At 71.1% G+C, this 57671-nt stretch carries 48 protein-coding genes (1 of these 48 only partly in view); 20 read left to right on the forward strand and 28 right to left on the reverse strand.

The window, feature by feature from the left end:
• Window positions 1-180 precede the first annotated feature (180 nt).
• Window positions 181-1392, forward strand: coding sequence for an OpgC domain-containing protein (opgC, locus tag RISW2_RS06160; RefSeq protein ID WP_043768069.1), 1212 nt, complete (start codon window positions 181-183; stop codon window positions 1390-1392).
• Between the two features lie 321 nt (window positions 1393-1713).
• Here opgC and RISW2_RS06165 read toward each other — a convergent pair whose 3' ends face one another.
• Complete coding sequence (locus RISW2_RS06165; RefSeq protein WP_043768072.1) at window positions 1714-3444, reverse strand: trypsin-like peptidase domain-containing protein; 1731 nt, start codon at window positions 3442-3444, stop codon at window positions 1714-1716.
• Window positions 3445-3602: 158 nt separating this feature from the next.
• On the opposite strand from RISW2_RS06165, the gene RISW2_RS06170 reads away from it, so the two are divergent.
• From RISW2_RS06170 to glmM, 9 genes are all read left to right on the forward strand, one after another.
• Window positions 3603-4529, forward strand: coding sequence for a glycine--tRNA ligase subunit alpha (locus RISW2_RS06170; RefSeq protein ID WP_043768075.1), 927 nt, complete (start codon window positions 3603-3605; stop codon window positions 4527-4529).
• 43 nt (window positions 4530-4572) lie between these two features.
• The gene (locus tag RISW2_RS06175; protein WP_043768078.1) at window positions 4573-5097 is read left to right on the forward strand and encodes a DUF6446 family protein; all 525 of its coding nucleotides are present in this window, start codon (window positions 4573-4575) and stop codon (window positions 5095-5097) included.
• Window positions 5098-5154: 57 nt separating this feature from the next.
• Complete coding sequence (locus RISW2_RS06180) at window positions 5155-6006, forward strand: DUF1206 domain-containing protein (protein ID WP_043768080.1); 852 nt, start codon at window positions 5155-5157, stop codon at window positions 6004-6006.
• 81 nt (window positions 6007-6087) lie between these two features.
• A complete protein-coding gene (gene glyS / locus RISW2_RS06185; protein WP_043768083.1) occupies window positions 6088-8178 on the forward strand; it encodes a glycine--tRNA ligase subunit beta in 2091 nt (696 codons plus the stop codon).
• An 82-nt stretch (window positions 8179-8260) separates the two neighbouring features.
• The gene (locus RISW2_RS06190) at window positions 8261-10834 is read left to right on the forward strand and encodes a putative PEP-binding protein (protein ID WP_084615274.1); all 2574 of its coding nucleotides are present in this window, start codon (window positions 8261-8263) and stop codon (window positions 10832-10834) included.
• A 168-nt stretch (window positions 10835-11002) separates the two neighbouring features.
• Complete coding sequence (locus RISW2_RS06195) at window positions 11003-11623, forward strand: cell wall hydrolase (RefSeq protein ID WP_043768087.1); 621 nt, start codon at window positions 11003-11005, stop codon at window positions 11621-11623.
• 122 nt (window positions 11624-11745) lie between these two features.
• The gene (locus RISW2_RS06200) at window positions 11746-12672 is read left to right on the forward strand and encodes a dihydroneopterin aldolase (protein WP_043768090.1); all 927 of its coding nucleotides are present in this window, start codon (window positions 11746-11748) and stop codon (window positions 12670-12672) included.
• 50 nt (window positions 12673-12722) lie between these two features.
• Window positions 12723-13742 (forward strand): dihydropteroate synthase, encoded by a 1020-nt coding sequence (gene folP, locus RISW2_RS06205; RefSeq protein WP_043768093.1) that lies wholly within the window; start codon window positions 12723-12725, stop codon window positions 13740-13742.
• A complete protein-coding gene (gene glmM / locus RISW2_RS06210; protein ID WP_043768097.1) occupies window positions 13732-15075 on the forward strand; it encodes a phosphoglucosamine mutase in 1344 nt (447 codons plus the stop codon). The genes folP and glmM overlap by 11 nt, the downstream gene beginning before the upstream one ends.
• Window positions 15076-15079: 4 nt before the next feature.
• Here glmM and RISW2_RS06215 read toward each other — a convergent pair whose 3' ends face one another.
• Window positions 15080-15592, reverse strand: a complete 513-nt coding sequence (locus RISW2_RS06215; RefSeq protein WP_043768100.1) for a DUF2937 family protein — start codon at window positions 15590-15592, stop codon at window positions 15080-15082.
• A 135-nt stretch (window positions 15593-15727) separates the two neighbouring features.
• Window positions 15728-17071, reverse strand: a complete 1344-nt coding sequence (proS, locus tag RISW2_RS06220) for a proline--tRNA ligase (protein ID WP_043768103.1) — start codon at window positions 17069-17071, stop codon at window positions 15728-15730.
• A gap of 186 nt (window positions 17072-17257) precedes the next feature.
• On the opposite strand from proS, the gene RISW2_RS06225 reads away from it, so the two are divergent.
• From RISW2_RS06225 to RISW2_RS06240, 4 genes are all read left to right on the forward strand, one after another.
• Window positions 17258-18331, forward strand: coding sequence for an AI-2E family transporter (locus tag RISW2_RS06225; protein ID WP_043768106.1), 1074 nt, complete (start codon window positions 17258-17260; stop codon window positions 18329-18331).
• Complete coding sequence (locus tag RISW2_RS06230) at window positions 18324-19019, forward strand: HdaA/DnaA family protein (RefSeq protein WP_043768109.1); 696 nt, start codon at window positions 18324-18326, stop codon at window positions 19017-19019. The genes RISW2_RS06225 and RISW2_RS06230 overlap by 8 nt, the downstream gene beginning before the upstream one ends.
• Window positions 19020-19061: 42 nt before the next feature.
• The gene (locus tag RISW2_RS06235; RefSeq protein ID WP_043768112.1) at window positions 19062-21239 is read left to right on the forward strand and encodes an RNA degradosome polyphosphate kinase; all 2178 of its coding nucleotides are present in this window, start codon (window positions 19062-19064) and stop codon (window positions 21237-21239) included.
• A 92-nt stretch (window positions 21240-21331) separates the two neighbouring features.
• On the forward strand, window positions 21332-22876 hold the full coding sequence (locus tag RISW2_RS06240) for a Ppx/GppA family phosphatase (RefSeq protein WP_043768114.1): 1545 nt from the start codon (window positions 21332-21334) through the stop codon (window positions 22874-22876).
• Window positions 22877-22921: 45 nt separating this feature from the next.
• Here the strand turns inward: RISW2_RS06240 and xylA are convergent, their stop codons facing one another.
• The 5 genes from xylA to xylF form a co-directional block, all read right to left on the reverse strand.
• The gene (gene xylA / locus RISW2_RS06245) at window positions 22922-24223 is read right to left on the reverse strand and encodes a xylose isomerase (RefSeq protein ID WP_043768116.1); all 1302 of its coding nucleotides are present in this window, start codon (window positions 24221-24223) and stop codon (window positions 22922-22924) included.
• Window positions 24220-25653 carry a xylulokinase gene (xylB, locus tag RISW2_RS06250; RefSeq protein WP_043768118.1) on the reverse strand — a complete coding sequence of 478 codons (1434 nt, stop codon included), beginning with the start codon at window positions 25651-25653 and terminating at the stop codon, window positions 24220-24222. The genes xylA and xylB overlap by 4 nt, the downstream gene beginning before the upstream one ends.
• The gene (locus RISW2_RS06255; RefSeq protein WP_043768120.1) at window positions 25653-26417 is read right to left on the reverse strand and encodes an ATP-binding cassette domain-containing protein; all 765 of its coding nucleotides are present in this window, start codon (window positions 26415-26417) and stop codon (window positions 25653-25655) included. Before RISW2_RS06255 ends, xylB begins: the two co-directional genes overlap by 1 nt.
• Window positions 26417-27712: a sugar ABC transporter permease gene (locus RISW2_RS06260; protein ID WP_043768122.1), complete on the reverse strand. Its 1296-nt coding sequence runs from the start codon at window positions 27710-27712 to the stop codon at window positions 26417-26419. Before RISW2_RS06260 ends, RISW2_RS06255 begins: the two co-directional genes overlap by 1 nt.
• Window positions 27713-27899: 187 nt before the next feature.
• Window positions 27900-28928, reverse strand: coding sequence for a D-xylose ABC transporter substrate-binding protein (xylF, locus tag RISW2_RS06265; protein ID WP_043768124.1), 1029 nt, complete (start codon window positions 28926-28928; stop codon window positions 27900-27902).
• A gap of 211 nt (window positions 28929-29139) precedes the next feature.
• Between xylF and RISW2_RS06270 the strand changes: the two genes are divergently transcribed.
• Window positions 29140-30414, forward strand: coding sequence for an ROK family transcriptional regulator (locus RISW2_RS06270; protein ID WP_051491828.1), 1275 nt, complete (start codon window positions 29140-29142; stop codon window positions 30412-30414).
• Window positions 30411-31928, forward strand: coding sequence for a CRTAC1 family protein (locus tag RISW2_RS06275; RefSeq protein WP_043768127.1), 1518 nt, complete (start codon window positions 30411-30413; stop codon window positions 31926-31928). The genes RISW2_RS06270 and RISW2_RS06275 overlap by 4 nt, the downstream gene beginning before the upstream one ends.
• A 3-nt stretch (window positions 31929-31931) precedes the next feature.
• Here the strand turns inward: RISW2_RS06275 and RISW2_RS06280 are convergent, their stop codons facing one another.
• The 20 genes from RISW2_RS06280 to pyrH all read right to left on the reverse strand — a co-directional run bounded on the left by RISW2_RS06280 (window position 31932) and on the right by pyrH (window position 53074).
• On the reverse strand, window positions 31932-33266 hold the full coding sequence (locus RISW2_RS06280; protein WP_043768130.1) for a cytochrome-c peroxidase: 1335 nt from the start codon (window positions 33264-33266) through the stop codon (window positions 31932-31934).
• A 184-nt stretch (window positions 33267-33450) separates the two neighbouring features.
• Window positions 33451-35508 carry a phenylacetic acid degradation bifunctional protein PaaZ gene (gene paaZ / locus RISW2_RS06285; protein WP_043768132.1) on the reverse strand — a complete coding sequence of 686 codons (2058 nt, stop codon included), beginning with the start codon at window positions 35506-35508 and terminating at the stop codon, window positions 33451-33453.
• Between the two features lie 51 nt (window positions 35509-35559).
• Window positions 35560-36336: a Phenylacetic acid catabolic protein gene (locus RISW2_RS06290; RefSeq protein ID WP_043768135.1), complete on the reverse strand. Its 777-nt coding sequence runs from the start codon at window positions 36334-36336 to the stop codon at window positions 35560-35562.
• A complete protein-coding gene (gene paaE / locus RISW2_RS06295; RefSeq protein WP_043768137.1) occupies window positions 36326-37402 on the reverse strand; it encodes a 1,2-phenylacetyl-CoA epoxidase subunit PaaE in 1077 nt (358 codons plus the stop codon). Before paaE ends, RISW2_RS06290 begins: the two co-directional genes overlap by 11 nt.
• 16 nt (window positions 37403-37418) lie before the next feature.
• On the reverse strand, window positions 37419-37937 hold the full coding sequence (gene paaD, locus RISW2_RS06300) for a 1,2-phenylacetyl-CoA epoxidase subunit PaaD (RefSeq protein WP_211238676.1): 519 nt from the start codon (window positions 37935-37937) through the stop codon (window positions 37419-37421).
• A complete protein-coding gene (paaC, locus tag RISW2_RS06305) occupies window positions 37934-38785 on the reverse strand; it encodes a 1,2-phenylacetyl-CoA epoxidase subunit PaaC (protein WP_043768141.1) in 852 nt (283 codons plus the stop codon). Before paaC ends, paaD begins: the two co-directional genes overlap by 4 nt.
• Window positions 38785-39069 carry a 1,2-phenylacetyl-CoA epoxidase subunit PaaB gene (paaB, locus tag RISW2_RS06310; RefSeq protein WP_043768143.1) on the reverse strand — a complete coding sequence of 95 codons (285 nt, stop codon included), beginning with the start codon at window positions 39067-39069 and terminating at the stop codon, window positions 38785-38787. Before paaB ends, paaC begins: the two co-directional genes overlap by 1 nt.
• Window positions 39070-39092: 23 nt before the next feature.
• Window positions 39093-40082 carry a 1,2-phenylacetyl-CoA epoxidase subunit PaaA gene (gene paaA / locus RISW2_RS06315; RefSeq protein ID WP_043768145.1) on the reverse strand — a complete coding sequence of 330 codons (990 nt, stop codon included), beginning with the start codon at window positions 40080-40082 and terminating at the stop codon, window positions 39093-39095.
• 36 nt (window positions 40083-40118) lie between these two features.
• Window positions 40119-41324, reverse strand: coding sequence for a 3-oxoadipyl-CoA thiolase (pcaF, locus tag RISW2_RS06320; protein ID WP_043768146.1), 1206 nt, complete (start codon window positions 41322-41324; stop codon window positions 40119-40121).
• A gap of 97 nt (window positions 41325-41421) precedes the next feature.
• Window positions 41422-42324 (reverse strand): PaaX family transcriptional regulator C-terminal domain-containing protein, encoded by a 903-nt coding sequence (locus RISW2_RS06325; RefSeq protein ID WP_043768148.1) that lies wholly within the window; start codon window positions 42322-42324, stop codon window positions 41422-41424.
• Window positions 42321-43916 (reverse strand): FGGY family pentulose kinase, encoded by a 1596-nt coding sequence (locus tag RISW2_RS06330; RefSeq protein WP_043768150.1) that lies wholly within the window; start codon window positions 43914-43916, stop codon window positions 42321-42323. The genes RISW2_RS06325 and RISW2_RS06330 overlap by 4 nt, the downstream gene beginning before the upstream one ends.
• A gap of 28 nt (window positions 43917-43944) precedes the next feature.
• Window positions 43945-44622 carry an HAD family hydrolase gene (locus RISW2_RS06335; protein ID WP_043768152.1) on the reverse strand — a complete coding sequence of 226 codons (678 nt, stop codon included), beginning with the start codon at window positions 44620-44622 and terminating at the stop codon, window positions 43945-43947.
• Window positions 44622-46088 (reverse strand): mannitol dehydrogenase family protein, encoded by a 1467-nt coding sequence (locus RISW2_RS06340; protein WP_043768154.1) that lies wholly within the window; start codon window positions 46086-46088, stop codon window positions 44622-44624. The genes RISW2_RS06335 and RISW2_RS06340 overlap by 1 nt, the downstream gene beginning before the upstream one ends.
• A 17-nt stretch (window positions 46089-46105) precedes the next feature.
• Window positions 46106-46879: an L-iditol 2-dehydrogenase gene (locus tag RISW2_RS06345; protein WP_043768155.1), complete on the reverse strand. Its 774-nt coding sequence runs from the start codon at window positions 46877-46879 to the stop codon at window positions 46106-46108.
• Window positions 46876-47877, reverse strand: a complete 1002-nt coding sequence (locus RISW2_RS06350; RefSeq protein WP_043768157.1) for an ABC transporter ATP-binding protein — start codon at window positions 47875-47877, stop codon at window positions 46876-46878. Before RISW2_RS06350 ends, RISW2_RS06345 begins: the two co-directional genes overlap by 4 nt.
• Before the next feature lie 13 nt (window positions 47878-47890).
• Window positions 47891-48721, reverse strand: coding sequence for a carbohydrate ABC transporter permease (locus RISW2_RS06355; RefSeq protein WP_043768159.1), 831 nt, complete (start codon window positions 48719-48721; stop codon window positions 47891-47893).
• 114 nt (window positions 48722-48835) lie between these two features.
• Window positions 48836-49708 (reverse strand): carbohydrate ABC transporter permease, encoded by an 873-nt coding sequence (locus tag RISW2_RS06360; protein WP_043768160.1) that lies wholly within the window; start codon window positions 49706-49708, stop codon window positions 48836-48838.
• Window positions 49709-49803: 95 nt separating this feature from the next.
• On the reverse strand, window positions 49804-51123 hold the full coding sequence (locus RISW2_RS06365) for an ABC transporter substrate-binding protein (protein ID WP_043768162.1): 1320 nt from the start codon (window positions 51121-51123) through the stop codon (window positions 49804-49806).
• A gap of 184 nt (window positions 51124-51307) precedes the next feature.
• Window positions 51308-52258, reverse strand: coding sequence for a sugar-binding transcriptional regulator (locus RISW2_RS06370; protein WP_043768164.1), 951 nt, complete (start codon window positions 52256-52258; stop codon window positions 51308-51310).
• Window positions 52259-52348: 90 nt separating this feature from the next.
• The gene (gene pyrH, locus RISW2_RS06375; protein WP_043768166.1) at window positions 52349-53074 is read right to left on the reverse strand and encodes a UMP kinase; all 726 of its coding nucleotides are present in this window, start codon (window positions 53072-53074) and stop codon (window positions 52349-52351) included.
• 457 nt (window positions 53075-53531) lie between these two features.
• Here pyrH and RISW2_RS06380 point away from each other — a divergent pair, with 457 nt between their 5' ends.
• The 4 genes from RISW2_RS06380 to RISW2_RS06395 all read left to right on the forward strand — a co-directional run.
• The gene (locus RISW2_RS06380) at window positions 53532-55142 is read left to right on the forward strand and encodes a peptide ABC transporter substrate-binding protein (RefSeq protein WP_051491835.1); all 1611 of its coding nucleotides are present in this window, start codon (window positions 53532-53534) and stop codon (window positions 55140-55142) included.
• Window positions 55143-55241: 99 nt separating this feature from the next.
• Window positions 55242-56165, forward strand: coding sequence for an oligopeptide ABC transporter permease OppB (gene oppB / locus RISW2_RS06385; protein ID WP_043768168.1), 924 nt, complete (start codon window positions 55242-55244; stop codon window positions 56163-56165).
• A gap of 25 nt (window positions 56166-56190) precedes the next feature.
• Window positions 56191-57099 carry an ABC transporter permease subunit gene (locus RISW2_RS06390; RefSeq protein WP_043768258.1) on the forward strand — a complete coding sequence of 303 codons (909 nt, stop codon included), beginning with the start codon at window positions 56191-56193 and terminating at the stop codon, window positions 57097-57099.
• Window positions 57100-57101: 2 nt separating this feature from the next.
• Window positions 57102-57671, forward strand: the 5' portion of a protein-coding gene (locus RISW2_RS06395) for an oligopeptide/dipeptide ABC transporter ATP-binding protein (RefSeq protein WP_043768170.1). The gene runs 399 nt beyond the window's last position; the window shows 570 of its 969 coding nt (coding positions 1-570); it begins with the start codon at window positions 57102-57104; its stop codon lies off the right edge, out of view.

A 57671-nucleotide genomic window follows, 5' to 3' on the forward strand; every position in this document is an offset into this window, starting at 1 on the left:
GCGTCCGCGCCCCCGGTCCCCGGGGCGCGGGCCCACCCGCGGGAACCCGCCGGTCCGGCGCGCGAAGCCTTGCCGACGCGACGGGCCTGACGCCACTTCCCGCGGGACCTTTTCCCGCCGAACGCATTGATCCGTATCCGATGCCGCCCACGCGCGGCGAGCGCGATGCGGGAGACGACCATGCGCCTCACACTCCTCGACGGGTTCCGGGGGTTCTTCCTCCTTTTCATGATGATCGCCCACATGAACGGCGAATTCCACGCGGTCCTGGGCCAGTACAACCACCACATGCTGGGCTTCGTGGAAGACGCGCAGGGCTTCGTCTTCATCTCGGGCTTCGTGGTGGCCCTGGTCTATACCAAGCTCATGGACCGCAAGGGCGTCGCCGGCATGCGCACGGGCGTGCTGAAGCGAATCCGCACCATCTACACCTACCAGGCCCTGATGATCGCGGGCTTCGCCATCGCCGCGCTGGCCCTCGCGAGCCAGGGCTTCGAGCCGGACGTCCTGCGGCAATATGTCGAGGAGCCCGCGGCCTTCACCCTCGCCTCGCTCCTGCTGGTGACGGGGTCGATGCACATGGGCATCCTCGCGCTCTACATCTGGCTGATGCTGCTGACGCCGCTCGCGCTCCTCGCCTTCGACCGCGGGTATGCGAAATGGTGGGCACTGGCTTCGGCCGCCGCGTGGCTTCTCGCGCAGTCGGGCCTGCCCGACGCGGCGCAGCTGCCCGTCGAGGCGGCGCTGGCCGACGCGGGCGCCGGCATCAACATCGGCATCTACTTCAACGTGTTCGGCTGGCAGGTGATCTATTTCCTCGGCCTCTGGCTCGGCTTCCTCTTCGCACGCGACCGGCTCGACACGTCGTGGATGCACGGCCGCGCGGCGCGGATCGGCTTCTGGGCGGCGCTCGCGGGCGTCGCGGCCTTTGCCCTCTTCGACCGCGCGCTGAACCTCGGCTGGCTCGAGCAGGACACGCGCCGCTGGATCTGGGACACGCTCGACCGCGGCAACATGGACCCGGTCTACCTGGCGAACTTCGCGCTCGACCTCTTCGTGATCTCGTGGCTGGTGATCGCGGGCCCCGCCAGCGGCAACCGCGTTCTGGCCGCCATCGGGAACGGCATCGCCTGGGTCTTCACCCGCAGGCCGCTCGTGTTCCTCGGCCAGCATTCGCTGCAGGTCTTCGCCGCGCACGTGGTCATCGTCTGCGTCGCCATGTGGCTCATGCAGGACCGCGACATCCCGGCGCTCTGGGACAACGTCGCGCTGCTGGCCTCGATCGTGCCGCTCTATGCGGTGGCGTGGCTGCACGCCCGCAAGGTGGCGGGCCGCAAGGCGCCGCAGCGCGCCCCGGTCGCAGGTGCGGCCCCGGTGGCGGCCCGCGGCTGATCCCTGCCCCTGAAACGCAGACCGCCGCCCCGGCAGATCGACGGGGCGGCGGTCGCATGTCCGGCGCCGGGGCGCCGTCCGTCGCTCACATGTCGTTCTTGATCTGGTAGACGCACCAGCCAAGCAAGACGAGCAGGATGAAGATCGGCAAAATGAAGAATGCGTCCATTGGGTCCTCCTGTCACTCCACTGCACGTGCGTTGAGACTAGCGGGTGAGGACCATGCCGCAAGCCCTGCGGCGCCCCGTTCCCGCCGCCGCGGTCCCGGGCGCCCGGCATTCGGGCACGATCCCGCCGGGCGGGGCCCGGCGGGCGCGCCGCCTATTCCCAGCAGCTGACGAGGACGGTCATGCCCGCGGCGATCGCGGTCAGATCCTCGGGCGCCATGGCCGCGGCGCCCTGCACCTCGCCCGCCGACACGCCCGCCTCGGCCACCAGCGCCTGCAGCGCCTCGGCCTTGGCGGCAAAGCTCACCTGGTCGGGCAGCTGGCGCGCGGCACTTTCGCGCGGCAGGAGCATGCCCACCACGCCGCCGCCCGCGTCGAGGACCGGCCCGCCCGCATCGCCCGGCTCCGCGGCGAGCGCGAGCCGCTTCAGCGTCGTCTCGCCGCCGAGCCCGCGCACGTCCTCGAGCGTGCCGTAGGTCAGGGTCGGCGCGCTCAGCACGCCGCCGAAGGGATAGCCCGACACCGCGATCTCCGATTGCAGCCGCGGCGGGTCGAGCCGGAACGACGCGACCTCGAGCGGCGCCAGACGGTCGACCGGCCGCAGCACCGCCGCGCCGAGCTCGGCATCGCGCGCCACAACCTGCGCCTCGTGCGCCTCGTCGAGCGTGATGCGCCCGCAGCCCTCGACCGCGTCGAGCGCGGTGATGACCGTGCCCGCGCGGTCCACGTAGAAACCCGACGCGGTCACGATGGGCTGGCGGATCCGCAGCCCCGCCATCAGGTCGACCGCCTGCCCGCTCTCGCTGACCGTCGCGGGGTCGAGCACCACGCCCGGCACCGGGGAAAAGCTGTCCTGCATGGCCGCGAGGATCCGCGTGCGGCGTTCCTCGTCGCCCGCGGGCCAGATCAGGGTGAAGCCCTTGATCGCGCCGTCCGACAGGCGCGCCTCGGTGTGGCTGACGATGCGGTCGTTCGCGCCGGTGAGCGTGAATCCGTCGCGCGTGCGCTCGCGCGGCCCCTCGAGCGGCACGCTCTCGAGCGTCTGCATGATCTCGTAGAGGCCGCCCAGCGTGCGAGCGTCGCCCGGCTGCGAGATCAGCAGCACCCGCGCGTCGATCTCGCCGGTGGGCGCGTAGTGCACGAACGGGCTTTCAGCCTTCTCGAAGGCGACGACGCCCGTGGGGATCTCGATGGTGACGCCGGCGCGGCGGTCGGTCACGCGCTCGAGCCCCATGCCCTCGAGCACGGCGTTGTACTGTCCGAGCAGCGTGGCGCGTTGGCGCGTGGTCAGAACGCCCGTGACCTCGACATTGTTGGCGCGCTGCCAGTCGGCCATGGAGTTGCGCGTGCCGGCGCCGAAGGCCGCGTCGATGGCGCCGTCGTAGAACCCCGCCCATTGCAGCGCGACCTGCAGCTCGGCGCGTTCGTCCGGCGTCAGCAGCGCCTCGGTCGCCCGCGCCTCGCGGGGGCTTTCGTCCACGGGCGCCGGCGGCGCCTCGGGTTCGGGCAGCGCCGCGGGGGTGTCGCCGTCCGCCTGGTCGTCCGCGACGCCCGGCAGCGCCGCCGCCCCGACCGGGAAGAAGCGCTGGCGGTAGCGGTCCTCGTCCTCGATGTAGCTGTCGCGCGGGATCTGGCCGTTCGCGCGCAGCCCGCTCAGCCGCGCCTCGGCCTCCGCCCGGCTGTAGGGGCCGAGCGCGATGCCATACCAGCCCGACCCCAGGTCGAAGCCGTTCACGTCCTGCAGGTAGCTCGAATAGTCGCGCACGCGCTCCTCGGCCCGGCCGAGCGTCGGCTGCGCCTCGATCTGCACGAACCACGCGTCCTGCGCCATCGCCGCCCCGGCCCAGACCAGGGCGACGACCGCCCCCAGAACCCTCGTCTTCATCACACGTTCCCCATCCGCGGCGGCGTCCGTCCCCGCTTGTTCGGAATTCTGCTTACCAAAGACGCCGCGTCGTGCATGTCAAAATATGGCGAGAGCCGCAATTGACCCCGCGCCTGTGGCACCCTAAGCAACGGCCTGTCCTGCCGGGGAGTTTCGAGATGAGTGCGACCGACGCGCCCAAGAGTTTCCAGGAAATCCTCCTGCGCCTGCAGACCTACTGGGCGACGCAGGGCTGCGCGGTGCTGCAGCCCTACGACATGGAGGTGGGCGCCGGCACGTTCCATCCCGCGACCACGCTGCGCGCGCTGGGCGACCGGCCCTGGGCCGCGGCCTACGTGCAGCCCTCGCGGCGCCCGACCGACGGGCGCTACGGCGAGAACCCGAACCGGCTGCAGCACTACTACCAGTTCCAGGTGCTGATCAAACCCTCGCCGCCGGACTTGCAGGACCTCTATCTCGGCTCGCTCGAGGCGATCGGCATCGACCTCTCCCTGCACGACGTGCGCTTCGTCGAGGACGACTGGGAAAGCCCGACGCTCGGCGCCTGGGGCCTCGGCTGGGAAGTCTGGTGCGACGGCATGGAAGTGTCGCAGTTCACCTATTTCCAGCAGGTCGGCGGGCACGATTGCCACCCGGTCTCGGGCGAGCTGACCTACGGGCTCGAGCGGCTCGCCATGTACGTGCTCGGCATCGACCACGTGATGGACATGCCGTTCAACGACCCGCAGGCGCCCATCGCGCTCCGCTACGGCGACGTGTTCCGCCAGACCGAGCGGGAATATTCGCGCTGGAACTTCGACGTGGCCGACACCGCGACGCTGCTGCGCCATTTCGAGGACGCCGAGGCCGAGTGCCGGCGCATCCTAGAGGCGCCCGCGACCGATCCCAAGACCGGCGGCGAGATCGTCATGGCGCACCCGGCCTACGACCAGTGCATCAAGGCCAGCCACCTCTTCAACCTGCTCGACGCCCGCGGCGTGATCTCGGTGACCGAGCGGCAGGCCTATATCGGCCGCGTCCGCGCGCTCGCCAAGGCCTGCGCCGACGCCTTCGTCACCACAGAGGCCGGCGGAGCGGCCGCCTGATGGGCAAGGCGGCACGTCACGCGACCCCGGGGGCGAACGGCCGATGACGGGAAAGATCCTCGCCGCGCTCATCCTCGTCTGCGCGCTCGTGGCGGGCGCAGCGATGTACTACCTGCAGGTCTACGCGTTCTACGAGGAGGTGCCGGCCTCGGGCCTTGGCGACGTGGCGCTGACGCCGCGCGACGGGGGCGCGCCGCAACCGGTGGCGGTGACGGACTTCCGCGCCATCGACGCGGAGAGCTCGCCCATCCGCTACCGCGCCTGCTTTGCCATCGACACCTCCCTCGACGCGCTCGCAAGGGATTTCGAGCCCTACGAAGGCGCGGCCCCCCGCGTGGCGCCCGGCTGGTTCGACTGTTTCGATGCCGACGCCCTCGGCGCCGAGATCGACGCAGGCCGCGCGATCGTCCTCACTGGCGAGCGGAACCTCGAATACGGCATCGACCGCGTGGTGGCGGTCACCGCGGAGGGCCGCGGCTATGTCTGGCACGAGGTGAACGAGTGCGGCGACAAGTCCTATGACGGCTCGCCCCTCGGCGAGGACTGCCCGGAGCCTCCGGCCAACTGAGAAAAGCGGGAACAACCGGCCGTCCCCTGCCTTGAGTGGGCAAGGAGGACTTATCCCATGTCCCAAGAACGTGCTCCCGCCTGGGTCGTGCCGGTCATGCAGGCCGGATACGGTGCCCGCGCGCTGGTCTATCTCGTCGTCGGCGGACTCGCCTTCTACGCCGCCCTCGACGGCGGCGCCGCCGAGGGCACGTCCGGCGCGCTCGCCGACCTGCGCAACGAACCGTTCGGCCGTCCGGTCCTGTGGATCATCGCCGCGGGCCTTTTCTGCTACACGCTCTGGCGGCTCATCGCGGCCTGGCTCGACCTCGAGCGCCGCGGCGACGACAGTGGCGGGCTGTTCGCCCGTGCGGGCCTCGTGGTGACCGGGCTCATCCATGCGGGCCTCGGCGTCTCGGTGGCGGCCATCGCGCTCGGGCGGTCCTCGGGCGACGGGTCGGGCGCGCAGGACTGGACGGCGCGGCTCATGCAGATGCCCTACGGCCGCTGGGTGGCGGCCGCCATCGCACTCGCCATCGTCTGCGCCGGCATCTACTACGTGATCAAGGGCTGGCTGCAGAAGTACAAGCGCACGCTGCGCGTCACGCCCACGACCGAGCGGCTCGACCCCGCCCTGCGCGCGGGCTTCATCGTGCAGGGCACCCTCGTCGCCATCATCGGCGCGCTCCTCGCCTGGGCGGCGCTGACCACCGATCCGGGCAAGGCCGGCGGGCTCGGCGCGGCGCTCGACCAGGTCCGCTCGGTGGCCTTCGGCCGCGTGCTTCTCGGCATCGCGGGGCTCGGGCTCCTCGGCTTCGCACTCGAGAACGCGGTCGAGGCGCGCTACCGCATCGTGCCCGCGCGCGCGGGCCAGGACGTCGAGACGCTCGCCATGCGGGCCGAGCGCAAGGTGCGCGACGCCACGGGCTGACCCGCTATCGGCTGGACGCTGGCGGCGCGCACGGGTATCCCGCGCCGCGAGAGCCGAAATGTGCCAGCGTGGACCTCCCCGATGCCCGACCTCCTGATCGAACTCCTGTCCGAGGAAATTCCCGCGCGGATGCAGGCGCGCGCGGCGGCGGACCTCAAGGCGCGCGTGACCGAGGGGATCGTGCAGGCGGGCCTGACCTATGCCCATGCCGGCGCCTTCGCGACGCCGCGGCGGCTCACGCTGGCGCTCGAGGGGCTGACGGCCGAATCGCCGTCGCTGCGCGAGGAACGCCGCGGCCCCCGCGCCGACGCTCCGGAAAAGGCCATCGAGGGCTTCCTGCGCGGCGCAGGCGTCGCGCGCGAGGACCTGATCGAGCGCGAGGAGAAGAAGGGCACCTTCCTCTTCGCCGTGGTCGAGACGCCGGGACGCAGCGCCGAGGCCATCGTCGCCGAGGTGCTGGAACAGGTGGTCCGCACCTTCCCCTGGCCCAAGTCCATGCGCTGGGGCACGGGGACGCTGCGCTGGGTGCGGCCGCTTCACCGCATCCTGTGCATCCTGAGCGACGAGGCGGGCGCGCGCGTCGTGCCGCTCGACATCGACGGGATCGCGGCCGGCGACGTGACCGAGGGCCACCGCTTCATGGCGCCCGGCGCGTTTTCCGTCACGGGCTACGAGGATTACGCGGCCAAGCTGCGCCGCGCGCACGTGATCCTCGATCCCGCGGAACGCGCCGAGATCATCCGCAACGACGCCGCGCAGCGTGCCTTCGCGCTGGGCCTCGAGGTGGTCGAGGATGCCGGGCTCCTGGCCGAGGTCGCGGGGCTCGTGGAATGGCCCGTGGTGCTCATGGGCGAGATCGGCGCGGAATTCCTCGACCTGCCGCCCGAGGTCCTGATGACCTCGATGAAGGAGCACCAGAAGTTCTTCTCGGTCCGCAACCCGCGCTCGGGACGGATCGAACGTTTCGTCACCGTGGCGAACCGCGAGACCGCGGATGACGGCGCGACGATCCTTGCCGGCAACCAGAAGGTGCTGTCGGCGCGGCTGTCCGATGCCAAGTTCTTCTGGGAGAACGACCTCCGCGTGGCGCGCGAGGCGCGGATGGCGCCGTGGCTCGACCGGCTCGAGGCGGTGACCTTCCACAACAGGCTGGGCTCGCAGGCCGCCCGCGTCGGCCGCATCGCGGCGCTCGCGCGCGCGCTGGCCCCGCTGGTCGGCGCCGCGCCGGACGAGGCCGAGGAGGCCGCGCGCCTCGCCAAGGCCGACCTCTCCTCCGAGATGGTCTACGAGTTCCCCGAGCTGCAGGGTCTGATGGGCCGCTACTATGCCGAGGCCGCGGGCTTCGCCCCCGAGGTCGCGGCGGCGGCGCAGGAACATTACCAGCCGCTCGGTCCCTCCGACGCGGTGCCTTCCGCGCCGGTCTCGGTCGCCGTGGCGCTCGCCGACAAGCTCGACACGCTCGCGGGGTTCTGGGCCATCGACGAGAAGCCCACGGGGTCCAAGGATCCCTTCGCGCTCCGCCGCGCGGCACTCGGGGTGATCCGCCTTCTCCTGTCGAACGGGCTCAGGCTGCCGCTCGAGGCGCAGTTCGCCACCGCGGCCCGCCCGCATGACTGGACCGACGAGGCGGCGATGGCGCAGGCGAATGCCGACCTCCTGTCCTTCTTCCACGACCGTCTCAAGGTCCACCTGCGCGACGAGGGCATCCGGCACGACGTGATCGACGCCTGCCTCGCGATGCCCGGCTCGGACGACCTGACGCTGCTCGTGACCCGCGCCCGGGCGCTGCAGACGGTGGTCGCGACCGAGGACGGCGAGAACCTCGTGCAGGGCTTCAAGCGCGCCAACAACATCCTCAAGCAGGCCGAGGAACGCGACGGCGTCGAATATTCCTTCGGCCCCGACCGCAAGTTCGCCGAGGCGCCGGAAGAGGCCGCGCTCTTCGACGCCCTCGACGCCGCCGAGGCCGAGATCGCGCCCGCGATGGAGGCAGAGGATTTCGGCCGCGCCATGGCGGCGATGGCGGGCCTGCGGCCCGCGGTCGACGCCTTCTTCGAGGCGGTGCAGGTCAACGCGGAAAACCAGGTGGTCCGGCGCAACCGGCTGAACCTGCTCGGGCGCATCCGCGACGTCTGCCTGAGGGTCGCGGACCTGACCCGGCTCGAGGGCTGACGCCCCTTCGACCCGACGAAAGCGCGTCCCGCCGTGCGGCGCCCCTTGCCCGGCGCCGCAACAGGCGTATCCTGCGCCCGACATGGACGACGCCGCACCGCAGAAACCCGATCCCGACGACATCGACGTCACGCCGATCACGCCCACCGCGCGCGTGCAGTCGCCGACCCATGGCGGCCGGGCGAAATGCCTGCAGCGGCTGGTGCGGCTCGACCTGCCGGTGCCCCGGACCGTGGCCCTGTCGTTCCGCACCGTGCACCGCATCGCCGCGGGTCGCCTGCCCGACATCGACGCGCTCCTGGCCGAGTTCAATCCCGGCGCGCTTCTCTGCGTGCGCCCCTCGTCCGAGGACCCGGACTGGGGCGGCCCCGGCGCCGTGCTGAACGTCGGCATGAACGCCGCGGTTCTCGAGAGGCTCTCGGCGCAGATCGGCGTCGATGCGGCGCACAGGCTCTACCTGCGCTTCGTGCAGGGCTACGCGATCCACGTGGCCCGGCTCGATCCCGACGTGTTCGAGGAGATCGACGCCGAGACCCCGGTGACAGGCCTGCGCACCGCGCTCGCCGCCTACGAGGAGGAGGCGGAGGAGCCCTTCCCCGACAGCCCGGCGGTGCAGCTTGCAGCGGTCCTGCGCTCCATGGCCCGCGCCTGGGAAGGCACGTCGGCGCGGCTCCTGCGGCAGGGCAAGGGCGCGCCCGCCGATGCCGGTCTCGGCCTCGTGGTGCAGGAGATGGCGCTGGGGCTCGGGCCCGGCGAATGCGGCTCGGGCGTCCTGCAGCTCGTGAATCCGCAGACCGGCCTGCCGCAGATCACCGGGCGCTACCTGAGCCAGAGCCAGGGCCGCGACGCGCTCCGCCAGGGGGCGGGATCGCTCTACCTCGAACGCGACCCGCGCGGCCCCTCGCTCGAGGAACTCGCGCCCGCGGCCTTCGCCGAGCTCCTGCGCCACGCGGACCTCATGCGTCGCCGGCTGCGCGCCGAGATGCAGATCGAGTTCACCATCGAGAACGGACGGCTGCACATCCTCGACGGCATCGTCGTGCCCATGACCTCGCGCGCGGCGGTGCGCACGGCGGTGCGGCTCGCCGAGGACGGCATCATCACCCGCGAGGAGGCGATCCTGCGCGTCGAGCCGCGCGCGCTGTCCGAGCTCCTGCACCGGCAGGTCGCGCCCGATGCGCGCCGCGACACGATCGGCCGCGGCGTCGCCGCCTCGCCCGGCGCCGCGACGGGGCGGATCGTCTTCACCGCCGCCGACGCGCAGGCGCTGGCCGCGCGCGACGAGCCCTGCATCCTGGTCCGGCGCGAGACCTCGCCCGAGGACGTGCGCGGCATGCACGCCGCCGTCGCCGTGCTGACCGAGAAGGGCGGCATGACCAGCCACGCCGCGGTGATCGGCCGGGGCCTCGGCCTGCCCTGCGTGGTGGGTGCGGGGCGCATGCGCTTTCACCCCCGCCGCCGGATGCTGGTCAGCGAGGACGGCCGCACCTTCCAGGAGGGTGACGCGATCACCGTCGACGGCACCTCGGGCACCGTGCTGGCCGGCGCGCCGCCCATGGTCGAGGCGATGCTCGACGATTCCTTCCGCACGCTGATGTCCTGGGCCGACGCGGCGCGCGACATCGACATCCGCGCCAATGCCGACACGCCCGCCGACGCGCAGACCGCGCGCAACTTCGACGCGGGCGGCATCGGGCTCTGCCGGACGGAACACATGTTCTTCGAGCCGGGCCGCCTGACCGTCATGCGCGAGATGATCTTTGCCGAGACCGCCGCCGACCGGCGCGCCGCGCTGGAACAGCTCCTGCCCATGCAGCGCGACGATTTCGTGCAGCTCTTCCGCATCATGACCGGGCTGCCGGTCTGCATCCGCCTCTTCGACCCGCCGCTGCACGAGTTCCTGCCCACCGATCGCGCGGGCCTGCGCGACCTTGCCGAAGCGCTGAGCCTGCCCGTCTCGGACGTCACCCGGCGGGTCGAGAACATGGGCGAATACAACCCCATGCTCGGCATGCGCGGGGTGCGGCTGGGCGTCACGGTCCCCGAGATCTACGACATGCAGGCGCGCGCCATCTTCGAGGCGACGCTCGAGGCGAGCCGCGACGGCGCGCCGGTCGTGCCCGAGGTGATGATCCCGCTCGTCTCGACGCCGCGCGAGGTCGAGATCGTGAAGACCCGCATCGATGCCGTCGCCGCCGCCGTGCGCGTCGAGCACGGGCGCGACTTCACCTACCGGCTGGGCGTGATGGTCGAGACGCCGCGCGCCTGTCTCCTCGCCGACCGCATCGCGCAGCACGCGCATTTCCTGAGCTTCGGCACCAACGACCTGACGCAGATGACCTACGGGCTGTCGCGGGACGATGCCGGCCGCTTCATGTCCGACTACGTGAGCCAGCACGTCTTTGACGAGGACCCGTTCCACGTCCTCGACACCGAGGGCGTGGGCGCGCTGCTGAAGATCGGGCTCGCCCGCGGCCGCGAGGGCCGGCCCGGCATCACCGCGTCGATCTGCGGCGAGCATGGCGGCAACCCCGAATCGATCGCCTTCTGCCGCGCTGCGGGCTTCGACTATGTCAGCTGTTCGCCCTTTCGCGTGCCGGTTGCGCGCCTCGCGGCCGCGCAACTCGCCATACGGCACCGCACCGAGCACGCCTGACCGATTAGGCCGGCTTCTGCCGGTTTCATGACGCAGCGTCGGCGGTACGTTGCCGACATTACATGTCGCTAACTGGACAGGATTTCCGGAAATCTCTACGGCCCGTCGGGTCGCGGTGGGGGAAATGTGCCGCGACCGCTGCCGACGAAAAACGCGAGGGGTGTCCCGATGTTCCGTGTCCTGTGCCTCGCGGCCTCTGCTGCCGCGACCTTTGCCGTGTCCGCCACCGCCGATGCGCCCGATGCCGACATGGGCGACCTGTTCCGCCAGGAGACGCGCGCGCTGAACGCCGCGAGCGCCGCGCATCTCCAGCGCCTCGTCACGCCCGCGCCCGAGGGCGGGGTGAAATCGCTGCGCTACGATTCGGGATGGCTGTCGGCGCAGCCGGCCGCCGCCGGCGGCAAGGAATGGAGCTGCCTCGCGCAGGCGCTCTACTTCGAGGCCCGCGGTGAGAGCGTGAAGGGCCAGTTCGCGGTGGCCGAGGTGATCCTGAACCGCGTCGACAACCCGCGCTATCCCAACAGCGTCTGCGGTGTCGTGAACCAGGGCTGCCAGTTCTCCTACACCTGCGACGGCGCGCCCGAGACGATCCGCGAGAAGGCCGCCTTTGCCCGCGTGGGCAAGGTCGCGGGCATCATGCTGAACGGCGCCCCGCGCGAGCTGACCGACGGCGCGACGCATTACCACACGGTCGCAGTGAACCCGCGCTGGGCCAGCAAGTTTCCCATGACCGCGCAGATCGGCGTGCACCGCTTCTACCGCCAGCCGCTGCAGATCTCGATGAACTGACGGCGGCGCGCGCGACCCGATCCGTAGGTCGCGGTCGGCGCGTCGTGTGCCGCCTTTGACTGGCGCAGCCGCGCCGGCGGCTGCTAGGGTCGCGCGACGCCCAACAACGCCGGACCCTGCCCATGGTCTCCGAAATCCGCCTCGCCTTCGCGCATCCGGCCGAACGCAGCCTTGCCACCGCCGGCGAGGAGCCGCGCGACCGGATCAGCCTGCGGGACCACATCCGCGAGGTCGAGATCGGCGCCTTCCAGGCCGAGCGCGGCGTGACCCAGCGCATCTGCTTCAACGTCGTGGTCGAGGTCCTGCCCTTCACCGGGCCGCTCGACGACGACGTGGACCGGATCCTGTCCTATGACCGGGTGACCGAAGCCATCGCCACCGAGCTTGCGGCCGAGCGGGTCAACCTGCTCGAGACGCTTGCCGAACGCATCGCCGCCCGCATCCTCACCGAACCGCAGGCGCTGCGCGCCTTCGTCCGGATCGAGAAGCTCGACCGCGGTCCCGGCGCGCTCGGGGTCGAGATCGTCCGCGACGCGGACAGCGACCACGGCGCGAGCGCGCAGGAGCGCCCGCACCCGCGCGTGGTGTTCCTCTCGAACCCGGCCATCGCCGACGACCGCCTGCCCGGCTGGCTCGACACGCTCGCCGCCGCGGACGCGCCGCTCATCCTCTGCGTCGGCGCGCACGACCTCGCGGTGCCGCGCACCGGTCACGCCATGACGCAGCGCCGCGTCGACCTCTTGGCGATCGAGCAGAACGGCTGGATGCTGGCCGCCCGCGATCACCGCGCCAAGGTGGTGGCGACCCGGACCGAGCTCGACTGGGCCATGAAGAACGGACAGATCTGCGTCTGGGCGCCGTCGAAGATGGTGCTCGACGCGACCGTGGGTCCCAAGGGGCGCCCGCGCGAGGCGCTGTCGCTCGCGGCCTGGTTCGCCGAACAGGTGTCGGCGCGCGAGTTGCTCGTGATCGGCGCGGACGACGCGGGCGAGACGCCCGCGGCCGACCTGCCGGTGCGGCGCATCGCGCCGGGCGCGCCGGTGATCTGACCGCGCCGGCCGGCTTGCGGAACCTCGCAGCTTCGCCCATCACGCGCGTCATGACCGACTATTTCCGCCCGCTCGTCCAGCACGGCCGACACCGCCCCGACACCGCCCTGCCGCTTGCCGGCGGGGCGTCCTGGTTCACCCATGCCCTGCACCTGAGGCGCGACGCGGCGCCGCGCGTGCTGCCGGCCGCGGGCATCCCCGCGGACTGGCAGGCGGCACTCTCGGCCCCGCGGGCCCCCGTGGCCGGCTTGTCCATGGACGCCCCGCGGCTCATGGGCATCCTCAACGTCACGCCGGACAGCTTTTCCGACGGTGGCCTGCATGCCGGCCCCGCGGCCGCCATCGCCCATGCCGAGACGATGGCGCGGGCCGGCGTCGACATCGTCGACGTGGGCGGGGAATCCACCCGTCCGGGTGCCTCGACCATCCCCGAGGAGGAGGAGAGCGCCCGCGTCGCGCCGGTGATCGAACGTATCGCGAGACCCGGCCGCCCGCTCGTATCCATAGATACCCGCAAGCGCGCCGTGGCCGAGGCCGCGGTCAAGGCCGGCGCAGGGTTCGTGAACGACGTGGCGGGGCTGACCTACGACCCCGGGCTCGCGCCCTTCTGCGCCGCGCGTGCCCTGCCCGTCTGCATCATGCATGCGCAGGGCGATCCCGCGACCATGCAGGACGCGCCCACCTACGGCGACGTCTTGCTCGACGTCTACGACTGGCTTGCCGCGCGCGTTGCCGCGCTCGAGGCCCAAGGGATCCCCCGCGACCGCATCGTGGTCGATCCCGGCATCGGCTTCGGCAAGACCATGGCCCACAACCTCGCCTTGCTCGAGGGCGTCGCGCTCTTCCACGGGCTCGGCTGCCCGGTGCTGGTGGGCGCGTCCCGCAAACGTTTCATCGGCGTGATCTCGGGCGAGCAGGAACCCGCGCGCCGCGTGCCGGGTTCGCTCGCCGTGGCGCTTGCCGCGGCCGCAGAGGGTGTGCAGATTCTGCGCATACATGACGTGGCCGAAACCGCGGCCGCGCTGAAGGTCTGGCAGGCAACGAGGCAGGGACGGCACGATGGGACGTGATCTATTCGGCACCGACGGGGTCCGCGGCACCGCGAACACGCATCCGATGACGGCAGAGATGGCGCTTGCCATCGGCGCCGCGGCCGGGCGCTATTTCCGGCGCGAGAAGGGTGGCGTGCACCGCGTGGTGATCGGCAAGGACACCCGCCGCTCGGGTTACATGTTCGAGACGGCGCTGACGGCGGGCCTGACCTCGACCGGCATGAACGTGCTCCTGCTCGGCCCCGTGCCGACGCCGGCGGTGGGGCTGCTGACGCCGTCCATGCGCGCGGATCTCGGGATCATGATCTCGGCCTCGCACAATCCCGCCCACGACAACGGCATCAAGTTCTTCGGCCCCGACGGCTTCAAGCTGTCGGACGAGGCCGAGGCCGAGATCGAGGTGCTGGTGAAGAGCGGCGTCGAGCCCGCGCGGGCCGAGAACATCGGCCGGGCGCAGCGCATCGACGACGGCCGCTTCCGCTACCAGGAGCGGGTGAAGTCGACCTTCCCCGCCGGCATGCGGCTCGACGGCATGAAGGTCGTGATCGACTGCGCAAACGGCGCGGCTTACCGCACCGCGCCCGACGTCCTGTGGGAACTGGGCGCCGAGGTCATCCCGGTGGGGGTCACGCCCAACGGCTTCAACATCAACGCCGAATGCGGATCGACCAAGCCGCGCGTCGCGGCCGAGACCGTCGTCGCCCATGGCGCGGATCTCGGCATCTGCCTCGACGGTGACGCAGACCGCGTGATCGTGATCGACGAGCAGGGCCGCGTGGCCGACGGCGACCAGCTGATGGCGCTGATGGCCGCCCGCTGGGCCGAGGAAGGACGTCTTGCCGGCGGCACGCTCGTCGCCACAGTCATGTCCAATCTCGGCCTCGAGCAGTACCTCGCGGGGCGCGGCCTCCGGCTCGAGCGGACCGGCGTCGGCGACCGCTACGTGGTCGAGGCGATGCGCCGCGGCGGCTGGAACCTCGGCGGCGAGCAGTCGGGCCACATCGTGATGACCGACTACGCCACCACCGGCGACGGGCTGATGGCGGGCCTGCAATTCCTGGCCGAGATGGTGCGCACCGGGCGTCCCGCCTCGGACCTCGCGCGGAACTTCGATCCCGTCCCGCAGCTGCTGAAGAACGTGCGCTACACCGCCGGGCGGGCGCCGCTCGAGACGCCCGCGGTGCAGGACTCGATCCGCGCGGCCGAGGCCGCCATGGGCGGGCGCGGCCGCGTGCTGATCCGCAAGTCGGGCACCGAGCCCCTGATCCGCGTGATGGCCGAATGCGAGGACGAGGCGCTCCTGGCGTCGGTCGTCGACGGCATCGTGGCCGAGGTCGAACGCGCGGCCTGAGCGGTCAGGCTGCGCGGGGCCGGGTCCTGCGCCGCGGCCGCAGCGCGCGGCGCAGCAGCGCGCCGAGCGCCATCACCGCCGTCCAGGCGAGGACGAAACCCGTCGCCGCGAACACCGCGCCCTCGAAGGTCAGCGGCAGCGCCGGGCGATAGGCGCCCCAGGCGGCACGCGCGATGTCGGGATCGGTCATGTGCGGGGCGAGACGCGCGCGCAGGAACGGCCCCGCATCGTCGAGCGCGGCCAGGTCGACCGAGAGCCGCGCATGCCGCGCCATGGTCCGCGTCATGCTCTCGGCCCGCGCCGCGCCGAAGCGTCCGCCGGTGGCGAGATCCGCGAGCGCGGCCCGGGGCGTCATGCCGACCTCGGCCGCGTCGGCCTCGAACTCGGCCACGACACGGGACAGCTCGTCCACCGCGCCGCCCAGCCGCTGCTTGTATTGCTGCGAGAATTCCGGGAACTGGGACAGCCCCGCGGCCCCGGTCAGACCCGCGGCCAGCGCGAACGCGCGCACAAACATCGCCTTGCCCTCTTCGCCTCGATGGGTCCTCTGCCGGGACCCGTTGGCGGGCAGTCTAGCGCGGCGCGGGCCTGCGCGCCAGCGCCGGGAGGGGCGCCCTGCCCCTGCCCGGCGCCCGCGCGGGCGATCCGCCGCTCAGCGGTGCGGCGCGTAGATCTGCGCGAGCCGCGTCACCGCCTGCTCGGGCGTCATCTCCTCGCTTTCGCCTGTGCGCCGCGAGGTCAGCTCGACGACGCCCTTCTCGAGACCGCGCGGCCCCACGGTGATCCGCCACGGCAGGCCGATCAGGTCCATGGTGGCGAACTTCGCCCCCGCCCGGTCGTCACCGTCGTGGTAAAGCGTGTCGAGCCCCGCCTGGCCGAGCGCCGCGTAGATCTGGTCGCAGGCGGTATCGGCGGTCGCGTCGCCCTGCTTGAGGTTCACGAGGCCCACGTGGAACGGCGTCACGCCCTCGGGCCAGATGATGCCGCGCTCGTCGTGGTTGGCCTCGATGATCGCGCCGAGAAGCCGCGACACGCCGATCCCGTGCGATCCCATGTGCACCGGCACGCGGTTGCCCTCGGGGTCGACGACGGTCGCGCCCATCGGTTCGGAATACTTCGTGCCGAAGTAGAAGATCTGCCCCACCTCGATGCCGCGCGCCTCGCGGCGACGCTCCTCAGGCACCTGCGCCTCGAAGGCGGCGGCGTCGTGGGTGTCGTCGGTGCGCGCGTAGCGCGAGGTGAATTCCTCGAGCACGGCACGGCAGCCCTCGCGGTCGTCGGGATCGATCTGCCGGTCGCCGAAACGCAGGTCGGTGATCTCGCTGTCGTAGAACACGCCCGATTCGCCGGTCTCGGCCAGCACGAGGAACTCGTGGGTGTCGTCGCCGCCGATCGGCCCGCTCTCGGCCCGCATGGGGATCGCCTGCAGGCCCATGCGCTCGTAGGTGCGCAGGTAGCTCACGAGGTGCCGGTTGTAGGCGTGCAGCGCGTCCTCGTAGGTCAGGTCGAAATTGTAGCCGTCCTTCATCAGGAACTCGCGGCCGCGCATGACGCCGAAGCGCGGCCTGACCTCGTCGCGGAACTTCCACTGGACGTGATAGAGCGTCAGCGGCAGGTCGCGGTAGCTCGAGACATGCGCGCGGAAGATGTCGGTGATCATCTCCTCGTTCGTCGGGCCGAACAGCATGTCGCGGTCATGGCGGTCGCGGATGCGCAGCATCTCGGGGCCGTAGGCGTTGTAGCGGCCCGATTCCTGCCAGAGGTCGGCGGGCTGGATCGTCGGCATCAGCATGGGGATGTGGCCCATGCGCTGCTGCTCCTCGTGCACGATCTGCTCGACGCGCTTGAGCACGCGCCAGCCGAGCGGCAGCCAGGAATAGATGCCGGCCGAGGCCTGCTTGATCATGCCCGCGCGCAGCATGAGCCGGTGCGAGGCGATCTGCGCCTCGGACGGCGTCTCCTTCAGGACGGGCAGGAAGTAGCGGCTGAGGCGCATCGGTGATCCCCGGATCGTTCGCATTCGTCGGCGCCGAGGTGTAGGCGAAAGAACGGGGGCAGGCAATGCGCCGCACGGGGCGCCGCTCGGGAGCCGCGTCAGGTGCGCGCGGGCGCGCTCGGGCGCTTGCATCCCGCGCGCGGAGCGGCGAGAAGATCCCGGACCTTCCGCGAAGAGTGACGCCGAATGACGCTGCCCGTCCGCGACCAGCTGAAATATTGGGGCATCGCCGCCATCGTCCTGACGGTGGTGCTGTGGTTCCTCGGCGACGTGCTCCTGCCCTTCGTGGTGGGCGCGGCCATCGCCTATTTCCTCGACCCGCTCGCCGACCGGCTCGAGGCGGCGGGCGCCTCGCGCGGCCTCGCCACCGGCATCATCACCGTGGGCGCGATCCTGATCTTCATCCTGATCGCGCTTCTCGTGATCCCCACGCTGGTGAACCAGACCGCGCAGCTGATCGAGGTGGCGCCGCAGATCTTCAACAACCTGCAGGGCTACCTCGCGCAGCGCTTCCCCGACCTTCTCGCCGAGGACAGCGTCGTGCGCGAGACGATGATCTCGCTCGGCGAGACCATCCGCGAGAAGGGCGGCGAGCTTCTGCAGACGGCCCTGTCCTCGGCGGCGTCGCTCGTGTCGATCCTGCTGCTGTTCGTGATCGTGCCGGTGGTGGCGGTCTACCTGCTGCTCGACTGGGACCGGATGGTCGCCCGCATCGACGACCTCCTGCCGCGCCAGCACGCGCCGGTGATCCGCGGCCTCGCCACCGAGATCGACCACACCCTGTCCTCGTTCATCCGCGGCATGGGCACGGTCTGCCTGATTCTCGGCGCCTATTACGCGGTGGCGCTGATGCTCGTCGGCCTGCAGTTCGGGCTCGTGGTGGGCGTCGTCGCGGGGTTCCTGACCTTCATCCCCTACGTGGGCGCCATCGTGGGCGGCGTGCTGGCAATCGGGCTCGCGCTTTTCCAGTTCTGGGGCGACTGGGTCTGGATCGTCGCCGTCTGGGCGATCTTCCAGTCGGGCCAGTTCATCGAGGGCAACTTCCTGACACCCAAGCTCGTGGGCGACAGCGTCGGCCTGCACCCGGTGTGGCTGCTGCTCGCCATGTCGGTCTTCGGCACGCTCTTCGGCTTCGTGGGGCTGCTCGTGGCGGTGCCCGTGGCCGCCGCGCTCGGCGTCATCGCGCGCTTCCTCGTGGCGCAGTACAAGTCGAGCCAGCTCTATTCCGGTCAGCCGGCGCAGGACGGCACCGATGGCTGAGCAGCTGGGCCTCGACCTTCCCGTGCGCCCGGCGCTGGGGCGCGGCGACTTCTTCGTCACCGACGCCAACGCGCAGGCGGTGGCGATGATCGACGCCTGGCGCGGCTGGCCTTCGGGCAAGCTCATGCTCGCGGGGCCCGAGGGGTCGGGCAAGACCCACCTCGCCCATGTCTGGCAGGCCGAGAGCGGCGCGCGCATCTGCGCGGCGGCCGACCTTGCCGATGCCGACATCCCCGCCCTCGCCGCGGGCCCGCTCTGCGTCGAGGACGTACAGGCCATCGCGGGCGACCAGGCGGGCGAGGACGCGCTCTTTCACCTGCACAACCTCATCCTGAGCGAGGGCAACGCGCTCCTGATGACGGCCGCGGCGCCGCCCGCGCGGCTGGCGCTGGCGCTTCCCGACCTCAAGTCGCGCGTCATGGGCACGCAGGTCGTGCTGCTCGACCGGCCCGACGACCTCCTGCTGTCGGCACTGATCGCCAAGCTTTTCGCGGATCGCCAGCTCGTGCCAGACCACCGCGTTATCGGCTACCTCGTGACGCGCATGTCGCGGTCCTTCGGCATGGCCTCGCGCCTTGTCGACGAGATCGACCGCACCGCGCTCGCGCGTCACCGGCCGGTGACGCTGCCGCTCGCGCGCGACTGCCTCGCCCGGCTCGAGGCGACCACCGTGGACGAGGCCTTGTAAGCGGTCATGAAACCGTCACCGGAGACCGGAATAAGGGCAGCCATGACACACGCAGACTTCCTCAAGGCACCGTTCCCCGACCCGGTGGAGATGCCCGATCTCGACCTCCACGGCCCCGACCGTTTCTTCAACCGCGAATTGTCGTGGCTGGGCTTCAACTGGCGCGTCCTCGAGGAGGCCGAGAACCCCCGCGTGCCGCTGCTCGAGCGGCTGCGGTTCCTGTCGATCTCGGCCTCGAACCTCGACGAGTTCTACACCGTGCGCGTGGCGGGCCTGCGCGAGCTCGCGCAGGCAGGCAACATCACCCCGGCCGCCGACGGCCTGACGCCCGCCCAGCAGCTCGTGCGCATCAACACCGACGCGCGCAACCTCATGGCGGCGCAGCAGCGCGTGCTGGCCGACCTCCGGCGCGAGATGGACGCGCAGGGCATCCGCGTGCTGACCCGCGACGAGCTGACCGAGGCAGACCGCGCGCATCTGAGCGAACGCTTCCTCGACGGGGTGTTCCCGGTCCTGTCGCCGCTCGCCATCGACCCGGCGCATCCCTTCCCGTTCATCGCGAATCTCGGCTACTGCCTGGCGCTCGAACTCGAGGGCCCGAAGACCCGCAAGTCGCTGCAGGCGCTCCTGCCGATCCCGGCGCAGATCGACCGCTTCCTGTCGCTGCCGGCGAGCGACGACGCGCAGCGCTTCGTCCTGCTCGAGGACGTGCTGCTCCTGCACATCGACAAGCTGTTCCCGGGCTACCGGGTGCGCGACCATTTCGGCTTCCGCGTGCTGCGCGACAGCGACCTCGAGGTCGAGGAAGAGGCCGAGGATCTCGTGCGCGAGTTCGAGGTGGCGCTGAAGCGCCGCCGCCGCGGCGAGGTGGTGCGACTGACGATCTCGAGCGGCGCGCCCGAGGCGCTGCGCCGCATCGTCATGTCCGAGCTGCACGTGCGCGAGGACGAGGTGATCGAGCTCGACGGCATGATCGGCGTCGCCGACATGAAGGAGCTGGTGCTCGACACGCGGCCAGACCTGCTGTGGCCGACCTTCACCCCGCGGGTGCCGGAACGGGTGCAGGACCATGACGGCGACATGTTCGCGGCGATCCGCCAGAAAGACATGCTGCTGCACCACCCCTACGAGACCTTCGACATGGTGGTGCGCTTCCTCAACCAGGCGGCGCTCGACCCGAACGTGGTGGCGATCAAGCAGACGCTCTACCGCACCTCGCGCAACTCGCCCATCGTCGACGCGCTGTGCGAGGCCGCCGAGGACGGCAAGTCGGTGACCGCGCTCGTCGAGCTCAAGGCGCGCTTCGACGAGGCCGCCAACATCCGACAGTCGCGGCGGCTCGAACGCTCGGGCGCGCACGTGGTCTACGGTTTCCTCGACTGGAAGACCCACGCCAAGATGTCGATCGTCGTGCGGCGCGAGGGCGACCGGCTGGTCACCTACTCGCATTTCGGGACCGGCAACTACCACCCGATCACCGCCAAGATCTACACCGACCTGTCGCTCTTCACCTGCGACGCGCCGCTCGGGCGCGACGCGTCGAAGGTCTTCAACTACCTCTCGGGCTACGCCAATCCCGAGGGGCTCGAGAATCTGTCGATCTCGCCGCACACGCTCAAGTCCTCGCTCATCGAGATGATCGAGAAGGAGGCCGAGCACGCGCGCGCCGGCAAGCCCGCGCAGGTCTGGGCCAAGCTCAACTCGCTGATCGAACCCGACATGATCGACGCGCTTTATGCCGCGAGCCAGGCGGGGGTGAAGATCGACCTCGTGATCCGCGGCATCTGCGGCCTGCGCCCCGGCGTGAAGGGCCTGTCCGAGAACATCCGCGTCAAGTCCATCGTCGGGCGGTTCCTCGAGCACAGCCGCATCGCCTGCTTCGGCAACGGCCACGGCCTGCCCCACCGCAGGGCGCGCGTCTTCATCTCGTCCGCCGACTGGATGGGCCGCAACCTCAACCGCCGGGTCGAGACGCTGGTCGAGATCATGAACGACACGGTCAAGGCGCAGATCGTCAGCCAGATCATGGCGGCGAATCTCGCCGACACCGCGCAGAGCTGGGTCATGGGCGCGGACGGCCATTTCGTGCGCGAGAAGGTGCCCGAGGGCGTGTTCGCCTTCAACTGCCACCGCTTCTTCATGGAGAATCCCTCGCTCTCCGGCCGCGGCAGCGCGGGGGCCAAGGACGTGCCGAAACTCACCCACACCGACGACGGGTGACGCAGCGCCCGGGATGGCCGCGCGCGCTTGACCCCCGGACTCTGCTGGGCCAGTTTCCGCACCAAAGAGGGACCAGGCGGAAGGCACCCCTGATGAACGGACCAGCCGAGAACGATCACCCGGAATGGGGGCCGTTCGGACGCCCGCTCTTCGCCGATCCCGAGGCCCGCGCGCTGTCGCGCGTGGGTGTCGTCGACATCGGGTCGAACTCCGTGCGCCTCGTGGTGTTCGACGGCGCCGCCCGCAGCCCCGCCTATTTCTACAACGAAAAGATCATGTGCGGGCTCGGCGCGGGCATGTCGGAAACCGGCCGGCTGAACCCCGAGGGGCGCGAACGCGCCCGCGCGGCGCTGCGCCGCTTCCAGCTCCTCGCCGAGGGCATGGACATTCAGCCGCTGACCGCCGTCGCGACCGCCGCGGTGCGCGATGCCGAGGACGGTCGCGCCTTCTGCGCCGAGATCGCGGCCGAGACCGGCATCCGGATCCACATCATCGACGGCGCCGACGAGGCGCGGCTGTCGGCGCAGGGGGTCCTCCTCGGCTGGCCGGGCAGCTTCGGGCTGGTCTGCGACATCGGCGGCTCGTCCATGGAACTGGCCGAGATCTCGGGCGGCCGCGTCGGCCGCCGGGCCACATCGGCGCTCGGCCCGCTCAAGCTGCGCGAGATCCCGGGCGGCCGGAAGGAACGCGAGGCCCACATCGCCGACATCATGGCGGGCCTCGTCGAGAAGGTCGGCCCGCAGCGCGACCGGCTGTTCCTCGTCGGCGGCTCGTGGCGCGCCATCGCCCGGATCGACATGGAGCGGCGCGCCTATCCGCTGCACGTCCTGCACGAATACCGCATGAACGCCGAGGCGGTGCGCGAGACCGCGAAGTTCATCGAGAAGGCCGACCTCGAGGTGCTGCGCAAGGCCTGCGGGCTCTCGTCCTCGCGCATGGCGCTCGTGCCCTTCGCGGCAGAGGTCCTGCCGCAGCTGGTCGACGCGTTCCGCCCCGCCGACATCGCGATCTCGAGCTACGGCATCCGCGAGGGCCTGCTCTACGAGCAGATGCCGCAGGCGCTGCGCGACCGCGATCCCCTGATCGAGGCCTGTTCCTTCGCCGAGGCCAAGGATGCGCGGCTGCCGGGCTTCGGGCGGCGGCTGTTCCGCTTCGTCGAGCCGCTCTTTCCCGGCGCCTCGCCGGCACGGCGGCGCCTCGTGAAGGCCGCGTGCCTGCTGCACGACGTGAGCTGGCGCGCGCATCCCGACTACCGGGCCGAAACCTGTTTCGACAACGCGACGCGCGCCAATCTCGGCGGGCTCAAGCATTCCGAACGGCTGTTCCTGGGCCTCGCCCTGCTCCACCGCTACCGCAACAAGCGCGAGGGCACGCGGTTCGAGGACCTCTATGCGCTGCTCGATGCCGAGGGCACGCAGGCGGCCGAGGTGCTGGGCAAGGCGATGCGGCTCGGCGCGATGCTGTGGATGTCCGAGCGGTCGCAGGCGGGCGCCACGCTCGACTGGGATCCGGTGGAGCGGCGCCTGGTGCTGAAGCTGACGCGCGAGGCCGAACCGCTGTTCGGTGAGGTCGCGCAGGCGCGGCTCAAGTCGCTTGGCGGATCGCTCAACGCCGAGACGGACGCGCAGGTGGTCTGATCCGCCACGCCCCCGGAACGCGGGTCCCGGGGGCGCGGCGACGCCTCAGACGAAGCGGTTCAGCCAGTTCTCGAGGCGTTCCTGCCGGCCCGAACGCGGTTCGGGGCGGATGTCCTCGTCCTCGACCCGCTGCGCGATCTGCGCGAGGTCCGCGGACAGGAGCCCGGCGTTCTCGGGCTTGTCCCAGTCGGCGTAGCGCGCGGTGCGCGCGTCCTCGAGACCGCCATCCTCGAGCATGGCCGCAGCCGCGCGCAGGCCCCGCGCGCAGACGTCCATCGCCCCCACATGCGCGAGCACGAGGTCCTCGGCATCGAGCGACTGGCGGCGGAGCTTGGCGTCGAAGTTCGTGCCGCCCGTGGTGAAGCCGCCGCCCTTGAGGATCTCGTAATAGGCCAGCGCCACCTCGGGCACGTTGTTCGGGAACTGGTCGGTGTCCCAGCCCGACTGGTAGTCGTTGCGGTTCATGTCGATCGACCCGAGGATGCCGAGGTCGCGCGCCAGCGCCAGCTCGTGCTCGAAGCTGTGGCCGGCGAGAATCGCGTGCCCCTGCTCGATGTTCATCTTGACCTCCTTCTCGAGGCCGAACTCCTTGAGGAAGCCGTAGACGGTCGCGACGTCGTAATCGTACTGGTGCTTGGTCGGCTCCTGCGGCTTCGGCTCCACGAGGATCGTGCCCTTGAAGCCGATCTTGTGCGCGTAGTCGACAACCATGGACAGGAACCGGCCCGCCTGCTGACGCTCGCGCGCGAGGTCGGTGTTCAGGAGCGTCTCGTAGCCCTCGCGGCCGCCCCAGAGCACGTAGTTCTCGCCGCCGAGCTTCTGCGTCGCGTCGAGGCAGGACTTCACCGTCGCCGCGGCATAGGCGAACACGTCGGGATCGGGGTTCGTGGCCGACCCGCTCATGAAGCGGCGGTGCGAGAAGAGGTTCGCGGTGCCCCAGAGAAGCCGCGTGCCGGTCTCCTCCATCTTGGTGCCGAAATGATCCACGATCTCCTCGAGATTGCGGCGGCTCTCCGCGAAGGACGCACCCTCCGGGCGCACGTCGGCATCGTGGAAGCAGAAATAGGGCTGCCCGAGGATCGCGAAGAGTTCGAAGGCCGCGTCGGCCTTGGCCTTCGCGGCCGCCATGTCGTCGCCCCACCACGGCCGGTCGAACGTGCGCCCGCCGAACGGATCGCCGCCCTCCCACGCGAAGCTGTGCCAGTAGGCCACGGCAAAGCGCAGGTGGTCCTCCAGCCGCTTGCCCATCACGACCGCCTCGGGGTCGTAGTGGCGGAAGGCGAAGTCGGTCGCGGCGTCGGGTCCCTGGTAGGTGATCTTCGGGATGTCGCGGAAGAAGTCGGTCATGAGAGCTCCAGAAGGGCTTTTGCTGCCGCGCGGTAGCGGCCGTGAGCGTCGTCGAACGCCGGGACGAGGTCCGGGTCGGGATCGAAGGTGCGCGCGATGCGCGGTGCGGCGGCAAGGTCGGTCGCGCCGGTCGCGGCCATGGCCCCGAGCCGCGCGGCACCGAAGGCCGCGCCGAAATCGCCCGAGACCGGCCGTCCGATCGGCACGTTCAGCACGCTGGCGAGCGTCGCGAGCCAGGTGTCGGACCGTGCGCCGCCGCCCACCGCCACGACCGAGGCAAGCTCGGTCCCGGTGGCCGCCAGCGCGTCGCGGCAATCGCGCAGCGCGAAGGACACGCCCTCGATCACCGCGCGCACCGCCGCGTCCCGGTCGGTGGCGTGGTCGAGATGCAGGAACGCGCCGCGCAGGCGCGCGGAATTGTGCGGTGTCCGCTCGCCGCCGAGATAGGGCAGGAACAGCGTCCGGCCGGGCGCGCGCGCGTCGCCGAGCGCCTCGGTGGCCGTCGCCGCGTCGGTGCCCATGAGCCGCGCGGCCCAGTTCAGCGCGTCCGTGGCGGCGAGGATCACGCCCATCTGGTGCCATGCGCCCGGCATGGCGTGGCAGAAGGTGTGGACCGCCGTGCCGGCGTCGGGGTGATAGCCCTCGGTCGCCGCGAAAAGCACGCCCGACGTGCCGAGCGACACGAAGGCCTCGCCCGGTCGGGTGACGCCGATGCCCACGGCCGAGGCGGCGTTGTCGCCCGCCCCGCCCGCGACCACGACCTCGCCCATGCCCCAGCGCCGCGCCAGGTCGGCGCGCAGGGTGCCCGAGGGCGCCGCGCCCTCCACGAGCCGCGGCATCGCATCGCGCGAGAGCCCAGTCGCCGACAGGAGGTCGTCGGACCAGTCCCGCGCGCCGGTGTCGAGCCAGCTCGTGCCGGCCGCATCCGACATCTCGGACACGGCCTCTCCGGTCAGCCAGAGGCGCAGGTAGTCCTTGGGCAGGAGCACGCGCGCCACGCGGTCGAAGATGTCGGGCTCGTGCGCCCGCATCCAGGCGAGCTTGGGCGCCGTGAAGCCCGGAAAGACGATGTTGCCCGAGATCGCGCGGAATTTCGGGTCGGCATCCATCGCCGCCGCCTCGGCATGCGCGCGGGTGTCGTTCCAGAGGATGCAGGGCCGCAGCACCGCGTCCGAGGCGTCGAGGCAGGTGGCGCCGTGCATCTGGCCCGACAGCCCGATGCCCTTCACGGCCGACAGGTCGGCCTTGGCCGAGAGCGCGTCGAGCACGCTTTCGGCCGCGGTGATCCAGTCGGCCGGCGCCTGTTCCGACCAGCCGTCCTGCGGACGCGACACCGTGAGCGGCGCGGTGGCCTCGGCCACCGCCTGCTGCGCGTCGTCGATCAGGAGCCCCTTGAGCCCCGACGTTCCGAGATCCAGTCCGAGATACATCAGGCGGCCAGGTGCTCGGGTTTCTTGCCGGCGATGATCATGGCGAGGATGTCGTCGGTCGACACCTTGTCCACGTCCACGACGCCCACGAGTTCGCCGTTCTTCATCACCGCCGCGCGGTCGCACAGCCGTTTGACCGAATGCACGTCGTGGTCGATCAGGAAGATCCCGATGCCCTGCTTCTTCAGCTCCTGGATGATCTCGGCCACCATCTGCGTCTCGGCGGGCCCGAGCGCGGCGGTCGGCTCGTCCATGATCAGGATGCGGGCGTTGAAGTAGACCGCCCGCGCGATCGCCACCGACTGCCGCTGGCCGCCCGACAGCGCCGACACCGGCGCGTTGAACTTGCGGAAGTTCGGGTTGAGCCGGCCCATGACCTTGCGCGTCTCGGCCTCCATCGCGCTCTCGTCCACGAGCCCGAGCGGCGTCACGATCTCGCGCCCGAGAAAGAGGTTCGAGGCCGCGTCGAGATTGTCCGCCAGCGCGAGCGTCTGGTAGATCGTCTCGATGTTGTAGCGGCGCGCGTCGCGCGGGTTGTTGATCGTTGCCTTCTCGCCGTTGATGTAGACGTCGCCCGTGTCCTGCCGGTAGGCGCCCGACAGGCACTTGATGAGCGTCGACTTGCCCGCGCCGTTGTGGCCGAGCAGGCCCACGACCTCGCCCGGAAAGAGGTCCACGCTGACGTGGTCCACCGCCTTGACGCCGCCGAAGGCGATCGAGATGTCCCTGAGTTCGACCAGGGGCGTTCCGCTGCGGTCCACCATCACTTCGCTCCCGTGCGCTTGCGGTAGAGGATGTCGATCAGCACCGCGAGCACGAGCACGCCGCCCACGACGATGTTCTGGAACGGCGCGTCGACGCCGACCATGGCCATGCCCGATTGCAGCGACTGCATGATGAGCGCCCCGAGGATCGCGCCGTAGATGGTGCCGATCCCGCCGGCGAGCGCCGTGCCGCCGATCACCGCCGCGGCGATGACGCGCAACTCGTCGAGCGTGCCGATGTCGTTCGAGTGGAAGGTCAGGCGCGCCGAGGCCACCGCCGCCGACAGGGCGCAGAGAAAGCCCATGATGGCGAAGACCTTGACCGTCAGCAGCCGGGTGTTGATGCCCGACAGCTCGGCCGCGTCCGGGTTGCCGCCGGTGGCGAAGATGTAGCGCCCGAGCCGCGTCTTGCGGGCGACCACCGTCATCACGATCGCCACGAGGATCAGCAGCAGCACGGAATAGGGAATGCCGTAGCCCTCGGTGTAGCCTTCGGGCATGACCTCGCCGCGCGCCTCGAACATCCGCTCGAGCCGGTTCTGCGGCACGTCGTAGGCGTTCAGGACCGCGACGAAGCCGAGGATCGCCGCGGCGATGACGAGGCCCAGGACCAGCTCCGCCCAGAGCGGCTTGACCGGGAAGTCGTGCGCCCTCTTCGAGCGGCGTGCCGAGGCGAGCGCGAGGAGCGCCGCGATCACGGCGATGCCGCCCACGACCCAGGACGCGGTCTCGCCCAGCGTGCCGTTGATGCCGCCCAGAAGCTGGAAGTTCTCGTCGAGCGGGCCGATCGTCTGCCCGTTCGTCAGGTACCACGCGACGTTGCGCCAGACGAGCAGCCCGCCCAGCGTGACGATGAAGGCCGGGATGGTCAGGTATCCCACGAGCCAGCCGTTGAAGGCGCCGATGGCGGTGCCGACGACCAGGCCCACGACCAGCGCGAGGGGCGCGGTCATCGGGTGGTTCAGCCCGCCCAGGATGTCGGGCAGGATCGCGGTCTGCGTCATCGCCATGACCGCCGAACAGGTGGCGAGCAGCGAGCCCACCGACAGGTCGATATGCCGCGTCACGATGATGAACACCATGCCGGTCGCCATCAGCGCGACGCTGACGGTCTGGATCGACAGGTTGAACACGTTGCGGGGCGTCAGGAACCGCGCATCGGTCACGAAATTGAAGATCAGGCACAGAACGACGAAGGCGCCGATCATGCCGAGTAGCCGCGTGTCCACCTCGAGCGTGTCGAGAAGCCCCTTGCGGGTGCGGGTCGCGGACGAATTGCCGGTCGTGTCGGCCATCTGGAAGTCCCCCCAGGGGCGCGCGGGGCCGCGCGCGTGACATGTGCCGTGCGGTGCCGTGGGGTCCGCGGCGCACATGGGGCGCGGACCGGGCGGCCGGGGCGTCCCGCGCAGCGGGGCCCGGCACACTGGATGGAAGGAAGGGCGCGGTGGGCGCGCCCTTCCCCTCAGCGCATGCCGTCAGGCATCAGTTGCAGGGCGCGGGCCCGTTCTCGACGCCCTGGCAGAGCGCCTCGACGGTGATCCAGCCGGCGTCGGTGACGACGCTCAGGTTGTCCTGCGTGACCGGCACGGGCTCGAGGAACTGCGCCCAGAGCGTGGTGCCCGCGGGCGACGTCCACTCCTCGGCCCCCTCGACCGCCGACATCTCGGTCCCGCCGGCCAGCTCGACCGCGATCTCGCCTGCCCGCTTGCCGAGCTCGCGCGCGTCCTTCCAGACGCTGACGGTCTGCGTGCCCTTCGCGATGCGGTTCAGCGCGGCGTGGTCGCCGTCCTGACCCGAAACCGGGATGCCTTCCATGCCCTGCGCGGTCAGCGCGGCCACGGCGCCGCCGGCGGTGCCGTCGTTCGAGGCGACGACCGCGTCGACCTCGTTCGCCTGCGCGGTCAGGATCTGCTCCATGTTGCGCTGCGCGTTGGCCGGGAGCCACTGGTCGGTGTAGGCCTCGCCGACGATGGTGATGTCACCCGCGTCGATCGCCTCCTGCAGGACTTCCTGCTGGCCGCCGCGCAGGAAGTCTGCGTTGGGATCGGTCGGCGAGCCCTTGATCATCACGTAGTTGCCGGTCGGCTGCGCCTCGAGCACCGCGCGCGCCTGCATCCGGCCGACCTCGACGTTGTCGAAGGTCAGGTAGAAGGCGCGGTCGTCCTCGATCAGGCGGTCGTAGGCGATGACCGGGATGCCCTCGTCGGCGGCGGCCTGGACCGCGGGGCCGATGGCGCTGGCATCCTGCGCCAGGATGATGAGCGCGTCGACGCCCTGCGCGATCAGGCTCTCGACGTCCGAAAGCTGCTTGGCCGAGGACGATTGCGCGTCGGTCGACACGTAGGCGGCGCCTGCCGCGTCGAGCGCGCCGCGGATCGCGGCCTCGTCGGTCTTCCAGCGCTCCTCCTGGAAGTTGGACCAGCTGACGCCCACGGTCATGTCCTGCGCGAAGGCAGGCGCCGTGAGGCTGGTCGCCGCGGCCAGCGCCGCGATGAGCGTTCTTCTGTGCATCTGTATCCTCCCTGGTGTCACGGCCGCGTACGGCCAGACCGGCGGATTCGCCGGGACAGCAAAACTTTGCCAGATTAAATTCGATTGTCAAAATAAATTTGTATGCGAAGATGCTCGAAACTGGACATAAGGCCGGCAGACCGGCCTCAATGGGAGGCATGAACGAATTTCTGCACTGCAGAAGCAGGGATTTAGTTCGGACGGCGAACAAATGCAGGACCAGACCGCGCTCGACCCGACACTCGCCCAACCCCGCGGCTGCGGGCCACTGATCGCACCCATGTCGGAAAGCATGCGCCCCCTGCGCCAGCAGATCTTCGAACGCGTCCGCGCCGCGGGCAGCCTCAGCCGCGCGCAGATCGCCAAGGAGCTGGGCGTCAGCCCGGCCTCTGTCACGCTGCAGACATCGGACCTGATAGAGCGCGGATTCCTCGAGGAAATCTCGATCCCGCGCGACCCCGCGGACGGCGGGCGTGGACGCCCGCCCGTGGCGCTCGGGGTGCGGCCGGGCGCCTTCTGCGCCGCGGGCATGAAGCTGTCCGATTGTGAGCACACCGCGGTCATCCTCGATTTCGCGGGGGCCGAGCTCGGCTCCGCCACCGCCCCCGCCCGCGGGGTCGAGGCGCCCGCCGACATGATCCGCATCGCCGCCGAGCTGCTCGACGATGCCTGCGCGCGCGCCGGAATCGCGCGCGACGCGCTCTCGGCGGTGGGCATCGGCGTGCCCGGGTTCATCGATTCGGAGCGCGGCCACGTGCATTGGTCGCCCGTCCTGAGCGAACGCGACATCGCCTTCGCCGACCTGCTCTCGGCCCGGCTGGGCCTGCCCGTGCGGATCGACAACGACGCGAACCTCGTGGCGCTCGCAGAGCTGTGGTTCGGGGTCGGCCGCTCGATGCCCGACTTCGCCGTGGTCACCATCGAGCACGGCGTCGGCATGGGGCTCGTGGTCAACCACCGGCTCTACCGCGGCGCGCGCGGGCTCGGGATGGAACTCGGCCACATCAAGGTGCAGCTCGACGGCGCGCTCTGCCGGTGCGGGCAGCGCGGCTGCCTCGAGGCCTACATCGCCGATTACGCGCTGGCGCGCGAAGCGACGGTGGCGCTCAACCGCATCGACAAGGCGGCGCTGCCGATCCGCGTCCTGCTCGAAAGCCTCTACGACCATGCCAAGGCGGGCAACGGCGCCGCCCGCGCCATCTTCCACCGCGCGGGTCGCTACCTCGCGCTCGGCCTCGCCAACGTGGTGAACCTGTTCGATCCCCGGCTCATCATCCTCTCGGGCGAGCGGATGCGCTACGACTACCTCTACGCGCAGGAAACGCTGGCCGAGATGGAGCGCCACGTGCTGAACTCGGGCCGCCCGGTGCCGCAGATCGAGGTGCACGCCTGGGGGGACCTCCTGTGGGGCTACGGCGCCGCGGCGCTCGCGCTCTCGGACGTGACCGAACGCCATCTCGGAACCGGACGGGAGGATGCCGCATGAAACACGCCCTCGCCCTCTGCCTCGCCGCCGCCCCCGCCGCCGCCGAGCCGCGCTTCGTCGACCGCGCGGACGGCCTGCCCGTGGCGCATGTCTATGCCGGTGGGTGGGAGCATTTCGTGGGTGGCGGCGTCGCGGTCCTGGATTGCAACGGCGACGCGCGCCCCGACCTCTACGCCGCGGGCGGCGCGGAGCCCGCGCGGCTCTTCGTGAACGAGACGGCGGGCCCGGGCGCGCCATTGACCTTCCGCCACGGCGGCGCCGCGCCCCTGACCGGCGTGACCGGCGCCTACCCGCTCGACATCGACGGGGACGGCGCGCTCGACCTCGTGGTGCTGCGGCTCGGGCCGAATGTCGTCCTGAAGGGCGACGGCGCCTGCGGCTTCACCGACGCGACCGCATCCCTCGGCCTCGATCCCGGCGACGGCTGGACCACGGCGTTCTCCGCCACCTGGGAGCCGGACCGGCAGCTGCCCACCCTCGCCTTCGGCAACTACGTCGACCGGGACGATCCCGACGGCCCGTTCGAGGCCTGCGACGACAACGCGCTCGTGCGCCCGGAGGGCGACCGCTACGGCCCGCCCGTGCCGCTGTCGCCCGGCTGGTGCGCGCTCTCCATGCTGATCTCGGACTGGCAGCGCGTGGACACGCCCGAGCTGCGCATCTCGAACGACCGCCACTACTACATCCGCGGCGGCCACGAGGAGATGTGGCGCCTCGATCCCCTCGCGCCGCGGACCGAGGACGAGGGCTGGCGGCGCGTGTCGCTCTGGGGCATGGGCATCGCCTCGGGCGACGTGGACGGCAACGGCTACCCGGACGTGATGCTGACCTCCATGGGCGACCAGCTCCTGCAGTTCAACGACGGCACCGGCTGGCGCGACGCGCCCTATGCGCAGGGGGCGACCGCCCAGCGCCCGCATACCGGCGACGACGGCCGGCCCTCGACCGGCTGGCACGCCCAGATCGCCGATGTCGACAACGACGCGCGGCCCGACATCTTCGTCGCCAAGGGCAATGTCGACCAGATGCCCGACATGGCGATGCACGACCCGAACACGCTGCTGATGCAGCAGCCCGACGGCACCTTCCGCGAGGCCGCCGCCGCGGCCGGCATCGCCACCATGACGCGCGCCCGCGGTGCCGCGCTTGCCGATCTCGACGGCGACGGCCGGCTCGACCTCGTGGTGATGAACCGCCGCGCGCCGATGGAGCTCTGGCAGAACGCGACGCCCGGGACCGGGCACTGGCTGTCGGTCACGCTCGCGCAGCCCGGGCCGAACGGGCGGGCCATCGGCGCCTGGGTCGAGCTGCGCACCGCGGACGGCGTGCAGGCGCAGGAGCTGACGGTCGGCGGCGGGCATGCGGGCGGCATCGCGGGCCCGCTGCATTTCGGGCTCGGGCCGCACGCGCGCGCAGAGATCCGCGTCCGCTGGCCCGGCGGCGGGTGGAGCGACTGGCGCGCGGTCGACGCGGACCGCGCGCTCAGCCTCTCGCGCACGCACCTGCCGGGCTGAGCCTCAGCGCTCGACCGGCAGCCCGCTCGGGACCTCGTCGGGAATGCCGAGCCGTCCCGCGATCGCCGCCGGGTCGGTGAGCGTGTCGAGGAAGGCCAGGATGTCCGACAGCTCGGCCTCGGTCAGGCCCGGCCCCGGCACCGCGGCGCCCACCACCTCGGCCACCGCGCCGTCGTCGTCGAGCAGCGCCCAGACGGGCTTCGGCCCCTCGAAGGCCGGCAGCACCGCGTCGCGCCCGTAGGACTCGAGCCCTGCCTGCGGCGCCGCGTGCTGGGCGACGAAGGCGCCGAGATCGCCATAGGCACCGGCGTGCCCCCAAGGGCCGGTGCGCGCCACGTTGCGCAGCATGGGCGTGCGGAAGGCATAGGTGTCCTCGGCGCGCCCGGTCACCCGCAGCCGCCCGTCGTCGCGGGCGTGCCGCTCGAACCGCGCGGCCTTGCCGGGGCCGAGCTGCGGCTGACCCATGGCGTGGAACCCGAAATCCGACAGGAGCGGCCCGGAATGGCAGCTGCCGCACCCGGCCGGGCCGTAGAACAGCGCGGCCCCCCGCGCCGCCGCCCCCTCGAGCGGCGCCGCGCCCCGGAGCGCCGCGTCGAAGGGCGCCGTGTCCGAACGCCACTCGAATTCCATGAACGCCGCCACCGCGTTCGAGATGTCGGTGAAGGCGATCGCGCGGCCGCCCGCGATCTCGGGATAGACCGCCGCGAACCGCTCGGCATAGGCGGGGATCGCGGCGACGCGGCCCGCGATCAGGTCCCAGGCGCCGCCCGCACCGGTGATGAGCCCCTGCCGCACCGCGCGCGCGACGTCGTTCTCCTGGTAGTGCCCGGCCATCTCGTCCTGCGACAGGACCGGGAACATGGTCTGCGCCGACAGGAGGCTCGCGAAGCCCGCGACCATCTCCTCCTCCATCGGCGTGCGCAGACCAGACGGGCGCTCGGGGTCGACCTCGATCCGCCCGTCGGCGAACAGGACGGTCACCGCCCGCGCGCCCATGTTGAAGAGCGGCGGCGCGTTCCGCGGAATGAGCTGCTCGGGTGGGTTGTCCGGGTCCGGCACGCGCTCGGGCCCGAGGCCCCGCCCCCCCTCGCCGAGGCCCAGCGACAGCCCGTCGCCGGTGGCAAAGCGCGGGTGGTGGCAGGTCGCGCACGAGATGTTGCGGTTCCCCGACAGGATCGCGTCGTAGAAGAGGAGCTGGCCGAGCTCCGCCTCGGCCCGGTCGACGGGCCGGAAATCCGCGTCGCTCAGCGGCTCCGGCAGCGGCAGGGGCCCGTCGGCCGCACCGGCGGCACCGGCAGCGACACACAGGCCCAGCATCAGGACACCCCAGGATCGCATCAGGTCCCTCCCCTTGCGCACGGACCGAGTGTCCCACCGGCGCGGCTCCGAGGCAAGACGCGGCATCGGGTCACCGGCGCGGAGGGGCGCCAGCCCCTCCCCCGCCCGCAGGCGCCGCGAGGCGCCGGAGGGCCAGACCGGCGCGCGCGGGCACCGCGCGCTCCTCCGGATCAGGCCGGCCGCGTCACGCCGGGGCCGGCCAGTCCTTCGCGACCATGGTCAGCACGTCGTACTGCGCCACCACCGCGCCCGTCTGGTTCGTCACGCGCGCGTCCCAGCGCACCTCGCCGTGCCCCGCCCCCTCGCGCGGGTTGATCTCCTTGCAGGTCAGCCGGACCTGCAGGCTGTCGCCGAAATAGACCGGCGTGAGAAAGCGCAGGTTGTCGACGCCGTAATTCGCCAGGACCGGACCCGGCTCCGGCGACACGAAGAGCCCCGCGGCGAAGGACGCGACGAGGTAGCCATGGGCCACGCGGTCCTCGAAGAACGGGTTGGCCTTCGCGGCGGCGCCGTCCATGTGGGCGTAGAACGTGTCGCCGGTGAAGTCGGCGAAATGCTCCACGTCGGCCTGCGTGACCTCGCGCGCGGCGGTGACCACCTGGTCGCCGAGCCGCAGTTCCGACAGCGGGCGGCGGAACGGGTGCACGTCGTCGCGCACCGCGCCGCCTTCGGACCATTGCCCGGTCACCGCGGACAGGAGCCGCGGCGCGCCCTGCACCGCCGTCCTCATCATGAAGTGGCGCACGCCGCGCATGCCGCCCATCTCCTCGCCGCCGCCCGCGCGGCCCGGGCCGCCGTGGACGAGCGGCGCGAGCGGCGCGCCGTGCCCGGTCGAGCTTTGGGCGGAGGCGCGGCTGCCGATCAGCACCCGCCCGTGGTAGGGCGCGAGCTCCGTCACCACCTCCGCCGCGACCGCCGGATCGTCGGTGAAGAGCGAGGCGCAGAGCGACCCTCGCCCCAGGGCCGCGAGCGCCGCCGCCTCCTCGGGCGCACCGTAGGCGATGAGCGTCGCCACCGGGCCGAAGGCCTCGACCGCGTGCACGGCCTGCGCGTCGTGCGGCCGCGCGCAGCGCAGGAGCACCGGGTTCAGGAACGCCCCCGCCTCCGGGTCACCCGAGACGAGCCGCACATCGTCGGGGTCGCCCGCGACGATCTCCGCCTCGGCCGCAAGCTCGGCGATGCGCGCACGCACGCCGTCGCGGTCCGCGCGCGAGACGAGCGCGCCCATGCGCACGTCCGCGTCGTCGGGCAGGCCCACGGATACGGCGGCAAGCGCCGCCCCGATCGCGTCCGCCGCGGCATCCGCATGCGCGCCGGGCACGATCAGGCGGCGGATCGCGGTGCATTTCTGCCCCGCCTTCACCGTCATCTCGCGCACCGCCTCGCGCACGAAGAGGTCGAATTCGGGCGTGCCGGGGCCCGCATCGGGCCCGAGGATCGCGGCATTGAGCGAGTCCGCCTCCATGGTGAACGGCACCGACCGCTCGACGATGGCGGGATGCGTCCGGAGCGCGCGTCCCGTCGCGGCCGAGCCGGTGAAGGTCACCACGTCCTGCTCGGTCACGTGGTCGAGAAGATCGCCCGCCGGCCCGCAGAGGATCTGCAGCGCGCCCTCTGGAAGGATGCCCATCTCGAGGATGCGCCGCGCCACGCGCTCGGTCAGGTAGGCGGTCTGGGAGGCGGGCTTCACGAGGCAGGGCATGCCCGCGATGAGCGCCGGCGCGATCTTCTCGAGCATGCCCCAGACCGGGAAGTTGAAGGCGTTGACGTGCACCGCGACGCCCCGGCGCGGCACGAGCACGTGCTGGGCGGAAAAGGTCGCGTCCTTCGACAATGGCTCGACCGGTCCCTCGGGGATCACGCGGGCATTCGGAAACTCGCGCCGCGCCCGCGAGGCGAAGGTCAGGAGCGTCCCGATGCCGCCGTCGATGTCGATCCAGCCGTCCTTGCGGGTCGCGCCGGTGAGGTAGTTCTCGAGGTAGAACTCCTCCTTCATCTCCATCAGGCGCAGGCCGATCTCCTTCAGCATGAGCGCCCGCTGGTGCACGGTCAGCCGGCGCAGTGCCGGCCCGCCGGTGCGCCGCCCCCAGTCGAGCGCGGAAGCGAGGTCGAGCCCCTCCGCGCCGATCCGCGCGACGGGCGCACCGGTCGCTGCGTGCAGGAGCGTGCGCCCCTCGCCCTCGCCCGCGCGCCAGGCGCCCTCGAGATAGCTCTGCAGCCTGCGCGGCGCGGTCGTCAGCATGTGGTGCCCCTTCCTTGGATCGTCGCCGGGCGGCGGCCGCGCCCGGATGCTTCAGGCCGCGAGGCCGTGCCCGGCGAGCGCGGCGCGCGCGGCCGCCTCCCACCGCGCGCGCAGCGCCTCGTTCGGCTCGTGCCTGAGGCCCATCGCCCTGAGCCGCTCGAAGCGGTCCGAACCCGCGGGGCCGAAGGACGCCGCCACCCGCGGCCACCAGTAGCGCACCGCCGCCTGCGCGGCGTCCGTCCCCTCCCCGGCGGTTATGCGGCCGAGCCCCTCGAGCCCCAGCTCCATGTGGCGCCGCTCGCGCGGGGCGATGCCGCGCATCGCATCGGCCAGCGGCTGATAGGCCACGCGCGCGGCCTCCTCGAGCTGGACGCAGGTGGCGAGACCCATCAGGACGTTCATCACCACCGCGTCGGTCCAGCCCTCGAGCGGGTAGTGGAACACCGACAGCCGGGCGTCGCCGCCCTGCCGTGCCGCCGCGATCTCGGTGTCGCGGGGCACCCGCGCGGACCAGTCGTGGGCGCGCTCGTAGCGCCCGGTATCGGTGCCGAACTCCGCCATCAGAACCAGCACGCGTTCGGCATGGTCGGCCTTCTCGAGCACGATCCGGCTCGCGGCGATGCGCTCCTTGATCCCGGGCGCGCGGTTGATCGCGTCGGCAAAGCCCGCCGATCCCGCCAGTTCGCTGTCCACGAAGGACGACATGAGGCGCAAGAGCTCGGCGCGCACCCGCGGCGGAACGTTGCCGGGCGCGGTCAGAACGCCGCCCCGCGCCAGGTAGTCGGCCATGGGCATGGCGCCGGCTGCGGCCGTCTCCTCACGCGTCATAGCTGACCACCAGACGGTCCGAGAGCGGCACGCACTGGCAGGTCAGCACGTAGCCCGCGCGCACCTCGTAATCCTCGAGCGCGTGGTTCGTCTCCATCTCGACCTCTCCCTCCAGCACCTTGGCGCGGCAGGTGGAACAGACCCCCGCCTTGCAGGAATAGGGCACGTCCATCGCGTTCTCGAGCGCCGCGTCGAGAAGCGCCGTTCCATCCTTCGGAAACCGGAAGGTGCGCGTCGCGCCGTCGAGCGTCACCTCGGCCTCGCACATGGCGCCGGCGCGGTCGGCGGCCTGCGACACCGCGCGCGTCCTGGCGCGGCCGGGCTGCGCGGAGGCGAAGAGCTCGAACTTGATCTGCGCATCCGTCAGGCCGTGGGCGCGCAGGCTCTCGGCGATGGTCAGCATCATGGGCTCGGGCCCGCAGATGAAGGCCGTGTCCACATCGGATGGCTCGATCCAGTGCGCAAAGAGCGCGTCCATCTTGGCCGCGTCGATCCGGCCGGAGAAGAGGTCGATCTCCTGCGCCTCGCTCTCGAGGACGTGGATGACCGACAGCCGCCCGAGATGCACGTTCTTCAGGTCCTCGAGCTCCTCCCGGAACATGATCGAGCCGACCTGCCGGTTGGCATAGACCAGCGTGACGCGCGCCTGCGGCTCGCGGTCGAGCATCGTGCGCACGAGCGACAGGACCGGCGTGATCCCCGACCCGCCCGCGAAGGCGAGGTAATGCCGTGCCGCATGCGGATCGAGCGGGGTGAAGAACCGGCCCATGGGCGGCATCGCCTCGAGCGTGTCGCCGGCCCGGAGCCCCTCGTTGGCCCAGGTCGAGAACGCACCGCCCTCGACCCGCTTGATGCCCACGCGCAGCACGCCCTCGTCGGCGCCGGCGCAGATCGAATAGGAGCGGCGCAGCTCCTCGCCGTCGAACTCGCGCCGGAAGGTCAGGTACTGCCCCTGCGTGAACGCGAAGGACGCCGTGTCCTCGGGCCGCGGGGCCAGCGTCACGACCACCGCGTCGCGGGTGGTCTTGCGCACCTCGGTCACGGTCAGCGGGTGGAACCTCGGCATCAGGCGCGTCCTCCGGTCAGATGCACTTGAAGTAGTCGAAAGGCTCGAGGCAGGCGGTGCAGCGATAGGCCGCCTTGCAGGGCGTCGAGCCGTGCTGGCTGACCTTCTCGGTCGCCCGCGATCCGCAGCGCGGGCAGGCCACGGTCACCGCCGGCTGCCCCGACAGCCGCGCCGCGCGCGCCTGCACGCGGCTGCCGGCGGTGCCGTCCACGGGCGGCGCGATGCCGTAGGCCCGGAGCTTCTCGCGCCCCTCGGCGGACAGCCAGTCGGTCGTCCAGGGCGGCGAGAGCCGCCGTTCGAGGCGCAGCTTCGCCACCCCGCGCCGACGCAGGTGGGCGTCGATCTCGAGGTCGATGACGTCGACCGCCGGGCAGCCCGAATAGGTGGGCGTCACCGCGACCACGAGCGTGTCGCCCTCGTGCCGGACCTCGCGCACGATGCCGAGGTCGACCACCGAGATCACCGGGATCTCGGGGTCCGGCACCTCCGCGAGCCAGCCCCAGACGGTGGCGGTATCGGCGAGCGTCTCGGTCACCACTCGGCCCCCGGATAGGCCCGCTGCAGGAACTGCATCTCGGCCAGGAGGTAGCCCAGGTGCTCTGTGTGCCGCCCCTGCCGGCCGCCCTTCTGCACGTCGGCGCGGCCCTCGGGCACGCCGAGCGTCGCCTCCTCCAGCACCTCGGTCACGATGCCGTGCCAGGCCTCGTGCAGCGATGCCGGGTCGGGCGCGATCCCCGCCTCGGCCAGCGCCGCGTCGGTGCCGTCGCCCGCGAACATCTCGCCCGTGTAGGGCCAGAGCATGTCGAGCGCACCGGCCATGCGGCGGTGGCTCTCGGCGGTGCCGTCGCCCAGCCGGATGACCAGGTCGCTCGACCGCTCGAGGTGGTAGCGCACCTCCTTCAGCGCCTTGACGGCGATCTCTGCCACCCGCGCGCTGTCCGAGCCGGTCAACCGCTCCAGCATCTCGTGGTGCCAGGCGTCGAACAGGAACTGCCGCATCAGCGTGCGGGCCATGTCGCCGTTCGGCAGCTCGACCAGCAGCAGGTTGCGGAACCGCATCGCGTCGCGCAGGTAGGCGAGATCGTCGGCGCTGCGCCCCGCCTCCTCCACCTCGGCGGCGAGGCCAAGCCACATCTGGGTATGCCCGATGAGGTCGAGAGCGATGTTGGCGAGCGCGATGTCCTCCTCGAGCGCCGGGCCCTTGCCGCACCATTCGGACAGCCGGTGCCCCAGCACAAGCGTGCTGTCCCCGAGCCGGCACAGGCCCTCGAAGAGCGCAGGCTTCAGCTCCGGCACCGTCTCGGCGGGATCGGGGCGGGGCGCGCGGGCGTCGGCGGCCAGCGCCTCGACATTCGGCGTGGTCATGTCGGGAAGCGACGGCATCACATGTGCCCCACGTCGTCGGGAATGTCGTAGAAGGTGGGGTGTCGGTAGACCTTGTCCTCGGCCGGATCGAACAGCGGCCCCTTCTCGGACGGGCGCGAGGCGGTGATGTCGGCGGACCTCACCACCCAGATCGACACGCCCTCCTTGCGGCGCGTGTAGACGTCGCGCGCGTTGTGGATCGCGGTCTCGGCATCCGGGGCATGCAGGCTGCCCACGTGGCGGTGATTCAGCCCGTTCTGGCTGCGGATGAAGATCTCCCACAGCGGCCATTCCCGTGCCATCGGCGTCTCCTCCCTCGTGCCCGTCACTCGGCCGCGGTCGCGGCGCCCGCGCGGCGCTGCGCCGCCTTGTCGGCATAGGCCGTGAGCCCCTCGCGGAACCACGCGCCGTCCTCCCAGGCCCGGACGCGCGCGCCCAGGCGCTCGCGGTTGCAGGGCCCGTTGCCCTTAAGCACCTCGAAGAATTCGTCCCAGTCCGGCTGGCTGAAATCGTAGCCCTCCTTGTCCGGGTTCCAGCGCAGCTCCGGGTCGGGCACGGTCAGGCCGAGGAACTCGGCCTGCGGCACCGTCTCGTTGACGAAGCGCTGGCGCAGCTCGTCGTTGGTGTTGATCTTGATCTTCCACGCCATGGACTGCTGCGAATGCACGCTGTCCTTGTCGGACGGACCGAACATCATCAGCGCGGGATACCAGAAGCGGTCGAGCGCATCCTGCGCCATCTCGCGCTGCGCCTCGGTGCCGCGGGCCATCTTCATCATGATGTGGTAGCCCTGCCGCTGGTGGAAGCTCTCCTCCTTGCAGATGCGGATCATCGCGCGGCTGTAGGGACCGTAGGACGTGCGCTGCAGCGGCACCTGGTTCATGATCGCCGCGCCGTCGACCAGCCAGCCCACCGCGCCCATGTCGGCCCAGGTCAGCGTCGGGTAGTTGAAGATCGAGGAATACTTGGCGCGTCCCGAATGCAGCTGCTCGAACATCTCGTCGCGGCTGATCCCGAGCGTCTCGGCGGCGGAATAGAGGTAGAGCCCGTGGCCCGCCTCGTCCTGCACCTTGGCGAGCAGGATCGCCTTGCGCTGCAGCGTCGGCGCGCGGGTGATCCAGTTGCCCTCGGGCAGCTGACCCACGATCTCGGAATGGGCGTGCTGGCTGATCTGGCGGATCAGCGTCTTGCGGTAGCCCTCGGGCATCCACTCCTTGGGCTCGATCTTGTCGCCCCGGTCGATGCGGGCCTGGAACGCCGCGAGCATCCCGGGATCGTCGTTCGAGGCCTCGGACTTCACCATCTGCGCGTACATCGTTCGTCCTCCCGTATCAGGGGTCGCTTCAGGGTCTCAGACGCGTTCGAGGATCAGGGCGATCCCCTGCCCCACGCCCACGCACATCGTGCAGAGGGCATAGCGCCCGCCGGTCCGGCCCAGCTGCCAGGCTGCCGTCCCGACCAGCCGCGCGCCGCTCATGCCGAGCGGGTGGCCGAGCGCGATCGCGCCGCCGTTCGGGTTCACGTGATCCGCATCGTCGGGCAGGCCCAGGTCGCGCAGCACGGCCAGCGCCTGCGCCGCGAAGGCCTCGTTGAGCTCGATCACGTCCATCCGGTCGAGGCCCAGGCCCGCGCGGTCCAGGACCTTGCGCACCGCCGGCACGGGGCCGATGCCCATCACCCGCGGCGGAACGCCCGCCGCGGCCATGGCGACGACGCGCGCGCGGGGGGTCAGCCCGTGCCGCGCGGCGGCCGCCTCGGAGGCGACGATGGCCGCCGCCGCGCCGTCGTTCACGCCCGAGGCGTTGCCCGCCGTCACGCTCAGGTCGGGGCCGTTCACGCCCCGGAGTGTCGCGAGCTTCGCGGCATCGGTGCCCGGGCGCGGGTGCTCGTCGGTGTCGATCACAAGCGGGTCGCCCCTGCGCTGCGGGATCGTCACCGGCACGATCTCGTCGGCGAAGAGCCCCGCCTCCTGCGCCGCGGCCCACCGGGCCTGGCTGCGCGCGGCGAAGGCGTCCTGGTCCTCCCGGCTCACCTGCCAGTCGGCGGCGACGTTGTCGGCGGTCTCGGGCATGGAATGGGCGCCGTGGGCGGCCTTCAGCCTCGGATTGGTGAAGCGCCAGCCGATCGTCGTGTCGTAGATCTCGGCATTGCGGGAAAACGCGCTCGTGGCCTTGGCCATGACGAAGGGCGCGCGCGACATGCTCTCGACCCCGCCTGCGAGCATGAGGTCCGCATCGCCCGCCCGGATCGCCCGCGCGGCCATGCCGATCGCGTCCATGCCCGAACCGCACAGGCGGTTGACGGTCGTGCCGGGCACTCCGACCGGCAGCCCCGACAGGAGCGCCGCCATGCGCGCCACGTTGCGGTTGTCCTCGCCCGCCTGGTTCGCGCAGCCGAGGATCACGTCGTCGACCGCCTCCCAGTCGACGGCCTCGTTGCGGGCCTGCAGCGCCTCGAGCGGGATCGCCGCGAGGTCGTCGGCCCGCACCGAGGACAGCGCGCCGCCATAGCGGCCGACCGGCGTGCGCACGGCGTCGCAGATGAATGCGTGGGTCATGGATCCTCCCTGCTCGCACCAAGGGATATAACGCAGAAAGCGTCACGCGCGAAGACAATTTTCGAGACCCTCCGTGACGCTTTTGTCCATCCCCTTGTCAGTGGGCCATATTCTCCTCTTCCGCGCGCTGGCGCGCCAGCGTCTCGCGGCGCCGTCGCGTACCCTCGGTCTCGGCCGCGAGGGGCCCGGCCGAATCGTGGAAGGCTCGGCCCACATGCATGTCCGCAGCCTCCGCGAGCCTCAGGTAGCTGCCGGCAAAGGCGCGGCGCGCGGCGCGGCCCGGCCAGTCGGCCGGCAGCGCGGCACGCGGCAGCCGCGGATCGCCCAGCACCACCTGCCGGTAGGCGTGCACGAGACGGAGGCGCAGCGCGAGGCAGGCCGCGCCGTCCCGCGGCATGTCGGCGTCCGGCAGGTCCGCCACCGGGGCAAAGCGCGCGAGGAACCCGCGATAGCCCTCGGCTACGGTATCGAGCGCCCAGTGCCGCGCCGCGAAGGCACGCAGGTCGCCGAGGCGTTCCCCGTCCACCGCCGCGCAGGCGGCAGGACGGCTCACGTCCGCGCGGTCCGGCGCCAGCGCCGCCTCGGGCCCGATCCGGGCCCAGGCCACGCGGCTCAGGTCGCTCGGCAAAGGCGCCTCGCCCAGCGCGAGGAGCCAACCCGTCGCATCGGGGGGCGGCGCGTAGAAGAGCCGCGCGGCCTCGGCGAACTCGGCCCGCGCGGCGTCGGTCAGGCGGTAGTAGCTGCGCCGTCCGATCCGTTCGCCCACGAGCCGCCCCGACCCCACGAGCCGCGACACCGCGGTTCGGACGAGGCTTTCCGAAATGCCGTGCGCCGCGCAGGTCTCGATCAGCGTGCCCATCCACAGCGTGCCGCCCCGCGGCTCGGCCACGTCGCCGTAGATCGTGACGATGAACCCCGTGGCGCGCGGCGCGGGCGCGTCGAGGATCGCCGCGACCGCCTGCGCCTGCGCAGGCCCGGTCCCCGCCGCGGCGCCGCTCACGCGTGCACCGCCGCCGTGGCCGGGACCGGCGCGGCGCGCAGGCGCGCGATCTCGTCCCGGTGGGCCTGCATGCGCAGGAACACGGCATAGTCGCGGTCGCGCAGGGCCGCGGCGCGCGGATCCGGCCGCCGCTCCGCCCCCGGCCGCTGCATGGCGCGCGCCGCCGCCCCGAGCGAGGGAAAGACGCCCGACGCCTCGGCCGCGCAGATCGCGGTGCCGAGCAGCACCGCCTCGCCCTCGCCCGCCACCCTCACCGGGCAACCGGTCGCATCGGCGTAGAGCTGCAGCAGCAGCGGGCTGCGCGCGTGCCCCCCGCCGATGCCCAGGCCCTCGATGGCGGCGCCGCCCGCGCGCACGTGCTCAACGATCTGCCGCAGGCCGAGCGCCACCGATACCGCCGCCCGCCAGTAGAGCACGGCCAGCGATTCCGGGTCGCGGTCGAGCGTCAGCCCCGCCACAACGCCCCGGAGCCCCGGATCGGAGAGCGGTGTGCGGTTGCCGTTGAAATCGGGCAAAAGGTCGATCCCCTCGCCCAGGGCCGGCCCGTGCCGCTCGAGCAGCGCCGCCACTCGCGCCAGCATGTCCTCGTGGGAGGGCGCCGCCCCGCCGCCCGTCGCCGCCATCCCGAGGATGTAGTCGAGGAGCGCGCCGCTGGCCGACTGGCCGCCCTCGTTCACCCAGTGGCCCGGCAGGATCGCGCCCCGATAGGGCCCCCAGACGCCGCGCACGCTCCAGCGGTCGACGCCCATGGTCATGACGCAGCTCGACGTGCCCGCGATCACCGCCGCCTCTCCGGGCCGCCCCGGCGCGGGCGGCGCGATGAGCCCGAGCGCCCCCGCGAAGGCGTCGATCAGCCCGGCCGCGACCGGCGTGCCCGCCGCGAGCCCGAGTTCCGCGGCGGCAGCGGCCGACAGCGTGCCCGCCACGCGGCCCGGCGGCACCGGCTCCGCGGGCAGAGCGGCCCGCGCAAGCAGGTCCGGCAGGCCCACCGCGGCCAGGAAATCCGGCTGCCAGCCGCCCGATCCCGGCAGGTAGGTCCATTTCGACACGAGCGGGCAGAGCGAGCGCGCGCTGCCCCCCGTCGCGCGGTGGGTCATCCAGTCGGTCAGGTCCCACGCCGATCCGAGCCGGTCCCAGAGATCCGGCCGGCGCGCCTTGAGCCACATGAGCTTCGGGATCTGCATCTCGGGGCTCATGGAGCCGCCGAGGCGCGCGAGGACCGCGTGGCCCGTGGCGGTGCAGCGCGCGGCCTCCTCGGTTGCGCGGTGGTCGAACCAGGCGATCACGTCGCGCCCGGCCTCCGACAGGGCGAGCGGGCCGCCCGTCCGGTCACGCAGCACCAGAGAGCAGGTCGCATCGAAGGCCAGCGCAGCGATGTCGTCGCCGGCGAGCCCCGCCGCGGAGAGCGCCGCGCGCACCGCCGCGCAGGACGCGGCCCATATGCCGTCGGCCTCCTGCTCGCCGCGGCCGGGCGCGCCGGTCCAGAGCGCGATCGGCCGGACCGCGCGCGCCAGCATGCGGCCCGTCGCGTCGAACAGGCCCGCGCGCGCGCTGGCTGTTCCCACGTCGACCGCGCAGAAGATCGCCGTCATCCGTTCCTCGATCCCTCCGGGTCAGCCCTCAGGCGAGCGCCGCCAGCGCCCCGGCCAGTTCGTCCATCCTCCCGATGATGGCGTCTGGCGCGCATTGCGCAACCCTTTCCCGCAGGCCGGCGGGCCCGGCATGGCCGCCGCCGACGAATCCGATGACGCGCATCCCCGCCGCCTTGGCGGCCGTGATGCCCGCCGGACTGTCCTCGATCACGACGCAATGGGCGGGATCGGCGCCCATCGTTTCCGCCGCGAACAGGAAGAGGTCCGGCGCGGGCTTGCCCCGCGTCACCATGCTGGCGCTGAAGAGCCGCGTGCCGAAGAGCGGCGCAAGCCCGGTCAGGCCGAGCGCCAGCGCGATCCGGTCCGGTTGGCTCGACGAGGCGACGCAGACCGGGTCGGGCAGCGCGCGGATCGCCGCGCCGACACCCGGGATCGGCGCGAGCTCGGTCCGGAAACGCGCGAAGATGCGCGCGCGCGCCTCGGCGAGGTGCTCGGACGACAGGCGCAGCCCGTGCTCGCGCGCCAGCGTCTCCGAGATCGAGGCCACCGACCGCCCGAGCAGCGTGCGGTAGCCCTCGCTCTCGGACATGTCGCAGCCCGCCTCGCGCAGCAGCTCGAGGAACACGCCGACCGAGATTGTCTCGCTGTCCACGAGGACGCCGTCGCAGTCGAAGATGACGAGCCGCCGCGCGGCCCCCCCCGCCATCACCCGTGGCCCGTGTACCGCGCCAGGACCGCGGCCGTGCCCTCGGTCCAGAGCGCGTCCAGCCAGCGCCCGAACGGGTCGGCAAAGCGGCGGTCCTCGCCAAGCGTGCCGTAGACCTCGCGCATCCCGAGCCAGGCCTGCGGGTCCGTCCGCGCCGCCTGCGCGGCGTCGGTCAGGCGGTCCCAGTTCGGGTCGTTGGGCGCGATCACGGCGCCGCTGTCGGTCGTGCCCGCGCAGTAGCGGCACCAGAGCGCCGAGGCGAGCGCCAGGCCCTCGACCGGGCCGCCGCGTCCCAGCGCGTCCGCCACCGACGGCAGGATGAACTTCGGCTGCCGGTTCGACCCGTCGAGGCAGAGCCTGCGCACCGTGTCGCCGATCTTGGGGTTGGCGAAGCGGCGCTCGATGAGCGCGAGATAGGCCGCGACGTCGGTTTCCGGCACCGGCGGCACGCCGGGCAGGATCTCCTCGCGCTCGACCTTGGCGAGGAAGGCGTTGACCAGCGGATGCTCCATGGCCTCGTGCACGAAATGCACGTCGAGGAGCCCCGCGGGATAGGCGATGACCGCGTGCCCGCCGTTCAGGATGCGGATCTTCATGAGCTCGTAGGGCGTCACGTCCGGCACGAACTGCACGCCCACCTCCTCGAGCGGCGGGCGCCCGGCCGGAAAGTCGTCCTCGAGCACCCACTGGGTGAAGCTCTCGCAGAAGACCGGCCAGCCATCCTCGATACCCCACACGTCCCGGCAGAGCGCGCGCTCGCGGTCCGAGGTCGCGGGGGTGATGCGGTCGACCATGGCGTTCGGGAAGGCGACGGTCTCCGCGACCCAGTCGGCGAAGGCCGGATCGGAGAGCCGCGCGAGCCCGGTCAGCGTGGCCTTCGTCACCGCGCCGTTGTGGGGGATGTTGTCGCAGCACATGATGGTGAAGGGCGCGTGTCCCGCGGCGCGGCGCAGGCGCAGGCCCTTCAGGATCATGCCGAACACGGTCTTCGGCGCGTCGGGCGCGGCCGCGTCGGCGCGCATCGCCGGGTGGTCGGGATCGAAGCGGTCCTCGGCGTCGAGGAAATAGCCCCCTTCGGTGATCGTCAGCGACACGATGCGGATGTCCGGCTCGGCCATGCGGGCGCAGATCGCCTCGGCGTCCGCCGCCGGCAGGTAGTCGACCATGGCGCCCGTGACCCGCGCCGTCGAGGCGTCCGCCTCCTGCTCGACCAGCACGGACAGCCAGTCCTGCGCCTCGAGCACCGCGCGGGCATGGGCGTCGCCCGCCATCACGCCCGCGCCGACGATGGCCCAGTCCTGCCCGCAGCCCGTGCCGAACAGCCGGTCGAGATGTTCCGCCTGGTGCGCGCGGTGGAAGTTGCCCACGCCGAAATGCAGGATGCCGGGGCTGAGCGCGGCGCGGTCGTAGCCCGGCCGGCCCACGCCCCCGGGCAGCTGGTCGAGCGTTGCGAGCGACAGTTTCACGGGGTCTCCTCCTCGGATCAGCTCATCCACTGGCCGCCGTCCACGTTGTAGCATTGCGATACGATGTACCGGGCCTCGTCGGTGGCGAGGAACACGGCCATGCCGGTCAGGTCGTCGGCCGTGCCCATCCGTCCGTAGGGAACGGCGGCGCCGACCTCGCGCTTCTTCTGGCCCGGCGCCTTGCCCTCGTAGCGGGCGAAGAACGCGTCGACGCCGTCCCAGTGTTCCCCGTCGACCACACCCGGCGCGATGGCGTTCACGTTGATGCCGTGGGCGATCAGGTTCAGCCCGGCCGACTGGGTGAGCGAGATGATCGCGGCCTTGGTGGCGCAGTAGACCGCGACGAGCGGCTCGCCGCGCCGCCCCGCCTGGCTCGCCATGTTGATGATCCGCCCGCCCCGGCCGCGCGCGATCATGTGCCGCGCCACCGCCTGCATCGTGAAGAGCGTGCCCGCCACGTTGATGTCGAAGGCCCGGGCATAGTCGGCTCGGGTGATCTCGACGATCGGCGCGGCGGTGAAGACCGCGGCGTTGTTGATCAGGATATCGATGCCGCCCAGCGCGTCGACCGTCCGGGCCACCGCCGCGTCGATCGACGCCTGGTCCGTCACGTCCATGTGCACCGCGACCGCGGCCTCGCCCAGCGCCGCTGCGGTCTCGGCCGCGCGGGCGTCGTCGATGTCGGCGACGGCCACCCGCGCACCCTCGCGGATATAGGCCTCGGCGAAGGCGCGCCCGATCCCGCGCGCGGCGCCGGTGATGAGCGCCGTCCGTCCCGCCAGCCGTGTCATGCGATGCGCAGCCCCTGCCCGTCGAAGCGATGCAGCTTGCTCAGGTCCGGCGAGAGCCGCACGCGGTCCCCGTGGTGCACGTCGAGCTCGCCGCCCGCGCGCACCGTCATCACGTCGCAGAGCCCGGTCTCGTGGATGTGCAGGAACGTGTCGGAGCCGAGATGCTCGGACACCGCCACCACGCCCGACCACGGGCCCGACGGGTCGACGCTGACATGTTCGGGCCGGATGCCGATCGTCCGCGCGTCGTGGCGCCCCGCCTCCTCGCCCTCGATGAAGTTCATCTTGGGCGAGCCGATGAAGCCCGCCACGAACAGGTTGCGCGGGCTGCGGTAGAGCTCGAGCGGCGAGCCCACCTGCTCGACATGGCCGGCCCGCAGCACCACGATCTTGTCGGCCATGGTCATGGCCTCGACCTGGTCGTGGGTCACGTAGATCATGGTGGTCTTGAGCCGCTCGTGCAGCTCGCTGATCTCGAGCCGCATGCCCACCCGGAGCGCCGCGTCGAGGTTCGACAGCGGCTCGTCGAACAGGAACGCCGCCGGCTCGCGCACGATGGCGCGGCCGATGGCGACGCGCTGGCGCTGCCCGCCCGACAGCTGCCCCGGCCGCCGGTCGAGGTAGTCGGTCAGGTTCAGCGCCTTGGCGGCACCCTCGATGCGGCGCTTCTGCTCGTCCTCGGGCACACCCGCCATCTTCATCGGGAAGGCGATGTTCTTGCGCACGCTCATGTGCGGGTAGAGCGCGTAGGACTGGAACACCATGGCGAGCCCGCGCCGCGCCGGCGGGGTCTCGGTGGCGTCCCGCCCGTCGATGCGGATCTGGCCGCCGCTCACGTCCTCGAGCCCGGCGATGAGCCGCAGGAGCGTGGACTTGCCGCAGCCGGATGGGCCGACGAAGACGGTGAACTCCCCGTCGCCGATCTCGAGATCGAGCGGCGGGATGACCTCGACCTCGCCGAAGCGCTTGGTCACCTTGTCGAGCGTGATCTGTCCCATGAACGGGGCTCCCTTACTTGACCGCGCCGAAGGTCAGGCCGCGGACGAGCTGTTTCTGGCTGAACCAGCCCATGATGAGGATCGGCGCGATGGCCATGGTCGAGGCGGCCGAGAGCTTGGCGTAGAACAGGCCCTCGGGCGAGGAATAGGAGGCGATGAAGGCGGTGAGCGGCGCGGCGTTGGCCGCGGTCAGGTTCAGCGTCCAGAACGCCTCGTTCCAGGCGAGGATGATGTTGAGCAGGAGCGTCGAGGCGATGCCCGGCACCGCCATCGGCGTCAGCACGTAGAGGATCTCGGAGCGCAGGCCCGCCCCGTCCATGCGCGCCGCCTCGAGGATCTCGCCCGGGATCTCGCGGAAATAGGTGTAGAGCATCCAGACGATGATCGGCAGGTTGATGAGCGTCAGCACGATCACGAGGCCGATGCGGCTGTCGAGGAGCCCGGTGTCGCGGAAGATCAGGTAGATCGGCACCAGCACGCCCACGGGCGGCAGCATCTTGGTCGACAGCATCCACATCAGAACGTCCTTGGTGCGCCGTCCCGGCACGAAGGCCATGGCCCAGGCCGCCGGCACCGCGATCAGCAGGCCGATCAGCGTCGAGCCCACCGAGATCACCACCGAGTTCCAGAAGTGGCGGAAGTAGTTCGACCGCTCCTGCACGGTGACGTAGTTCTCGAGCGTCCAGTCGAAGTTCAGGAAGAGCGGCGGGTCGGCGATCGCCTGCGCCTCGGTCTTGAAGCTCGTGAGGATGGTCCAGAGGATCGGGAAGAAGATCAGGATTCCGATGCCCCAGGCGAGCGCGGTGTTGATCGCCTTGCGGCGCGGCGTGACGGCACGGGCCATGGTCAGGTCCTCCTCGTGGGGCGCGCGGCGCGTGGGGCCGGGACGACCGCGCCCGTGGCGCGGCCGGATGCCTCCGGCGGGGATATTTCGGCCAAGAAGAAGCAGGGGACGGGATCAGGCATCGAGGTTCTTCCCGATCATGCGCATGAGGAAGATCGCGACGATGTTGGCGAGGATGATGGCGACCACGCCGCCCGCCGACCCGGTGCCCACGTCGAAGCGCAGGAGGCTCTCGGCGTAGACGAGGTAGGTGAGGTTGGTGGAGGCCGTGCCCGGGCCGCCATTCGTGGTCACGAGGATCTCGGCGAAGACCGACAGGAGGAAGATCGTCTGGATCAGGATGACCACGGTGATCGCGCGCGCGAGATGCGGCAGCACGATGTGGAAGAAGCGCGCGAGGGGGCTCGCGCCGTCCATCTCGGCCGCCTCGAGCTGCTCGCTGTCGAGCGACTGCATGGCCGTCAGCAGGATCAGCGTCGCGAAGGGCAGCCACTGCCAGCTGACGATGCCGATGATCGAGGCGAGCGGCGCCTGGGCGAGGAAGTCGAAGGGCGCGAGGCCCAGCGCCTGGAAGAGGTGCGCGAAGAGCCCGTTCACCGGGTTCATGAACATGTTCTTCCAGACGAGCGCCGAGACCGTCGGCATCACGAAGAAGGGCGCGATCACGAGGATGCGCACGATGCCCTGCCCCCACATCGGCTGGTCGAGCAGGAGCGCGATCAGGACGCCGCCCACCACGGTGATGAGGAGGACGCCGAGGACCAGGAGCAGCGTGTTCACGATCGCGGTCTGGAAGGCCGGGTCGGACAGGAAGTAGCTGTAGTTCTCCCACCCAACGAACGGGTTCGCGCCCGGCATCAGCAGGTTGTAGCGCAGGAACGAGAAGTAGAGCGTCATGCCGAGCGGGATCAGCATCCAGCCCAGGAGCAGGATCACGGCAGGGGAAATCATCACGCGGGCCGCCGCGCGGGAATGCTGCGTCGCCATCGTACGCCTCGTGCGTCAGGAGGGATGGGACGGCCCGCCCTGCGGGCCGGGTCGGGCCGGGCGCGCCGCGGACGGCGCCCCCGGCCCCGCGGGCCTTACTCGATGTAGCCGGCGCGCGTCATCTCGCGCGTGGTCAGCTGCTGGGCGCTCTGCAGCGCCTGCTCGGCCGACATCTGCCCGGCGAGCGCCGCCGAGAACTGCTGGCCCACCGCGGTGCCGATGCCCTGGAACTCGGGGATCGCCACGAACTGCACGCCGGTATAGGGGACCGGGTCGACCGTCGGGCTGGTCGGGTCGGCGGCGTTGATGGACTCGAGCGTCATCTCCGCGAAGGGCGCCGCCGCGAGGTATTCCTCGTTCTCGTAGAGCGAGGTGCGGGTGCCCGGCGGCACGTTCGCCCAGCCCTCGTTCTCGGCCACGAGCTCGGTATAGCCCTGCCCGGTCGCCCAGGCGATGAACTCCTTCGCGGCCGCCTCGTCGTCGGTGCCCGCCGGGATCGCCAGCGACCACGCCCAGAGCCAGTTGCCGCGCTTGCCGAGCCCGTTGTCGGGGGCGAGCGCGAAGCCGACGCTGTCGGCCACGGTGGAATCCGAGGGGTTCGTGACGAAGGACGCGGCCACGGTCGCGTCGATCCACATGCCGCACTTGCCCTGCTGGAACAGCGCGAGGTTCTCGTTGAACCCGTTGTTCGCCGCGCCCGGCGGGCCGTAATTGTTCAGGAGCTCAAGGTAGTCGTTCAGCGCCGCGGCCCAGGCCTCGCTGTCGAATTGCGGCTGCCAGTTCTCGTCGAACCAGCGCGCGCCGTAGGAATTCGCCATGGCGGTCAGGAATGCCATGTTCTCGCCCCAGCCGGCCTTGCCGCGCAGGCAGATGCCGTAGACCTCGGCCTCCTTGTCGGTCATCGCCGCCGCGGCTTCCTTGATGAAGTCCCAGCTGGGCGCCTCGGGCATCTCGAGCCCGGCCGCCTCCATGAGGTCGGTGCGGTACATGACCATCGAACTCTCGCCGTAGAACGGCGCGGCGTAGAGCGTGCCGTCGACCGACAGGCCGTCCGCGATGGCAGGCAGGAAATCCTCCTGGTTCCAGTCCTCGGGCATGCCCTCGAGCGCCACCAGCCAGTCCTGGTTCGCCCAGATCGGAACCTCGTAGGTGCCGATGGTCATGATGTCGAACTGGCCGCCGCTGGTGGCGATGTCCTGCGTCACGCGCTGGCGCAGCACGTTCTCCTCGAGCGTCACCCATTCGAGGGCGATGTCGGGATGCTGCGCGGTGAAATCGTCGGCGAGCCCCTGCATGCGGATCATGTCGCCGTTGTTCACGGTGGCGATGGTCAGGGTGGTTTCCTGTGCGGATGCCAGCGCGGCCGCGCCGGTCAGCGCGGTGGCGCCCAAGAGGGCGCGGGTCAGGGTCTTCATGCCTTCCTCCCAAAGAGCATTGTTGAGCAAATGCCAAGCTCATGGGCAAACATTCATCACGCCGCACATCCTGTCAACATCGGACTTCGCGCGCAGCCGCGCGCCATGCGCCCAAAACCTCGCGCGATGCCGAAAGGGCGGGGCGCAAGATATTGCATAAAATGGATAATGTCCGGAGGGGAAATCAGCGCCCGAGGAGCGCCGTCGCGGTGTCCTCGTCGGTCACGAGCCCGTTCACGAGCCCGCCGCGCAGGGCGGCGGACAGGCCCGCCACCTTTTCGGGACCGTGCGCCGCGGCGAGGACGACCCGATTCCCCGCGGGATCGAGCGGCGCCGAGCAGACCCGTGCGGTGACCGGGTCGGCGACGAGCGTGCCGTCGGCGGCGAGCGGCCAGCCGAGGATCTCGGCCACGGCCCCCTTGCCGCGCAACCGCGCGAGGTCCTCCGCCCCGATGAAGCCGTCCTGCAGCACCGGCGCGGTGTCGGTCATCACGCCCACGCCCACCACCCACATGTCGGCGGCCGCGGCGAGCGCGCGGGTATTGGCCAGCATCGCCTGCCCGGTCAGCGCCGCGCGCTCGTCCTCGGAGGCCGCGATCACGGGCACCGGCAGCGGATAGGTCTGGGCGGTGACCTTCTCGGTCATGGTGAACAGCACGTTGTAGTAGGCGGTCGAGCCGTCGGGCGCGATGTTGCCGGTCAGCGACACGATGCGGTGCTGCGCGCAATCGAGGCGCGGCAGGTGCTCGACCGCGATGCGCAGGGTGCGCCCCGTCCCGAGCCCCAGCACCATCGGGTCGGGCCGCGACAGCAGCGCCTCGATCCGGTCGCCCACGGCGAAACTGACGGCGCGGCGGGTGTCCTCGTTGGCGCCGAGGGCCGGCACCACCTCGCATTCCCGGAGCCCGAACGTGTCGCCGAGCGCATGGGCGAGGTCGAGACAGCGCGAGATCGGGTGGTCGATGCGGACCTTCACGAGGCCCGAAGCCACCGCCTGGCTGACCAGGCGCTGCGCCGATTGCCGCGAGACGCCCATGAGGCGCGCGATCTCGTCCTGCGTGCGCCCGGCGACGAAGGAAAGCCAGGCCGCGCGCGCGGCATCGTCGAGCTTCTTGGCGGCGCGGTCATCGGTCATGGGACGGCTCCCGGCAATGCGGCGGCGGGCCAGATCAGACGGCAGATCGGCCGCCCGGTAAAGCCCGCGCCGCCCCCTGCGCGCGCCGGATCAGTAGAAGCTCACCTGCGCGTCGTCGGTGATGGTGGTGCCCACCTGCTCGCCGGCCAGCACGCGACCCGCCGCGCCCGGCTGGTCGAAGCCCACCACGTGCACGCGCATCCGGTGCTGCTGGGCCAGCACGAGCGCCGCCTGGTCCATGAAGGTCAGCCGGTCCTTGATGGCCTTCTCGAAGGTCAGCGTCTTGTAGAGCCGCGCGTCCGGATCCTTGCGCGGGTCGGTGACATAGACGCCGTCGATGCCGTTCTTCATCGCGAGGACGCAGTCGCAGTCGAGCTCGATCGCGCGCTGCACCGACGGGTAGTCGGTGGTCAGGTAGGGCTCGCCGATGCCGCCGCAAAGCAGCACGATGCGCCGCTTCTCGAGGTGGCGCGCGGCGCGGCGGCGGATGTAGGGCTCGCCGATCTGCGGGATGGTCAGCGCCGACATGAGCCGAACCTCGATGTCCGAGGTCGCCTCGATCTTCGCGCGCAGCAGGATGCCGTTGGCGATGGTGCCCAGCATCCCCACATTGTCCGCCTCGACCCGCTCGATGTTCCAGTCGGACGAGACCGAGCCGCGGAAGATGTTGCCGCCGCCGATCACCGCGGCCACTTCGGCCCCGGATTCGTGCAGCTTGAGGATTTCCTTCACGACCGAGCTGATGGCGCTGTCGGAAAACACGCCTGCCGCCCCGCTGGCGAGCGCCTCGCCGCTGATCTTGACCATCACCCGCATCGCGCGCCGCTCCCATGTCCGTTGATGGCGGTGTCCTAAAGCGCCGGCGCAGGCGAGTCAACGAAACCGGTTTTTTAAGAAAATCAATGCCTTGATTTCCGGTCCGGCGCGATGCGGCCGGTCGGGCCGCGCGCCGCCCGGATCGCCCGCCCCGGCCTGGCGCGATGCCGCCGGCCCGCGCGAATCAGCCCGCGAAAGAATCGCAAAGATGGTGGCCGGCCGGACGCCATCTTTGCAAAGCTCACGCCCCCGTGGCCCAGCGCGTGGGCAGGCCGGACCGGCGCCGCGTCGCCCGGATTCGGCGAAATCCGGCCGGGACTGGGCGGATCGCCGCGTTGACGCTACGATAGGCTTGATGCCCCCGGTCGGACACTCTCGTCTCGCGTGCACGACCGGGCGCCGGGGACGGCATCCGGACGACAAGATCCAGGGATCCTTGAGGAGGTAGACCCCCGTGCTGAACCGACGCATCGCCGCATCCGTCCTGGCGCTGGCCGTGGCCGCGCCCGCACTTGCCGACAACCCCGTGCCAGAAGGCGTGACGCTTTCCGAGGACCAGCACTACACGTTCTGGTTGCTCGACGCGATCAAGTCGATGGATCCGCAGGTCAACACCGACGTCGAGGGCTCGGACATCCTGCGTCAGCTCTTCGAGGGGCTCTACAACGAGGACGGCGAGGGCAACATCGTGCCCGGCGTCGCGCTGGAGCACGCGGTGTCCGAGGACCAGAAGACCTACACCTTCACGCTGCGCGACGACGCGCGCTGGTCGAACGGCGACCCGGTGACGGCGGACGATTTCGTCTACGCCTGGCGCCGCCTCGCCGATCCCGCGACCGCGTCGGAATACGCCTGGTACATGGAGCTCATGCAGGTCGAGAACGCGCCCGAGGTCATCGCGGGCGACATGCCGCCCGAGGAGCTCGGCGTGCGCGCGGTCGACGACCACACGCTCGAGGTCACCATCGGCACGCCGCTGCCCTACTTCCCGCAGATGCTGGTGCATGCCTCGACCTTCCCGGTCCATGCCGCCACGATCGAGGAGCATGGCGACGCCTGGACCCGTCCCGAGAACATGGTGGGCAACGGCGCCTACAAGCTTGACGAGCACATCCTCGGCGAGCGGGTCGAGATGTCGCCCTCGGAGACCTACTGGGACGCCGAGAACGTCGTCCTCGACCGGCTGACCGCGCTCACCATCAACGACGTGAACCTCGGCCTCACGCGTTACCTCGCGGGCGAGCTCGACCGCGTCGACGTCCCCGCCGGCCAGTATCCCCGTCTCGCGGAGGAATATCCCGACCAGGCGACGTCGACGCCCTATTCCTGCAGCTACATCTACATGCTGAACGTGGGCGACCAGGGCCCCGAGGCCCTCGACGACGTGCGCGTGCGCAAGGCCATGTCCTACGGCATCGACCGCGACATCATCGTCGAGCGCATCCTGCAGGGTGGCCAGCGGCCGTCCTACAACTGGACCCACTGGGCAACCGCCGGCTTCGAGGTGCCCGAGATCGACTACGCGGGATGGGACCAGTCCCGCCGCATGGAAGAGGCCCGCACGCTGATGGAAGAGGCCGGCTACGGCCCCGACAACCCGGTCGCGCTGACGCTGAACTACAACACCTCCGAAGATCACAAGAAGATCGCCATCGCGGTCAGCCAGATGCTGAAGCCGCTCGGTTTCGACATCACGCTGAACAACATGGAATGGAAGGTGCACACCGACCGGATGCAGGCGCAGGACTTCGAGATGGCGCGCTATGCCTGGTGCGGCGACTACAACGAGGCGTCGACCTATCTCGACCTCTTCACCTCGTATTCCGGGCACAACAACGGCGAGTTCTTCAACGAGGACTACGACCGCATCATGAAGGAGTCGAAGACCGCAGAGGATCCGCAGCCCCTCTACCAGGAGGCCGAGGAGATCCTCGCGGCCGAGATGCCGGTGATCCCGATCTACCATTACGCGCAGGTCGACATGGTGGCCGAGGACATCCGCGGCCTGCCGACCCAGAACGTGATGCAGACCTGGTACGCCAAGGACATGTACCGCGTCGCCGAGTGATCCGTCCCGGACGGGGGCGCTCGGCCCCCGTCCGCGCCGCATCGCGCTCTGCCCCACGCGCGGCCGCGTCTCCTTGGCCGCCCTGCCCGGGACCCGTCCATGCTGAGCTACACCCTGAAGCGTCTCGCCATCGCGATCCCGACGCTCCTGATCCTGATCGTCGTGTCCTTCGTGCTGATGCACGCCGCCCCCGGCGGGCCCTTCACCTCGGAACGCGAGCTGCCGCCCGAGGTTCTGGCGAACCTCAACGCCAAGTACGGCCTCGACCAGCCGCTCTGGCGGCAGATCGTGACCTATGTCTGGGGGATCGTGACCCAGTTCGATTTCGGCCCCTCCTTCGTCTACAAGGACCGCACGGTGAACGAGATCATCGCGCAGGGCTTCCCGGTGACGCTGACCTACGGGATCCTGTCGTTCGTCGTCGCCGTGGTGGTGGGCGTGACGCTGGGCGTGGTCGCCGCGATCCGGCAGAACACGGTCGCCGACTACTTCGCCGTGGGCGTCTCGATCGGGGCGCAGGTGCTGCCGAACTTCGTCATGGCGCCGATCCTCGTCCTCGTCTTCACGCTCTGGCTCGGCTGGCTGCCGGGCGGCGGCTGGCAGGGCGGCCAGTGGCAATACGTCATCATGCCGGTGATCGCGCTCTCGACCTCGTTCATGGCCTCGATCGCGCGCATCACCCGCTCGTCCATGCTCGAGACGCTGACGATGAACCACATCCGCACCGCGCGCGCCAAGGGCCTGCCCGAGCGCCGCGTGATCCTGCGCCACGCGCTCAAGCCCGCCATGCTGCCGGTGATCTCGTATCTCGGCCCCGCCTTCGTCGGCATGATCACCGGCTCGGTCGTGGTGGACGTCTATTTCTCGACCGGCGGCATCGGGAAGGCCTTCGTCGACAGCGCGCTCAACCGCGACTACGCGGTGATGATGGGGGTCACGATCCTCATGGGCGCGCTCACCATCCTCTTCAACCTCGTGGTCGACATCCTCTACGGCTGGATCGACCCGAAGATCCGGTACTGATCCCATGGTGGTGAACCAGCAGAAGATGCGCGCCCTCTCCGACCGACTGGCCGAGGACGCGGACAGCCCCGGCCGCTCGCTCTGGGCCGACGCGCGCCGCCGCTTCCTCGCCAACCGCGCGGCGATGACGGGCCTCGCCATGCTCGTCCTCGTCACGCTCTTCGCCCTCTTCGGCGGCACCCTCGCCCAGTGGTCGAACGAGGAGCTCGATTACACCGTGATGGGCATGGTCGCCGAGGAAGGCGGCCCGCGGCTCGACAACGGCCACTATTTCGGCACCGACGAACTCGGCCGCGACCTCTACGCGCGCACCGTGCAGGGCACGCAGGTCAGCCTGCTCGTGGGCGTGGTCGGCGCGCTCGTCGCGGTCAGCGTCGGCACTCTCTACGGCGCGGTGGCGGGCTATGCGGGCGGACGGGTCGACAACGCGATGATGCGCGCCGTCGACGTGCTCATGTCCATTCCCTACATGTTCGTGCTGATCCTGATCCTCGTGATGTACGGCCGCTCGATGACCGCGCTCTTCGTGGGCCTCGGGCTCATCTCTTGGCTCGAGATGAGCCGGATCGTCCGCGGCCAGACGCTGAGCCTCAAGAACCGCGAGTTCATCGAGGCCGCCCGCGCCACCGGTGTGCCCGCGGCCACGATCATCCGCCGCCACATCCTGCCGAACCTCGCCGGCGTCATCGCGGTCTACGCGACGCTGCTCGTGCCGCTGATGATCCTGACGGAAAGCTTCATCTCGTTCCTCGGGCTCGGCGTGCAGGAACCTTTGACCTCGCTCGGAGCGCTCATCTCCGAGGGCGCGGGCACGATCGCCTATGGCACGATCTGGCAGCTCGGCTTCCCGCTCCTGTTCTTCGTGCTGACGCTCTTCGGCTTCTTCTTCGTGGGCGACGGCCTGCGCGACGCGCTCGACCCAAAGGACCGCTGACCATGCCCCTTCTCGAGATCGACGACCTTTCCGTCACCTTCGACACCGCGGACGGTCCCGTGCACGCCGTGAACGGCCTCTCGCTGACGCTCGATCGCGGCGACACGCTCGGCATTGTCGGGGAAAGCGGCTCGGGCAAGTCGCAGACCGCCTTCGCGGTGCTCGGGCTGCTCGCGCGGAACGGCCGCGCCACGGGGTCGGTGCGCTTCGACGGGCAGGAGATCCTGAACGCGCCGCCGCGCGTCCTGAACCGCATCCGGGCCGAGCGCATCGCGATCATCTTCCAGGACCCGATGACCTCGCTCAATCCCTACATGAAGATCGCCGACCAGATGACCGAGGTTCTGGAACTGCACCAGGGTCTCGCGCGCCGCGACGCGCTGGCCGAGGCGGTGCGCATGCTCGACGCGGTGCGCATCCCGGGCGCCAGGGACCGTGTCCGGCTTTACCCGCACGAGTTCTCGGGGGGCATGCGCCAGCGGGTGATGATCGCCATGGCGCTGCTCTGCCGGCCGGACCTGCTCATCGCCGACGAGCCGACCACCGCGCTCGACGTGACGGTGCAGGCGCAG

The sequence above is a fragment of the Roseivivax isoporae LMG 25204 genome (assembly GCF_000521865.1).
GTDB lineage: Bacteria > Pseudomonadota > Alphaproteobacteria > Rhodobacterales > Rhodobacteraceae > Roseivivax > Roseivivax isoporae.

Coding starts and splice junctions, on each gene's coding strand:
- RISW2_RS06365 (WP_043768162.1), bottom strand. CDS start 51,123: ATGAAGACCCTGACCCGCGCCCTCTTGGGCGCCACCGCGCTGACCGGC.
- RISW2_RS06390 (WP_043768258.1), top strand. CDS start 56,191: ATGCGCGCCCTCTCCGACCGACTGGCCGAGGACGCGGACAGCCCCGGC.
- RISW2_RS06370 (WP_043768164.1), bottom strand. CDS start 52,258: ATGACCGATGACCGCGCCGCCAAGAAGCTCGACGATGCCGCGCGCGCG.
- paaC (WP_043768141.1), bottom strand. CDS start 38,785: ATGCCGTCGCTTCCCGACATGACCACGCCGAATGTCGAGGCGCTGGCC.
- RISW2_RS06255 (WP_043768120.1), bottom strand. CDS start 26,417: ATGGTGGACCGCAGCGGAACGCCCCTGGTCGAACTCAGGGACATCTCG.
- RISW2_RS06335 (WP_043768152.1), bottom strand. CDS start 44,622: ATGGCGGGGGGGGCCGCGCGGCGGCTCGTCATCTTCGACTGCGACGGC.
- RISW2_RS06355 (WP_043768159.1), bottom strand. CDS start 48,721: ATGGCCCGTGCCGTCACGCCGCGCCGCAAGGCGATCAACACCGCGCTC.
- xylB (WP_043768118.1), bottom strand. CDS start 25,653: ATGTATCTCGGACTGGATCTCGGAACGTCGGGGCTCAAGGGGCTCCTG.
- paaE (WP_043768137.1), bottom strand. CDS start 37,402: ATGCCGAGGTTCCACCCGCTGACCGTGACCGAGGTGCGCAAGACCACC.
- xylA (WP_043768116.1), bottom strand. CDS start 24,223: ATGACCGACTTCTTCCGCGACATCCCGAAGATCACCTACCAGGGACCC.
- pcaF (WP_043768146.1), bottom strand. CDS start 41,324: ATGACCCACGCATTCATCTGCGACGCCGTGCGCACGCCGGTCGGCCGC.
- proS (WP_043768103.1), bottom strand. CDS start 17,071: ATGCGCCTCAGCCGCTACTTCCTGCCCGTCCTGAAGGAGACGCCGTCC.
- RISW2_RS06360 (WP_043768160.1), bottom strand. CDS start 49,708: ATGGCGACGCAGCATTCCCGCGCGGCGGCCCGCGTGATGATTTCCCCT.
- RISW2_RS06195 (WP_043768087.1), top strand. CDS start 11,003: ATGTTCCGTGTCCTGTGCCTCGCGGCCTCTGCTGCCGCGACCTTTGCC.
- RISW2_RS06200 (WP_043768090.1), top strand. CDS start 11,746: ATGGTCTCCGAAATCCGCCTCGCCTTCGCGCATCCGGCCGAACGCAGC.
- oppB (WP_043768168.1), top strand. CDS start 55,242: ATGCTGAGCTACACCCTGAAGCGTCTCGCCATCGCGATCCCGACGCTC.
- pyrH (WP_043768166.1), bottom strand. CDS start 53,074: ATGCGGGTGATGGTCAAGATCAGCGGCGAGGCGCTCGCCAGCGGGGCG.
- paaA (WP_043768145.1), bottom strand. CDS start 40,082: ATGTACGCGCAGATGGTGAAGTCCGAGGCCTCGAACGACGATCCCGGG.
- RISW2_RS06235 (WP_043768112.1), top strand. CDS start 19,062: ATGACACACGCAGACTTCCTCAAGGCACCGTTCCCCGACCCGGTGGAG.
- glmM (WP_043768097.1), top strand. CDS start 13,732: ATGGGACGTGATCTATTCGGCACCGACGGGGTCCGCGGCACCGCGAAC.
- RISW2_RS06170 (WP_043768075.1), top strand. CDS start 3,603: ATGAGTGCGACCGACGCGCCCAAGAGTTTCCAGGAAATCCTCCTGCGC.
- xylF (WP_043768124.1), bottom strand. CDS start 28,928: ATGCACAGAAGAACGCTCATCGCGGCGCTGGCCGCGGCGACCAGCCTC.
- paaB (WP_043768143.1), bottom strand. CDS start 39,069: ATGGCACGGGAATGGCCGCTGTGGGAGATCTTCATCCGCAGCCAGAAC.
- RISW2_RS06240 (WP_043768114.1), top strand. CDS start 21,332: ATGAACGGACCAGCCGAGAACGATCACCCGGAATGGGGGCCGTTCGGA.
- glyS (WP_043768083.1), top strand. CDS start 6,088: ATGCCCGACCTCCTGATCGAACTCCTGTCCGAGGAAATTCCCGCGCGG.
- RISW2_RS06175 (WP_043768078.1), top strand. CDS start 4,573: ATGACGGGAAAGATCCTCGCCGCGCTCATCCTCGTCTGCGCGCTCGTG.
- RISW2_RS06225 (WP_043768106.1), top strand. CDS start 17,258: ATGACGCTGCCCGTCCGCGACCAGCTGAAATATTGGGGCATCGCCGCC.
- RISW2_RS06165 (WP_043768072.1), bottom strand. CDS start 3,444: ATGAAGACGAGGGTTCTGGGGGCGGTCGTCGCCCTGGTCTGGGCCGGG.
- RISW2_RS06330 (WP_043768150.1), bottom strand. CDS start 43,916: ATGACGGCGATCTTCTGCGCGGTCGACGTGGGAACAGCCAGCGCGCGC.
- RISW2_RS06280 (WP_043768130.1), bottom strand. CDS start 33,266: ATGCGATCCTGGGGTGTCCTGATGCTGGGCCTGTGTGTCGCTGCCGGT.
- RISW2_RS06230 (WP_043768109.1), top strand. CDS start 18,324: ATGGCTGAGCAGCTGGGCCTCGACCTTCCCGTGCGCCCGGCGCTGGGG.
- opgC (WP_043768069.1), top strand. CDS start 181: ATGCGCCTCACACTCCTCGACGGGTTCCGGGGGTTCTTCCTCCTTTTC.
- RISW2_RS06275 (WP_043768127.1), top strand. CDS start 30,411: ATGAAACACGCCCTCGCCCTCTGCCTCGCCGCCGCCCCCGCCGCCGCC.
- RISW2_RS06345 (WP_043768155.1), bottom strand. CDS start 46,879: ATGACACGGCTGGCGGGACGGACGGCGCTCATCACCGGCGCCGCGCGC.
- RISW2_RS06180 (WP_043768080.1), top strand. CDS start 5,155: ATGTCCCAAGAACGTGCTCCCGCCTGGGTCGTGCCGGTCATGCAGGCC.
- RISW2_RS06290 (WP_043768135.1), bottom strand. CDS start 36,336: ATGACGCGTGAGGAGACGGCCGCAGCCGGCGCCATGCCCATGGCCGAC.
- paaZ (WP_043768132.1), bottom strand. CDS start 35,508: ATGCTGACGACCGCGCCGCGCAGGCTGCAGAGCTATCTCGAGGGCGCC.
- folP (WP_043768093.1), top strand. CDS start 12,723: ATGACCGACTATTTCCGCCCGCTCGTCCAGCACGGCCGACACCGCCCC.
- RISW2_RS06270 (WP_051491828.1), top strand. CDS start 29,140: ATGCAGGACCAGACCGCGCTCGACCCGACACTCGCCCAACCCCGCGGC.
- RISW2_RS06260 (WP_043768122.1), bottom strand. CDS start 27,712: ATGGCCGACACGACCGGCAATTCGTCCGCGACCCGCACCCGCAAGGGG.
- RISW2_RS06350 (WP_043768157.1), bottom strand. CDS start 47,877: ATGGGACAGATCACGCTCGACAAGGTGACCAAGCGCTTCGGCGAGGTC.
- RISW2_RS06215 (WP_043768100.1), bottom strand. CDS start 15,592: ATGTTTGTGCGCGCGTTCGCGCTGGCCGCGGGTCTGACCGGGGCCGCG.
- RISW2_RS06190 (WP_084615274.1), top strand. CDS start 8,261: ATGGACGACGCCGCACCGCAGAAACCCGATCCCGACGACATCGACGTC.